Consider the following 53,594-nt stretch of genomic DNA (forward strand, 5'->3'; position numbering starts at 1 on the left):
GGCTTGGTGCCTTCGCCCTCGCCTTCACCCTCGCCTTCACCTTCTTTGGGCTCGTCGGCGTCGTCTGCTTCCTTTTCGGGCGCTTTGCCGCCCACGGGCTTGGCAGCTTCCATTCGTTCCTTGCGACCGCTCGGCCGGCTGCCCCCGCCCGCCATCGGCTTGCCGGAGCTGGGGCGCGCCGCGGTCGGCTCTTCGGGCTCATCGTCGTCGAGCAGTTCACGCAGCTTCAGCGAGATCACCAGGGCGTCCGCCGACGATTCCATCTTGGGCATGTGGTCTTCAAGATAGCTCTTCAGCTTCCCGATGACCGGATCGATGTAGCCCCACTTGCCATCCATGAAGTCCTTGGCAGTGGATTGACCGCCCAGCGCGCGCAGGGCCGGCACCAGCAGATATGTCGCTTCGTTGCCCGGATTCTCGCGCATGCCCTTTTCCGCGAAGTGCTTGAAAAAGAACGCTTGCGTGTTGCTGAGGTTGAACGCCGAGCCCGCATATGCGCGGCTCATCATCTTCTCGATGTAGACGTCCTCGATCGCATTGTGGATCCCGGAGACGCCCTCCTTCTTTGCCTCTGCCAGCACCTTGTAGTCGGTGAACAGAACGTGGGCCACCTCGTGGTCGAGGAAGCCCTCGATTGCACGCAGGAATTCGGTGTCAGCGTCCTCCGGGATGTAGGGCACGTTGACGCGCTTCGGCGTGCCGTTGGGGTGGTATTGCACGTAGGCTTGAGTGCCCTGCTGCGTCACGCGAATGTCCTTGCTCGTGAGCATCTTGACGATGCCTTTGAGCTTTTCGCGAACGATGATCGCTTCCTTCATGGTTTCTCCGCTAGTCAGCGTTGATTGATATACGAATGATAAAAAACAGGGCGAGGAAGGTCGCCCAGCTTCGCTCCCGCGTATCGACTACGCCGTGATCAATCCGTATTGTTCGTTAGGCCCGATGTAGACCATGAACTCACCCAGCAACTCATTCTTGCATTTTGTAAGGGTCGCGGCCCCCAAGTCGGTCGGCTCATCGCTAACGCTGCTTTCGCAAATGTGGTCGAGAGCAACATCGCGGTCAATCATTGCAAACTTCAAAACCTATCTCCGAGTATCTGTGGTCGGTAAACAACTAGGTGTATCAACGCCCAAAAATGTATCTAAACTTTCGGCTGGCCGCTCCCGTAAACCGGGGAGGTTTTGCAGCGAAAATCGAATTATAGGGAGGGACAACCCTAGTTTTTCGGGGACATCTGTAATTTTTATGTAACCCGGAAGGATCTTGACACAAGGAAATTAGCAGTTAGCGCTGACTACATCTATAATTGCTTCATCATTCCCAAACAATAAAAGCCGCAATGCGGCGGGGATTTTTAGGCGCACCCCATCTCGCGCCACGGAGAGGTAACACGCTCATGCAGAAATTTCAGACGGCCAACTACTTCAATCAGTTGTTGAAAAAAAGCAGCATCACCCAGACTGAATTGGCCCACCAGCTCGGCTACGAAAATTCGGTCCAAATCATTTCCTTGTGGAAGACGAAGCGGTCGAAGATACCTATAGCCAAAGTTGAACAAATTGCTAAGGTATTGGAGGGCGACGCCCAGGTCTTCCTGACGCTCGCGCTGCAGGAGTATTACCCCGAGGTCTGGTCGGTGATCGAGAACGTCATGGGCGCCAAGTTCGTGACGCCGGCGGAGCTGAACATCCTGAACTGCGTGCGCGAGCGCGCTGGCTACTATGCCGCCGAACCCAAGACTGCCAAGCAGAAAGCAGCGCTCCAAGAGCAAGTGTCCGAATGGCTGCTGACTTCTGACGATCCGCTCTGGGCCCAGAAGCAGCAAGAAGAGCTCAAGGCAGCACAAGAGAGCAAGAAGGAAGGCAAGAAGGCGTGACGCGGTAGCGTCTCAACATTTGCATGAAATTCCACTCGGCTGACCCAATCGGGTCAGGAAACCATCCCCTTAAAAATGCCCTAAAGCGTGCTTTAGGGCATTCTTTCGTCAGCCAAGCAGAGAACTTCAGCCCTTGCCCCACCCCGAGTTTCGACAAAGGCCCTAAAAGATCCCTTTTGGGGCATTCGCTCGGCAAACCCGCATCAACACTCACTTTGGACTATTCCATGAAGAAAGTAGTGATCGCCCTCTGCCTCACCGCCTGTTCTGCTGCTGCAATGGCCGACTCAGTGCCGCCGTTCACTATCAAGTGCGTTGAGTCCAACATGGTTTCTCAGCCGTTCTCCGCAACGTGGGACGGAAAGCAGCTTTTGGTTGGCGAGGAAGGTCTTCGAGAAGAACTTGCGCTCAGCAACGCGAAATCTGCAATCACATGGTGGCCGACCAGAATTTCGCAGAAGAATCTTGCCAACGTTCGACTGAGTTTTCATGGCGACAGCGTGTATCCCTTGAAGGAGCCGATGCCAGCAAAGGAACGCAGACTCGTCACAATTCGCGTCACTTTTGACGGACCAGACCACGTATATACCGCCGCGATTGACTCGGCAAATGTGGCGGGGGACATTGTCGGCTTTGCGTCTAAGACGCTCGGTCGACAGTGTGTGACCACGCTCAGGCCCTGATCCCATTTCACTCCCGGCTCGCCTTCCTACAATAAGGATCTTTGGAGGTCATCTCCAATGGCGAGCAAGCAGGGCAAAGCGCCCTACATCGATCCCAGCACCCTCGATTTCGTGCTCCGAAGCCTGTGCGGGCCCAATGCGGCCCGCAACAGCGCGATCCTTCACATCTCCCACTACCTCGGCCTGCGCGCCAAAGAGATCGCTGCGCTGACCCTCGGCGACGTGCTCACGCGCCAGGGCGATTTGCGCGACGCTGTCCGGCTGCTCAAGCACATGACCAAGGGCGCCAAGTTCCGCGAGGTCTACCTCGTCCACCCGGGCACCCGCGCTTCGATTCAAGCTTACCTGCTCACGCGTGGCACGCGCGCGCCCGAGCGACCGCTCTTCCTTTCGCAGAAGGGCGACGGGTTCAGCGCCAACACCATGCAGCGCCTGATCGGCAACCTCTATCGCGCGGCGGGCGTGCCGGGCTCATCTCACTCGGGCCGGCGCAGCTTCGCGACCAACCTCGTCGAGCGCGGTGCCGACGTGTATGGCGTCATGACCCTGATGGGGCACGCATCGATCACCACGACGCAGGAATACCTGCACTCGTCCCCTGCCCGACTCAAGAAGCTCAGCGGTCTGCTGACGTAGGCCCGCGCCAGTATTGGCTCAGCGCGCGGTATCACACCACACCGCAGCGCATCGTTTACCACCGAATGGTTGCATCGCACTTGCACCCATTCCATATGAATGGAGATCACATGATCGTTCTCGTTGGCTCGGACAAGGGCGGCACCGGCAAGACCACGGTCGCCACAAATTTGGCAGTGCTCTGCGCGGCGCGCGGCGAAGACGTGCTGCTCGTTGACACGGACAGCAACGTGTCGTCGACGGTATGGTCCAGCGTGCGGGAGGCGTCAGAACGCCCGAACCTGCCGAAGATCACCTGCATGAGCAAGACAGGCCCTTCCACGGGCTACGACATCGCGAAGCTGCGCGACAAGTTCGACACCATCATTGTCGACGCCGGCGGCCGGGACAGCCTGGAGCTGCGCGCGGCCACCATGATCGCCGACCGCATGGTCATCCCGGTCAAGCCCAGCCAGTTCGATATCTGGACCCTCACGCCGATGGAGCAGATGCTCTACGACGCGCGCGCCCGCGGCAATGAGGCGCTACGCCCGCTGGTGTGCGTGAACCTGGCCTCGCCCAATCCATCGCTGCGCGAGGACCGCGAGGTGCGCGAATACTTGCGGGAATGCCACCAGACGCTGGGGGTCGCGCAAACGACCATCCACGAGCGCGTATCGTTCCGGCGGGCCGCGCGCGACGGGGTGGCGGTGTGCGAGCTCGCGGCCGGCGATAATGCGAAGGCAGCCCACGAGATTCAGGCACTCTACGACGAGGTCTTCGCATGAGCGGACTCAAGCCCCCACCCTCCTCCACCGACCTTGCCGCGCGCCTGCGCAACAACGAAGACTGGACCTCTGCCGCACCGGCGCAGGTCTACAAGGGAACGCTGCCTTGGGCCGGCGCCAACCCGCGCATCAAGGTCGGCTACACCCTGCGGCTCGATGAGCCCCTGCACCTGAAGTTGAAGTTCCTCGCCGAGCGCTCACCCCACTCGATGCACCAGATCGCCCTTGAGGCGATCGAAGCGCACGTGGAGAAGCTGCTCGCCGAGTTCGTAGGAGAAGAGAATGCTCGTAAGTGAACTGCTGGGCCAGCACCCCTCGGTCGGACTGCTCATGCAGTGCCCGCTCTGGGTTCGGCGCGTCGAGACCCTGACCACGAACGACTTGCGGGCGTTCCTGCAGTTGCACGTCGCCACCGCGCGGCACTTCACCGCAAAGCGCCAGGTCGAAGTGCTGATGAAGACCATGTGGGAGGCGGTGACAGACGGCCGGCTCACCGCTATCCCGAAGGCGTGCTATTTCGCCGTGCCCGAAGTCCGGGTGACCCTGGGCGAGATTCGCGCCTGGCTGGAGCAGACCACGCCCGCCCGGCGCGCGGCGCTCGTCTTCGGCATGGAGTGCGAGCTGACCTGCGAGCAGGTGATCGAGCTGACTTGGCGCGACTACCTGGAAATGGACAGTCTGACCGACCTGGCTGTTAGCGTGGCAGAACAATTCCCCCGCCACTTCCGGCTGCCCTACGTCTTCTGGGAAGTATCCCACGGCGGCTACGCCCAGCCCATGCTTGGCCTGCGGCAGACCGTGCTGGACATCACCAACGGCCAGGAATACGAAGAGCTGGCGCGGCTCTACGACCGGGCGATTCCGATTGATAGCGAGGCGGACCTGGGCGACTTCCTGTTGCACCATAACGTCGCCCCGATGAGCCAGGACACAGACGGAATGACAAAACAATAGTCAACGCTGACTAACATTTGTATACTTCGCGCATCCTTTTGCAAGTCGGACATCATGACTCCCCGTGAACTCGTTCTCGCCCAATTTCCGGGCAGGCTCTACCTCACCCTGGTCGAAGCCGGCGTCGCCCTTGGCATGGCGCCGAAGACGGCCTACAACATGCACGCACTCAGCAAGTTCCCTGTTCGCGTGTCCTACTCCGGGACGACGGGCAAAAAGCCTGTGGTCGCGATCCACGATCTGATCGTGCATCTGGAGGGCGGCGAGCCCATCTCCCAGGCGCCAAAGCAGGAAGAGCCGGCCCCCGCGCCCGTTCTGGAGAAGCGGCGCGGCCCTGGGCGCCCCACCAAACGCGAGGCAAAAGAGCGCGCCGCGCGCCTGGCTAACCTGTCTTCTTGAGCCGTTCGGCCAGTCTTTGCGTGTCCAGGTGCGTGTAGCGCCTGAGCATCCGCAGATCCTTGTGGCCCGTCACCGACGCGGCCTCCATGATGTTGAACCCGTGCTTCTCGAATAGCCGGCTCGTGCCCTCGTGGCGCGAGTCGTGCAGCGCCAGGTCGACAAACAGCTTCGGGTTCGGCTCCTTCCCCCGCGCCAGGCACGCTTTCACGTATTTCTCTCTGGCGCGGTCCCGCGCCCGCCCAAACGCCTGCGTCACCGAGTCGGGCTGAACCGGGAACACCTTTCCAGTCGCCTTCGCCCCGCCGGCCGCCTCCTTGCGCCGCCACAGGATCTCCTTGACCCGCGGCGTCATCGGGACGGTGCGCCCTTCCCCGTTCTTCGTGTCGTAGAGGACGATCGTGTCCGTCTTGAAGAGAACGTCCGCCCAGACAAGGTTGACCATTTCGCTGCGGCGCATGGTCGTGTCCACCGCGACCGGGATGAGGTCGGGCAGCACCGGCGAGCGCGTCTCCGCGATGATCGCCTCCATCTCGCCCGGGGCGTAGCGCCGGGTGCGCGCCTTGTTCTTCTTGGGGTGCGCAACCGTGGACACCGGGTTCGTGAGGCCGCGGTATTCCGACCATTCAGAAATCGCGTGGTTGAAGACCACCGACAGCACATTGAGCGCCCGGATCACCGTGGAGCCCGTCACATCTTCCAGTCGCGCATTGCGGTAATCCCGAATGTCCGCGGGCTCGATCTTGGCGACTTCCATCTTCGCCAGCTCGGTCGCCTCAAGTTGCTTGATGAGGTATCCCTCCTTCTTGGCGCCCTTCTTGCCAGGCGTCACCTCGAGCCGATACTTCTTCAGAAGCTCCCCGAACAGCTTGCCCTTGAGCGCCGACTTGTCCTTGAAGCTGCCCTTGTCCATCTTGGACTCGACGTCCCGGGCCCAGGCCTCCGCCTCCGCGCGCGTCTCAAACGTGGCTGACTGCGTTGGGTGGCCGCGCCGCCTGACGCGCGCGCGCCATTGCAGGTCACCCCGCTTGGTAAAGTCAGCCATGATTTTCGCTCCCTCTGCGCGGGTTTTTCGTCTATGATGCTGGGCCACGACGATGCCGTGGACCAAGATTCGCAGTTATTTTTGCGTGTGGACCAAAATTGGACCAACAATCAAAATTGACGACGGATTAAATGATCGTGTATTATCGCATCATCTGCTAAGTTATTGATTACTTAGCGGTAATTGTGAGCCTTTCGAGGCTTTGGGGCGGTAGCTCAGCTGGGAGAGCGTCGCGTTCGCAATGCGAAATTGGCGTTGAATTCAGGCTTTTTCCTGAATGATTTCAAGCACATCAAGTCCCAGCTAACAACGGCAATTCCCGAGTTTTCCCACGCTGCGTGGACCAAGATTGGACCAAATTTCTTTGGTCCTTTTTTGTGCCCGCTCGGTCTATACCGTGCCCAGGCTTTCCCGTTTTTCTCAGCGGCGACTTACAACTTGGGCCGCGCCCTTTGCTCAGCGCTTGCAATGCGCAAAAGAAAACCCCGGCGCGCGGCCGGGGTTCGAAGGTCAAATCATGCAGTGACAAGTCAGGGCTTGGTCCTCAACGTGGGGAGGCGCGAATGCGCGCGGTGCCACTCGTCCTGTCGCACCCGTGAAAGCGAGCGGTTCCGCAACTTGGTGGTGACCCTCCAGTGCGTGCGCGCGGCGATCAGTTCACGAAACTCGTCTGTCGTCAGGTCGATGAGTTTGCCGTCGACGATCAGCACGTTGCGGAAAATGACGAGCGGCCCCACGGTGCGCACGAGTGTGAACCCTTGCTCTTGCCACAGCTCCGGCGTCGTGCGCATGGAATGCGCAATCTCCAGAACCATCGAACGCGGGTCCGGGGTGGGCTCGGGCCTGAACAGGAGCCGACCGAGAAAGCTCAGAAGCTTTTTCATGCCGCAGCCTCCTGGGTCTCGGCGCCCTCCTTTTGCCCCTGCTGCGTCGCCATGTGCGCGGTGATGGTCGTCACCAGCGCCAGTGTCCGCAGCAGAGGGACGACGACGCCGTTGGCATCGACCAGGTCCATGTGCCCCATCCCGAAATCTACGACCGTCCAGGGGAACGGGCTGTCGGCGCGCATTTCGCCGATGGTCTTCTCGTTTTCGCGTTTCATGTCGTGTTGTGTGATACCGAACCGCACCACTTTATGCAGTGTGGTTCGGCTTGGGGGTTATGCCGCGGCGACCGCAGCGTCGAATTGCGCCTGCACCTGCTCGAGGGTGTCCGCGACGTGCTTGTCGGTGCGGAAGCACGCTTCGGTCATGCGGGGCAGAAAGAGCGAATAGAAATCGCTGCTGGCCGACGGCGCCATGATCGAGTTCGCCTTCACCTTGATGATGCTGTCGATCCAGGAGTTCGGGTTCGCATCGACGTCATCGCGCATCGCCTCGTTCTTGACGGTGACGTCGGTCTTCAGGCGCCCGCAGGCGGACTCGCACGCAAGCGACCCTGCACGCCCTTCGTTCTTGGTGTTCGCCTTGCCCGGCACGATGCCGCGGACCACCAGATCGACTTCGGCTTCCAGCTTCAGCTTGATCTGCTCCTTGCTGGTGCCGTCGCGCCAGATCGCGGTCATCTTCTTCAGGACGGTGCCTTCTTTGCCCTGGGCGAGATACTGGCGGTAGTGGGCGAACGCCTCCTCCATCGAGTAGACGATGCGGGTGTCGATCAGCGCGAGCAGGCCATCGCTCTGGCGATTCACAGCAAGCTGCTGACCCAGACTGCGCAGACGCTGCTTGTAAGGCACTGCGTGCTTGCCCTTCGGCACGACCGCGGACGCGGGGATCTGGTCCCAGACCCGCAGCACGACCCGGCAACCGGGCTCGAGCCCGCCGCCCTGGGCGATCTTGTTCAGCATGCCGTTGCCAATCTCGCGCGGCAGCTCCTTCTTGTCGCGCTCGACCAGGAGCTCGCCGTGGGTCTGGGTGTCGGGCGCCAGCAGAGCGATTGCCAGCGCTGCCAGGTCCGGGAACTGCGCCTGGTCGATGTCCTTGCCCTGGCGGCTGGAGAAGCGCACGCGGTCGCCTTCCCGGTCGACGTTGACGAACATGCCGTCCGCCTTCTGCTGGGAGACCACACCGCCAGCCCAGTCCCAGGCCGGCAGGTCGGCGTCCTTGGGCAGCGAGCAGCGCATGTAGGGGAACGTCTTGATCAGGCCCTTGAACGCCTTGTTGACGGTCTCCTCACTGAAGCCGGCGCGCAGGTCTTTCAGGATGACGCGCTTGAGCAGTTCGGCGGACGAAGCGTTCAGGGCATTCATCGTGGCGGCGATGCGGTCGCGCGCGGCGTTGCCCGTCAGCTTGCGCGTGGCGAGATCGTCGAGCAGCAGCCACTCGTCCTCGCCCCACTCCCAGCCATCAGCGGCCGGGCTGGTGCGGTCGGGGACTTGGCGAATGCCGTAGGTGACAAACGGATCCAGGGCGGCGACGAGCACGCGCTTGAATTCGTCGAACGCGCCATACGAGGCAACGAGCCGCTGCTTGTCGAGCTTGCCCGAGTGGCCGGCGATCGTCTCGACGGCCAGGAGGATGTCGGTGGAGCTCATCATTGCGCGGGAACCCCTTCTTCTGCCTGACCCTCGGGCTTGGCCTGAGCGATGGCGCCTTCCAGGTTGTCGCGGAAGTGCTTGATGCCTTGCTCGATGGCTGGGAAGCGATCGCCGATGATGACCTTGCCGATGTGGCCGGTGATCTGGGTGTAGACGCCCTGGATCGCCTCCTGGTCGTTTCCGTTCTCGATGCCCAAGGCGGTGAGCATCTGCGCGCTGTGCGCGATGCCGACTTGCAACACATCCAGGGGCGAGGCGCCGGCCGAGATCGCCTTCAGATACGCCTCGCCGATCTCTTTCTCCAGGCAAGCCAGGTGCTCGTGGACCACCTCCAGGCGCATGCTCGCGTTCTGGTCTTCGGTGGCCGGCGTTTGGGTTGCTGCGTTGTTGTCCTGCATTTACTGCTCCAGTTGGGGTTTGGCGCTCGCCAGGCGGCGAGCAAATTCGAGCGGGCTTTCGCCAGGTCGGGGGAAATTGGTGAATGCGCGCGGGAGGTCGACGCCTTCAAAGCGCTTCGCGCACTCCGCCAGCGGCGATGCGATCGAGGCCGCGCCGGCCGCGACGTAGTTGTTGATTGCGTCAGCTATCGTCCCCACCACCGCGAGGCCCGGCCCTGCTGCCTTCTTTGGCGGCGACGCCGGCCGGGAAGCGGTGGGAGCCTGGGGTGCAGGCCGGGGTGCGGCGGGTGCGCCAGTAGCGACGACGTGGCTGGGCGTGAAATAGATGGCCTGGCCCTTCAGCTCTTCCTCTTGACGCATCGAGAGCGCGGGACAGCCGCGGTCACTGATGGCGGCCGAGCAAGTCGAGTAGTTGGAGTTCAGTTCTCGCGCGGCTGCCCGGTCGAGAATCCAGAGGCAGGCCGCATACGCCCGGCTGTGCCCCACCTTCGCGCAGCGATGGTGAAAGGCGTTCTTCTTGCCGCAGGCGGATGCCGCCGGCGGGTGAAATTCGGTGGTCATTGCGGTCTCCATTACCAGCTCCCCCAGGATTCATCTGCGGCGGTTTCACAGGTGACGGACTCTTCGGGCTCCAAGGGCTCCCAACGGGCCTCCTCTTCGTGCTCGTCGGCAAACGTGACGATCACCCTTTCCATTGCGTTGATTCCGATCAGTTCCTTCAGTTGGACCGCGTCGTAAGGAAGGGGCTGGCTGCGCCTCCAATCGCGGTATCCGCTCCTGCTCTTGCGGGTGATCTCGCTTTCCATCTTTTTTTCGGAAGCGTTTGGGTGAAGCTGGTGCGCACCGCCGTCGCTGGGTCGACGCGAGACACTTACCGGTCCCCAGTGACAAAGGACGGCGCGCCGATGCCCGCAGGTGATCTCGTATACGGCGTAGAACTTCGTTCCGCCGTCGTGAACGGCATGCGCCTGCCTGACTAAAAATTCATTCATGGGTGATCCCCTTGTGATAGCTAAATGATGGGCGTGAGCGCTTGGCTTACCTACTCAGCGCTGACTATCGCGCGCGGGCGTAATTCAGGAGGATCTTTGGCGCCGTCGCCTTCGTCAGAGCCTGAGCGGTGTAGAAGGCACGTCGCACAACTTCGGCCGGCACCTCGTTCGGGTCTTTTCCGTCCGGCAGGATGGCGATGCGCACCTTCAGCCCGATCCCGACCAGTTGCAAGCCCGCCGTGACCGCATCCCTCACTGCCTGGGGCTCGCCATCCCACATGAACGTGACATGGGTGACCCCGCGCTCTTGCAGCGTCCGAAAGCGTGCCAACTGATTGAGGGCGACGTGTTTGCCGAAAGTGCCGATGGGCACCACGTCGCGAAGCTCCGAATCTCCGTCGAGCGCGATCTTCTGGGCTGCCACGTCGAAGGCGCCCTCGCCCACCAGGACGTGCCGGCAATCCACGACGTTGTGCGCGTTGAAAAGGTGCTCGCCCGTCGACGCAAAGCCGTTCGGGAACAGGTATTTTTTCTCGGCAGTGCCGGTAATGTCGCGGCCCTGGAAGCTGACCAGATTGCCGTCAATGTCGAAGACCGGAATGATGACCCGGTTGTCGTAGACCTGGCAGCGCGCTTCACCGTCCTGGACATACCAGAACTTCCCCCGGGCGCAGAAGCGCAGGCCGAAGTATTGGGCGATCGGAATCGTGATGCCGCGGTTCTCGAGGTAGGACAGGTTGCGCCCATTCGTCGGAATGGGGAACGTGGCAGGCAGCTCAAGCGTGCCGCGCGTTGTGGTCTTGACCGACTTGCGCGGCGGCCTCCAGCCCATCTCTGCGCCCACGAGCTTGATGTGCTCCACGAGCTCGCGGCCGGCCAAGGCCGTGTGCGCCCGGATGAACGAGAACTTGTTGAACTTGGCCTCGCACGAGCCATGAAAGCAGTTCCCGAGGCCGCTCTCGGCGTTCAGGAAGACCTTCCACTTGGATCCGCCGCACGCGGGGCATTCGCGCACGTTTAGCTGCGCGCCGGACGAGCCGTGCGACTCGCGGTAATCGATTCCTTCGCGGTCGAGATAGGAGCCAATGTCCAGCTTCTCGAGCACTTCCTTCAGGTCGTCTGACATAGTGTGATGCGGTATCACACCGCGCCATGTGGTGCAGTGCGATACCGGGATTGGATTGCTGGGGGCTAGTCGGTGCCCAAGTTTTCGACGTTGAACTTCATCTTCTCGGGAACCTGTCGGATGCGCACGGTGAACCCACCTTCCTGGTTCCGGCACGCGGCGAAGTGCAGACGGGCTTCCTTCAGCTTGCGTTCTTCCTCGGTTTTGTTGATGGAAATGACAATGTCGGCGATGCGGATCTTGTTGAAGTCGTCCGCGACGTCCGTCATGGTCGCGACGGCCTTCTTCGCCCCTTCCCGATTGGTCTGGGTCGCGGTCAGGATCGCGAAGTTCTCCACCATTGCCAAGCCGCGGAGGTTGACGTAGACCGCCTTCGAGTTCTCGATGGCGCTGTCGGTCGTGCGCTCGGGCTGCATCAGGTCGGCGTAGTCGACCACCACCAGATCGAACACGATGCCCTTGGATTTGAACCGCTCGATGAGACGGCGCAGGTCCGACACCCGCATCTGGCCGGTCGGGAATTCCTGAACGATGAATTTCCCGGCGTCCGCCATGTAGCGCTTGACCTCGGCCTCGACGCTCCCGGGCATGCGGTCCAGATCGGACATGGTCGTGTCCGAGACGTTGGCGTCGATGCGCTGCGAAATGATGTCCGCAGACACTTCCAGCGTCACGTAAAGGACGTTGTATTTGTAGGCGCTGCCGCACGCCTTGATGCCAAAGTCCAATAGCGCCGACGTCTTGCCCGCCTTGGCAGGCCCCATCAGCACGGACAGCTCGCGCCGGCCCCAGCCGCGGTGATACAGCAGCTTGTCCAGCTCGGGGTCGCCCGTGGTGATGCCGGTGGGCGCCAGCTTGCCCGAGGCCCGGTCGCGGCGGTCGCGGGTCCGGTTCTCGATCATGGCGCCGTAGTCATACAGGCCCATTTCGCTGTGCGCGCCGGTGTCCAGCGCGACCTTCATGCGCTTCTCGACGGCCTCAAAGTCCCGCTTCTCGATCAGGTCGACCGATTCCAGCAGCGCGTTGCTCACGGCCTGGTGCCGCGCGAAGGTCGCGACTTCCTCGACCACCAGATCGCGGTCGGAGATGTCCACCTGAAAAAGGCCAGGCTCTGCGCCGGCAGCCAAGGCGGCCGGGTCGCGGTCCCGAAGCGCCGCGACGATGCCCCTCACGTGCTCTTCCTGAAGCACCTTCTTGACCACGTCGTGGCGGATAAGCGCGGTCAGCGTGGTTCGATCACCCGGAATCTTCCGATACTTCTCGTAGTAGCGATTGGCGATATTCACCAAGGCCGCGTGAGCCGAGCTTTCGAAGTATTCCGGGCGGATCAGCCCCTCGACGCGGCCCACGAAGGTCGGGTCACGCAGGCACAGAGCCGCGATCTTCGCCTGGAAGGCTTCGTCAAACACGTAGCGCTCACTGGCGGGCGACCCCGCCGTGAGGTCCGCCATCGAAGCGCTTGCAGGCAGGAGCTCTTCCTCGACAGCCGGGGCTTCAGCCATTGCAAGTGCCGTCATATCAGTGCTCCGTGACGTCGGCGGGCTTGTCGACCACTTCCATGAAGCTGTCGATCGCATGCTTGTAGATGGTCTCGCGGCCACCGGCATGCAGCACCGTGATGGTGAACTTGTCCTTGCCGAAGATGGTGCCCTGCACCGTGTGGCCGGAGGCGAGCTTGATAATCACCTGGGCGTTCTTGTTCTGGAAGTGCGTCAGGACTGCGTCGTGTCCCGTGGGGCCTTTGCGCTTGGCCGGCGCGTTGCGCAGTGTGGGTTCGCGTCGCGTCTCCGGCGAAGGCTGCGGGGTCGGGCGGCGCGACTGACTTGCGGTCAGCGTGCCCTCCATGCGGCGCCCTTCGGCGAGTTGCTCTTGGCGGATGACGTCGGGATTGCTTTGGTGGCCGTAGCTCACAAGAAACTCCAAAAATGGATGTAGATCAGCGCTGATTAGCGCAAAGGGTTAAATAAGGGCGCGCTTCAGCACGTCGGGGTCAAAGTGTGAAGATGCGACCTCGGCGGTCAGCACACGTTCTCGAACGATCAGACGATTCAGAGCGTGGTGTGCGTGCTCACGTGCCTTCACCTGCTCGATCAGGTATTTCTGATAGGCGAGCTGGTCAGGATGGCCGGTAAAGCTCTCGACCTTGAACCGGGCGTGCTTGGCGAGCTGCAGACTTGCCTGCTTGAGCTCTGCCCAGGCGTCCGCGCAGTCAAGGCACAGCGCCTCGCCGTATAGCTGGTTGGGCCGGGGTAGGTAGTTCCAGCCTCGCTCGTGACACTGCTTGAAGGCAAAGCGCAAGAAGAAGTCGTAGCGGCAGCCGAGCCGGTCCGCGGCCTGGCGGGCACGCCAGAATGCAACGAGTTCGGATGACTTGAAGACGTCTTCGGCTCGCAAGACCTTGACGCGTTCGGCGTCCCGGTAGTCGCGCTGCATTGCATAGAACTCACGATAGACCTGATCGTAGAAGTGAACGAAGAGATAGGTCGCCTGGGCGGGCAACAGGTGGCGGTAGTCGAACCATCGCGTGGTGAGCAAAGAGGGCTCCTCGATCCGCAGCTCCTCGTCGATATTTGCCAGCTCCAGCAGCCAGCTATCGTCTCGGGTAATGTTCTGACCGAAATATTCGGGGCCCATCCATGTCCTCACGCGGAAGAATTTATAGCTACAACTAACATCTTAGGTTTGGGAGGTGCTATTTACTAAGGGAGCGGAGAACTCCCCTAGTAAATGCCTGCAACACCTAGTGAAGCGACGGAGCCGAAGCCGGCATTTCATACGCCTGAACCACTTCAGAGACGAACCCGGAGCGGATAATCTCGTTGCGGTTGAAGCGCACAACCTTGACGCAGGGAATGTGACCCACGCGGGCCGCGGCATCCGCGAACCCGGAGTTGTGAATGTCTTTCTGCGACTCGTCACCGTTGATGATGACCTTGCAGTTCTGGCCCACCCGGGTCAGAAAGAGCTTCATCTGCTCAGGGGTTGCGTTCTGGGCCTCGTCCAGCACGACGATGCAATTCTTGAAGGTGCGGCCGCGCATGAAGGCAAACGGCATGCCCTCGATCTTGCCCGCCTTCAGGTAGTAGTCGACGCAGCCCTTGCCCAGGCGCTCGTTGAGCACATCGCGGAAGGCGGCGATGTAAGGCTCATACTTGTCTTCGATCTCGCCCGGCAGGAAGCCGAAAGACTCGCCGGCGTCCACCGCGGGGCGCGTGATGATGATCTTTTCAAAGGGGTTGCTGTCGCGCAGCAGCAGTTCGACCGCCTTGGCACCGGCCACGTAGGTCTTGCCGGTGCCAGCCGGACCCATGCCGAAGACCACGTCGTAGTGCTCGATGGCCCGCATGTAGTCCCGCTGCTTCTCAGTTTGCGCGACCAGGGGCTCGGCGGAGGCCCGGATGGGAGGAATCGGCCGGTCGTAGCCGAAATCCTGCTCGTGCTCATACTGGGGCCGGCCGCCGGACGCCTTCCTGAACGTCTTGGGCTCGGGCTTCCGCGAAAATTGGTGCTTTCCCATTGCAATTACCGCCGTTTGGGTGAGTGAAAAACTAGGGCTCTGCCTGCATGCGGGCGCGCTGCTTCTTCATTTCGTTCTCGACCCAGTCGATCAGCGCGTTCGTTCGGATCGCCAGGGCGCGGTAAGCGCCGGCAAGCAGAATGTCTTCGCGGATCAGTTGGGACACGGGAACCTTTGACGATTGCGCCCCGTCAGCGGCATCGAGACTTTCAACGCTGAGCGCTGGAACCGGGGCGGGCCGCTGCATCGCCGTCGCGGGCGGGTTCAGGAGCGGCTCCGTAACCTCGGGCGTGGTTGAGCATGCGGACAGCGTCAACAGACAGGTAAGGGTCAGCGCTGCAAGTGCCTTGCGCGCCAGGAGGTTGAGGTTTTGCACTTTGGTCTTCCCTGCCGATGGGCTGGATGAAGGTGACGTGAAGCGCGACGTTCCGCGTCGAGTCGTTGATGGATCCGATCGTCTTGGCGAGGTCGCGTTCGATCCCCTGGTTGAGCACGACCTGCGTCGCGTCCTGGGCACGTGCGGCGGCGACGTCGGTGAGCTTCTGCTCCCTGACCCGGCCCCTCTCGGAGTTGACCCCAAGGCCATAGCCAAGCGCGAAGAGCGCCGCGGCAACCAACAGAGTTCCGATGGCGATCACGACATTGCTTTTGAAGAAGGCGGGGATCATTTGACGGGCCCGTCCTTCGCGGCAGCGCGCGCCAGGAACGCTTGGGAGACGCCCTGAGCGCCCACGATGCCCAGGTAGATCAGCCAAATGTCGTAATCGAGCGTGCCGGCCCACGCTTGCTTGACGAACACGATGGTTGCGACGGCGTGCGCGACGTTCGACCACAGCTTGGTGTGGCTCAGCTTGGTCGGATCCTTGTCGTCCGAAATCAGGTCTTTGATGTGCATGCGACTCCCTTTAGGGCATGAAGACGCGCCGGCCCGAGCGCGGCGGCAAGGTTTGGACGTGGGCCCAGCGCGGCGTCGCGTTGGGGTGCTCCATCCACAGGCCGATATCGATCAGGGCGTCCTGCCCTGCCTCTGTCATGAGCCAGGCATCGAGCTCGCCGTCCGGGTCGGACAGGTCGACCGCTTGGCAGGTCATGTGCTTGGAGAGCGCCGCAGCACCCTTGGTGGCGGCGTTGACGGCCGGCGGGCGCCAGCCAGAATTCACCTTGCGGGCCTTTGCGGCCGGGTTCAGGAAGAAGAAGAGCGTGAGCAGCGCATTCGCGCGAAGAACCGTCTCGGCGGCGTTTGCTCGAAACTCGGGCGTCAACTGGGCGGCATACTGCTTGTCGCGCCCCATGAAGAACTGCTCCAGGGTGATGCCGTTCATGGGCTAACCCCCACCACGCCGAACGCCCACTTGATAACGCCCACCGCGATTGCGATGACCGCGCCGCCACAGACGGCCCAGAACACCTTGCCGACTTTGGTCAGCGTGGCGACTGCCGTGTTGAGCTGTATGGAGGACGTCTCGAGCTTCGTGATCCGGGCGTCGAATTCGTCCGTCCGGTCGTGCAGCCTGCGAATCATGCTGGTCGCATTGGCGTGCTTCTCCTCCAGCACAGCCAGGCGAACTACCGCATCGGCCACCTTCTCTAGCACCGACCGCATTCCTGCCATCGCGTCGTTGAGTGCGTCAATTCGCGCTGCCAGGGCTTGGTTGTCGGACACTGTTTACGCTCATCTACTTCAAATGTAAGAAGATGTAAATAGTAGCCGATGCGGATCTGAAAATATAGTCGTCGCTGATTATTTTTCGGCTTTTATTGCGATGACGCGCCGACGGATGGGGAGGTTGACTTCCCCAAGAGCATTACCCCAGATATCCCGCCGTCCTTCCGGGATGTTGCCGCCCTCAATCCGATATGGCAGGAAGTCAGTCATGACTTCAATCGCAAAGGCAAAAAACGGCACGTTATCGGAGTAGGAGTTGTCGCAGGAGCGCCAGAAGTTCTCTCCTTCCAGGAACATGCAATTGCCCTTGCAAGCCTGCACAACAGGGCATCCCCCGCAGTGGGGCCGGCGCGACCAGTGCGTCGACGTGGCGAGGCTGACACCCCCAATATCGCTGACGTGCCCGAGCTTGTGGCTCACGCCGTTAGGCGCGATCGATTCCGCCGAGACGTTCTGGCACGTGACCACGTTGCCCTTGAGGTCTACCACTATGGTGCTGGGGTGCTCCATGCCGCATTTGGTGCCCAGCACCGCGGCAGGCCGGCCGTGCGCGATCGAGTCCATCCAGTCCGTTACGCGCGACCACACCACCGCAAAATTCTGGATCGTGCCGCGCTGGAGCTGGTCGATGGTCTTGCGGCGTAGGTAGACCTGCTCCTGCAGGGTGTTCAGCCCGTTGCTGCGCCCGGCTTCGTCATAGGCGTCGATGACAGCGCCCTCGCCGATCGGCACGTTCTCGTCGCCCGTCAGTGCGATGAAGAATGCCTGAAGCGCTTCGCGGTCCAGGTTCTCCCGGTGAATCATCGCGTTGAAGCTGATTCGATGACCTGGCGCCAGGCGCTGATAGAGATCCAGGATCGCGGCGCGCTGCGCCGGCACATCCAGAGGATCGGGCCCGCGCACGTGCTGCCCCGGCCCGTCATGGCTGATCGCGATGTGAAAGCCCATCCGGTCAAACCACTCATTGAGATCAGGCGTCAAGAGCGACCCGTTGGTGATGGTCGAAAACATGGCGTCCGGGAACCGCTCGCGCAGCGCCTCAGCAAGCGGGACAAGCGTCTTGATGTAGACCAGCGGCTCCCCACCCCAGAACTCAATTCGGGTAGGCGCCGCAGTCATCCACTGGCTGAGGCTATCCAGGAATGGCGCGATGTGCTTGCGAGAGGTCTCGTCCGCGTGGGGCACAAACCGCTGGCTGCAGTAGTCGCAGGCGTAGTTGCATGACAGGCCCAACTGGATCTTCAGGGTCCGAGGGGCGCTCGACTTGCCGCGCGGTTCCATCTTGGAGAACGGCACAGCCGGCGCCATGCAGTCCGGCACCTCGTTGAACGGCTTCACCGGGACGGGCGAGCCGTCCTCGAAGGTCAGCGCGCTCGTCTGGTTGTCGTAGAGAAAGGTGGCGAGCGCGCCGTCCGCGGCGCGCCGGGCCTTCAGCGTGAAGATCACTGGAGCTTCTTGTTCAGGTGGTAGTTGGCGAGCGCGTCGCGCAGATTGCCTTTGGTGGCCTTGATCGCCGCAATGCTCTCTTCGGGCGTCATACCTTTGACAGAGGACGTCTGCTCAATGGCTTCCTCGAACTCCGCCAGCCAGGCCGGAGCGCCCGCCTTCGCGCTTTTCTGCCGCATAAGCTGCAGGACCAGACCGGTCAGCAGGTCCACCTGCTTCTCGAGCTCGCCGATGCTGTCGAGGGGCGAGATGCGCTTCAGCAGCTCACGGCGCGCGTTCGCGTAGCTCAGGCGCTGCGCGGCAAAGCCCGGAATCACATCGTTCACCAGCCCCGCGGTGCGATCAACACGGTCGATCGAAAGTGCGTCCTTGCCCTCGTAGAGCGTCTCGACAAAGCTGACCACCGCACAGTCCGCCCGCGTCGCGCCCCAGCCAACCTCGATCAGCACACCTTCGCGGCATGCGTATTGCGAGCGCATGAAGGCGTCCTTGTCGCGGTTCTCGGCCAGGTCGTCCACGTAGTGGAACTCGCCATACGCGCTGTAGTAGATCGAGCCGATCGCCCAGGGCTTGAAGTGCAAGTCCGGGTTGAGCGTGAGCGTCGCGCGCTTTCCGTCACGTTCACGGTGAAACCGGACCCGGCCGTCGGCGGCGACGATCTCTACGACGCCCTCCATCGCCTCGGGACGCTCCTGGTGGCGCGTGCTTTGAATGATGATGTGCGTGCTCATGCCTTCTCCCGGGCTGCGCGGATCGATTCGCGGATCTTCGCCGCCTTGGTTTCGTCCCATTCAAACTGGGAGTAGTCATACCGCCACTGGTCCATTCCCGCGGCCACCAGGTAGCCGTTGACGATGAGGATCCGGTCGCCGTCAGCGGCGATGGGCAGGTAGAGCTCGGTATTGGGCGGGAAGCCCTTGACCACCTCGGGTTGGCAGTCCGCCCACAGCTTGCCCACGTGCGCGAACTGATGCCCCGGCCCTTCGAGCAAGCTGCCGTTATCGAACAAGCCGACGATATGGCCGCCGGCGACTTCCGCGCGCCAGCAGTCCGGGTCTACCGACCACCACCATTGATCGCCAGAGGGCGCTTTCGCCCATAGCGGGTGCTCGGCGGACCACGCGAGGCTCCCGTCACGGAAGCGATAAATCTCGCGGTGGCTGCCCAGCATGGGCTTGTAGAGGTAGTCGACCGTCCAGGGGCCCGTCGGACCTTGCACACGGTCGCCGGCCTTGATCGTGCTGATTTCCTTCTCCGTGCCGTCCGCCATGAGAACCATCGTGCCCTCGAGGAAGCACGATGCGCAGTTGCAGTTCTGCGCCAAGCAGTTCTTGCAATTCACAATCACTGCGCGCGCGGCAAGAGCGTTTCCAGAACGGAAGGTTTCGATACCGGTGCGAAGGGGAACAACATAGGTGCCGGACGGGCCCGACTCGTAAATGACACCCTGGTCGCCCGTGTAAACGCCATACGGGGCGACGATCGGCGTGCCGACGTTCGCCGACGTCCACACCAAACCGCCGTTCACATACAGGTTCGAGTTCGGCATCACGTAGTTGGTGCCGTCGAACATCAGGTAGCGGCTTTGAGCCGCGTTCATCAGGATCACGCTCGCGTTGCTGTTGCCGTTGTAGCCAAAGAGCCACAGCAGCCCGGAGGAAATGTGCAGGTTTCCATACATCTGGCCGCCGGACAGTGCAAGGCGGGAGCTCAGATCCACCGTCCCCAGTGCCGACTGCACGAAGGCACACGTCGCGATGTGGGTGGTGTTGGTGCCCACGGCCGCGGTCGGGGCGTAGGCTGCCACCTTAAAGTTGGGTGATGTGATCGGAGCGAAGAAGTCGCGGGTAACCCCGCCCAGCAGCTCCGCGTTTAGACCGGTGTTCATGGTCCGGTTGCTCAGCGGGATATTTCCCTCAGCATTGCCGGTGGTCGCGCCTCGCAGCTTATCGGCGTCTAACCCCGAGTTCGCACCCATGTTGCCGGAGTGCCAGATTTGCTGCGCGGCACTCGCAGCGCCCTTCGCCATGTCCAAGTAGAAGCCTTTCCCCGAACCATTGTCGCGAATCAGCAGCCTGTCACCCTTGACGGCAATCTGGACGTGGCTGGCAAGCGTGTTGCCCGATTCGGGCTTAGCGAGCAGCAGCGCGCCGCCGTCGTTGCCCGAGGCGCCGCGAATGAGCACGTTTCGAAGCGTCTCCGCCACGCTCGCGCTATTCGATGCGGACAGGTCGGCAATCAGACCCCAGGTGGGAGTCGAATCCCGAAGAATGTAGAGTTTCAGCAGGTCCGTGCGATAGCACAGCATGCCGATCTCGAGATTGCTTGTTGGGAATGCGGAGCCCGAGCTGCATGAGATTGCCGTGCGCGCGTTGCCCATCAGCAGCGGCAGCGAAGATTGGATCGACTGAGTCGACTGGATTTGGGTAAATTTTTGCATTGAGTTATTCGCCCAGCGTTGCGGCTACGAGCTCTTCCGGAGTAACGGTCCAGGACAGCGCGTCCAACGCGGCGCGACTCGAGGGGGAGTCTTCAACGAGTTCGTTGACTGCATCTTCAAGGCGCTGACGCTCCCCGACAATCAGGGCGGCGATACGCTCAAACATGACGACCTTTGCTGCGGTTCGTCGCATAAATTCATCGATCGTCAGGCCGCGCCGCGCATTAATTTGCTCGCACATAGGGAAGGGGCCGGCTGGGCTTTCGAGCCAGCGATATGCTTCCACAATCTGCTGAGACCATGTCGCGCGCTCAATATCGGGATACTGAGCGAGAAATGGAGCGGACGCCTCCTGGGCGGCAAGGCTGAACGAGGCAATCTTCCGGGCCTTCAGTAGCTCGAACGTCTCCACGGGAGGAACCACGGGCTCGAATGAAGGTGGATCCAGCGGCGGAAGATCGATAGGTTCCGCCGCCGGCAGCTCAGGAAGTGCCGGCATTTCGGGAGGATTCACACTGGACTCCGTGGGTTCGGCGCCAGACACTCCGGACTCTATGGCTTCAGCTTGAGTAATATCAGATTGCAAGGCGCTTCTCCAGGATGGTGATACGGGCGTTGGCCTCTTGCAGCGCTTTCAGGGCGAGAGTGAGCAAGTTCCAGGTATTCGGCTGCAGGGTTCCGTCCGATAGCTCCTCAACGTAGGCAGGATCGATCTTTTGGATGTCCTGCGCGAGCACTCCGAGTTGATGGACCTTTGTGGGGTCATTCCCCTTTCCTTCCGCGCCTTCCTTGAACCTGAAGGAATAGAAGCTCAGCTTGTCAACAACGTTGGTGGCGCTCACCTTCGAAGGCGCGATATCGCGCTTGGTTCGCGCATCGGAAACGAAGTAGTTGGTGCCGATTACACCCGCGTCGGTGTCATACTCCAGATAACCGTTCAACCTGCGCACGCTATAAACGCCGCTCAGGTTCCGGATCAGAGTAACGATCGCGCCGGTCGGATCATGCTTCATGTAGGGCGAGCGAATGTCGTTGCTTGCAAAGCCCACAAATGAGGTGCCATCTCGCATCGGCCGCGCGTTCAGTTGGCTGCTGAGCCAAGTCGAAAGCCAGCCGCCCCAAAGCGTGCCGTTAACGTTTCCATCCCCCGAAAGTGCAGCGCCACCATTGTTTGCATACACCGAGCCGCGGAAGATCCCGTCACCGTTGGAGTTGCGCACTGACATGTTGACCGCAGAGTAGCCGTTGTTCACCACGTCGAATCCCACGCCCGAAACTCGCAGCGTGTTCTCCATGGTGCCAAGCTGTGTCAGCCGGATGGACGCGCCGGCAGCACTCGCGATTGCCACGCTTCCGTTCAAGTTGGACAAACCTGAAACGGCGAGACCGCCGCCGACGGTCAGGGCGCCATTGATTACGCCGCCCTTTTTCTCGAGCGCAGTGCTCATTGGCAGATAGCTTGACGTGGCCGAGTCCCAGTTGTGCCATCCAAGGCCATCGACATAGATGTCGCCGCAATCGGTGGTGGGAAGCCCGGTGCTGGTGCTCCATGCGCTGGTGGATTTCCACGATTGCCACGTGTTGTTCGCGCTGTTTCCGAAGCGGAAGAACGTGCGCGGCTTCTGGCCCGTTACCAGAAGGGTTAGCTCCTGGCTTACCTGCGTCGACGCGCCGTAATAGACGCGCATAAATCCAGCGGATGCCCAATTCGTCGAAAAGGTCGGGAAGTTGGCGCCTACCGCGGCCGAAGCGGTCCACGTGTAAAACGTATTGTCCGCCGTCAGCGTGTTGGCGTCCGTCGCTGCGGTCAGGAACGTATGGGTCATGACGTCGCTGGTGCGGGCCACCTCCCGCCACGGCCCCCAGTTACCGTTGGTCCGGTTGGAGCACGAACGCCAGTAGCGCCGGCCTCCGAAGCCCACAGGCGACCCGCCCTCCACGCCATACACCGTGTATTCCTGCCACAGCAGATTCGCAGCGGCCACGCCTTCAGGGCCGTGGACCTCCAGCAGGCCGGCGAACGGCGCTGGGTAGCTGGTCCCTGCCACAGCGCCAGCGGTAGCGTTCTGCGCATACACGCCGGCGGTGCGAATGTCGTCCAGGCTGTGAGCGGTGGTGGGCAGCAGAATCGTCGAGGGCGCTTGCTCGGCCGGTAGCCGGCCGGTCGAGCTGAGCGTGGCGAACCGTTCCCAGCCGGACCACGTGCCTCCTACCAGGGAACGGAAGAACTGCAGGTTGGAGTTGCTGGCGATGTAAATCTGGTTCGCGCCGGTGGCGGACGTGCCGCCAGGGTATCCGGCCGAGTAGACGATCAGCGTGCCCGACTGACCGATCGGAAAATTGGTGCCCCCGCCCGCAACGCCGGAGGACGCAATGATCCACACGCCGCGTTGCGTGTAAGTGTTCAGGTCCTGGGACGCCGCCATGACCCCCTGGAACATCAAACCGGTGGTGTGATCGACGCCCTCTTTCCACGCCGACCAAGCGGTAGCGCCGGTCTTGATGCGCCAAAACTGTTGGTAGGGCGCATTGCGGGTGCTGAACTGCTGGAGCGTAGCCGTCCCATAGGTGTCCACAAGAAGGAACCCCGAGACGTTCGCCACCGGGTAGTTACTTTCAAGCGTGGCTGCCGCGACGGCGCCCTGGTAGAAAGCTCCAGGCGCGGTGTAAGTGTTGAGATCGTGAGTTGCCGTCGGCAACAGGGCAGCCAGCGGCAATTGCTCACTAAGATGCCGACCGTCTTTGTCCAGCGTCGCCACGCCTTCCGCAGCGCCCTTTTCTGCCTTGGGAATAGCTGCGCCAGCAAGCTCGTGCGCGCTTCGGTCGTTGTCGAGCAGAATGCTCAGCGAATCCCGAACCGCGGTAGTCTTGGGAATATCTTGGAATGCCATCTTTTAGTAGCCGTGTGCGGCCCACGTTGCGACGCCGGTCGTGAACGTCCCTTCTCGGGCGTCCTCCAGCACGAACGTGAAGCCTTCTGTCGAGACGGATGTGATTCGGGGAACGGCGGGCGCGCCGACGCCGCCGCGGATCGCCATCGTGATTTCGGGCACGATGTGGAACTTGCGTTGGAAGGTGACGATTCCGCCAACGGCGGGGACATTTACTGATGTGCTGCCGCGTTCGACGAGGTCGGGGATGTCTACGGTGACCTGCATGCTGGCGAGCATCCCGCGGTCCGAGTTCTTGCTCTCGATCACGGTGCGGAACATCGCCTCGCGATACTCGTAGTCGCCAGGAATGAAGTCGCGCCAGCGCTCATAGCCCGGCACGTTTCCGTAGGCGACGAGATTGGCGAACCCAGCTTCGTCAATGATCTCGGTGGACAAGATCATGTCGCTGACGATCATGTCCGCTGCACGGCGGATGCCGTCGTAGATCGTGACGAACTCGCTCACCGACAGCTTGACGTTGCGCTTGCCCGCCTCCGCCAGGGAGAAGCGCTCGTCCAGGTAGCGCCGGAACGTCATCGTCTTGCTGAACTGCTCATAGAAGCTCAGAGCTCGTCGCACATCTTTGCGAATCGCACGGACAGACTTGCTCGCCACGCCCAGGTATTCATTTTTCGTGAGCGTCGACTGGCGATGCCAGGCGCTGCCCATATAAATGAGCTGGAACAGCCTCAGCGTAAAGTCGGATGTGCGACCAAACCGCTCGCCAATCTGCAGATCGCGCAACACCGCCTTGGCGAGATTTCGCGCGCCTCCGTCGGCAACCCCAAACGAATCGGCAAACGGCAGAACCACCTCGTTCGCCTTGCGCTCAGCAATGGAGAACGTCTCAACAAAGCTGAGCATGAAGCCGATCAGATCGGTGTAGGTTTCCCCGATGCTCAGGGAGCGTCTGCTGTCGATGGCGACGTGCTTGGTATACGCGTCGGAGATGCCGAAGCCATCTTTGTCCTTGAGCAGGACAGCACCCTTTTCGACCCGACCGGCGATCTGAAGCGCCTGGCTGAACTCACGGGCGAAGTCGGCCGTGCGGTCCAATCCATCATTCAGCGCCAGGGCTTCGTGGGGAGCCTTCTCGAAGCCTTTGCTTTGCGCGCTTGCAACGCCGAGCGCTTCGGACGCAGCCACCGTGGCATTCAGCGCCGGCGATTCAGCGAGCGACAAAAGCTCAAAAACTGATTTCTCAGCTTGCCGGGTTGCCCGATCCTTGAAGGCAAGCCCTTCTAGGAATTGAACGGCCGCCGATTTGCGAGTCACGCCATATACGCCGAAGGCTTCGGCACGCCGAAGCACAGTCGACAGCCCGCGACCTTCGGCAACTCGCAACGATGTCGCGGCGGACGCCGTGTAGGAGAGCACCGCCAGAGACTGCACTTCGCGGTCGCCCATGACGGCATCGTCCCAAGCGAACCCCGCGGTCTCCCACGTGTAGGCTTGTCCCTCCGCGACGCTTACCGATGCCGTCATTACTCAGCGCTGACTATTAGCTCATCGTAAAGGTGAACACGACCGTCAGCGTATCGTCGGCGCCCTTATTCACCACCGGGAAAGTCACGCGATCAAGCATGGTGCCGTTGGTCGCTGCATTGAAGACGCCCGCTTCGGTGATGGCGCCCGTCGCCACCCCGGGATTGAACACGGAGGTGAACGTGAAGGTCTTCGTGCCGGCGGTGTGCGCGTAGGTGGCGACCAAGCGCTCGATCTGGCTCACCAACGTGGTGTCGGCGGGCAACGGTGCAGCGGTGCCCGCACCGACGCCAATGTGACTGAGCACGGCAGGTCGCCCGCTGGCACGGCCGATCGCGTCTGCGATCAGGTCAAAGCCGACGTTGACGATGATGTTGTCCTTGTGCGTCAGCTCAACCGAGCCGTCCGCCTTGACCAACGTGGCGCTCATCGCACCGTGCATCTTGAATTTGTCTTGAAAACGGTCGGACACGCCAACTCCAGAAGTCGTAAGTTAATGTAACAACGCCCCGGATCATATCGGCCGGGGCTTTCTGTGTCAATAGTCAGCGCTACATAACATCACACCTACCAAAACAGGTCGAGTTGGTTGAAGGCTCCCAGCGGCGCGAAGTCTTCTGAGCCCGCAGCGGTGGCGCCGCCAATCTTGCCAACGAAGAGCCGGCGGTCCGTCAGGGTCTGCACGATGGAGATCACGATCACGTCGCCCACCTCGATTGCCAGGCGCGCTGCCACGCGGCGGTTCGTGTGGTCCGTGACGTAGAATTCCTTCGCCGCCTCGCTGTAGCCGAGCGCCAGGAAGCGGCTGCTCGTTTGATGGGACAACTTGGCGATCTCCCGCTCGTTGCTCTTGCCCACGACCTTGGGCTTCACCGTTAGGGTGTAGCTGAAGCTGCCATCTACCGCGGCGCCCTTCCATCCCACTTTCACCTTGTCCCGCACGCGCAGACCGTTTGCGAACCGCGCCTGGTCGTAGGATGCGTTTTCCGAACGGTAAGGAAGGCGGCCGGCCACCGATGCAAGCGTGTCGTTCAGTCGCCAGCCGTCGACCTCGTTGTTCGCCAGCCCAACCCGGCGCGCGATCTGGTAGCGGCCGGTGACCGATTCGATATCGCCGCCAGGCGCCCACCCGCGGATCGCTTCGGGGTCGTCCCACGCAAACAGGGAGGTTTCCCAGGTCATCAGGTCGGTGTCCGCCACCACCGAGTTCAAGCTGGCGAAGATGGAGTTCTGAGCGCGGTAGGTATCCAGCAGGTCCACGGAGAACATATATTCGCCACGGGTCGCGCCGTCGACCATCATCAGGTCGTAGCCAACCTGCTTCATGTTGAGCTTGTAGCCCGGCCAGTCGAGCAGCGACTCCTCCGTGGTGAACACGATATTGGAGTCCGTCGGCATCGCGATGTTGGTCGACACGAAGGTCGCCAGTTCGCTCGGAATGCCGGGGCTGGCGACGGCCTTGATCCAGAACGTCCGGTTCCCGATGGTTCCCGAGGGGATCGAGTGGCTGGTGGCCTTCACCTCTGCGAGCATGATCCCCGTCGCCCAGGTCTCGCCCTCGCGGATTTCGTAGTGGCTGATGTCCACCTCTGGGTTGGCGTTCCAGCGCAATTCCAGACGCAGGCTCGACTGGATCACGTCGAAATTCTCCACCGGCGCGGGCGCTGCCAGCACGAGTTCAAAGGTGCTGACGTTGTCGGAGAACACCCCGTCCGCGTTGATGGAGCGGATGTGGTAGTAGTATGTGCCCGCTTTGTCCTGGTCGTGCTGAACCATCGTCCCCTGAAACTCGGCGATGATCACGTCGGACGTGTCCCACGACGGACCCACCCTCACCTCATAGCCCGATACCGCGATGTCCGTCACAGCGTCCCAGGTGAGGACCAAGTCGTTGGTGCGCTTCTGCACCTTGAAATTGGCGACGTCGCCGGGCGCCGACGTCCTGCCCACCGTGGTGTAGAACGCCTCGAACATGGAGCTGCGCTTGCCAAACGTGTTCTGGGCAATGATGCGGATCTGGTGCTGGCCGGCGCGCACGTTCGGGAGCGTCAGCATGGGGCTGGACAGGGTTACTGTTTCCCAGTTGGTAGCGTAGGTGCCCAGGCGCCGCCAAGTCACTTCGAAGAACTGCGCGCCGCTCGCCCACGACATATCGAGGGAGATGCCCAGCACGCCCGGGGCCACCACCACCGGCGTCTCGTAAACCTTGAAGTCGGTCACGGGATTAACGGTGTTGGTGTCGATCAGGCTGTTCTTCGGCTTGTCGAGCTTCAGCCCCTTTTCGACCGCGTCGAACTTGCTGGGGTTGTGCTCGAGCACGCGCAGGCGAAGCTCAGTCGGCTTGTCCCCTTGGGCGACATTTAGCACCCGCGCGAGGATCGGCTGCAGGTCCGGCTGCGCGATGATCCAGATCGCGTTGGGAACCGGGTCCGCCGTCAGAGGCGAGGCCCAGGAAACGGTCGTGTGCTCGCCCATCGATTCGGAGATGTAACGCTCCGCGTAGGTGCCGTCCGGCATGCGGATGGAGATCGAGGCGCCAGGTCCGAGCAGCGTCACCGGTGCGTCCAACTCGACGCTCGTCGCGGTGAAGCTCCTGACGCGGCCGCTCATGCGGCTGCCGGCGATCGTCGTGTCGTGCAGCTTGATGATGTCGCCCGGCAGCAGGGTCGCTGCTTCCATGCCGGTGTCGAACTGCCAAATCTGGTTCTCGTAGTGCTCCGTGTAGAGCGCCCAGCGCCCCATGCGGGCGGCCTGCCCGCGGCTCGCGCAACCGAACGCCGTCAGGTCCAGCACGCGATAGCCGTTCAGCTTCTCAATGAGCTCCTGATCTTCGATGATTTCGGTGTTCTGCTTGAATCGCTGGGTGCGGTCGTTGTATTTCACCCGCACCGCGCTGTGGCGGTCGTCTCGCTCAGTCCCCGAGCGCGACAGCGATCCTTCAACGATGTTCGCCTGGGAGAACACCATGACCGGGGAACCCGGGCGGTCCTGCATAAAACCGATCTCGGATCCGTTCCAGAATGGGTTGCCGCGGAACACCGAGCAGATGTCCTTGATGACCTGGAAGGCTTGCGCCTGGGTCTGGATCATGGTGTTGATCGAGAATCGCGGCTCGGTTCCGCCGAAACCGTCGCTCACCAGCTCGTCGCAATAGCGCCCGATGGTGTAGAGCTCGGCGATATCGACTTGGTCTTCGTCGATGTAGTTGCCGATCCCATAGCGCTTGTCCGTGAGCACGTCGAACAGCACCCAGGCAGGACAGCCTGAAATCGCCATCTTGAACGTGCCATTCCAGTTGCCGACGTAGGTGCGCGACACCGGGTCATAGTTGGACGGCACGCGGATGTATTGCCCGCGCACGAGGTAGGATCGCGTCGGAATCGACGAGAAATACTTGGATGCAAGGCGCAGCGCGAAATATGCCGACCCCGGGTAGCACATCCGGGACTCGACGATTTCCACAAAAGCGTCCAGCCAGGTCTCGTTCTGCGTTGCCGTCTCGGTGCTGTCCGGCGTTTCCCGGACAGTGCGAATCGTCCAGTAGCTCGCCGCCTGGCCGTTGATCGCGTTTCTGGGCAACCGCAGCAGATGCTCGAACTGCGTGCGAGAGCGAGCCTTGAACGACTTGCTGATCGACGCGCCCAGTTGCTGATATGGGCCGCCGTTCACAGCGACTTCGAAGTGGTAGGCAACCGACGCGCCGTGCATGTCGCCGTTCTTCTTGTCCTGCGTGGTCATCTGCGGGAACGCCATGATCATGCGGACGGTGTCACACAGCGGGTTGTTGATCGAGATCACCGCCGGCGACGTCGTCTTCACCTGGACGTTCACGGATGTCGGGGACTCGATGTCCGAGAAGCCCGGGATCGGGGTCTGGTCGAGCGTCCCAGGGCGGAAGTCCCACACCACCCCTTCGAAGTTGTAGCTACCGTCCGCGTTCTGCAAGGCGGTGTCGTCGAGGAAAATCGACTGCGCCCCGTTGACCAGGCCGCCCAGCACGCCCTCGGACACGAGGTCGAGGATGGCAACCTTCTGCTCGCTCTGCGCGCTATCGGGGTCTTCAACCGCTACGCGGGCTTTGCCGCCGCCGCTCTTGCCACCGCCGCCGGCGCCGATAATGTCTTCAATGTGCTCGAGAATTGGCATTTACATCAACTGGTCAACGGAAAGGGATGCGGAGATGCAGTGCGAGCCCACAAGGACTTCATCCCCGTAGATGAGCGGCACCGGGACGCCCTGGGCCTCGGTGTTGGTGGGCCCGTTGAAGAAGTAGGACGTCTTGTCCTCCCGCTTCGACTCCGAAGAGCCGCCGCCGGAGGACGTCAGCAGCCCGACCAGGCCGCCAAGGGTCAGCGAGGCGCCGACCGCGAACATCATGGTCCAGCCGGCGCCAACGCCCGCGGGGTTGTAGGTGATTGCGGAGACCACCAGCAGCACGACGCCGACGACGATTCGCGCCGCCGCGCCCGCGCCTTCGATGACCGGCTCAAAGGTGATCGACACCGGTCGCCGCGGCAGGTGCGAGATCGCGTCGTCAGAGCACTCGAGGGTGGATCCATCCTCGAACTCGACGGAAACTGTGTAGAGGCTGTAGATGTCCTGGTGTTCGGCCATCCACTTGATGAACTCGGGCTCGTTGGCCCGCAGCAGCTTCAGCGCCTGGCGGGGCGTCTTGGCAGCGAGCTCCCACTCCCGGCCAAATCGGGCTCCCAGCGCGCCTTCGAGATAGACTTTGGTCAGTTGCATAGCGACTCGTGGCGGAGGTGATGCGTCACATACTTCGAGCGCGTCCCGAAGACGTCGATCGAGGAATTGCGGCCGTGGTTGTGATGCAGGATCCTGTCGTCGCCGATATAGACGGCGCAGTGGTCCGGGCGGTTACCGTCGAGCACCTGCATAAACAGGATGTCGCCCGGCAGGAAGACCTTCTTGCGGTCGGTCAGCAGCACCAGTCCCTCGTCGACGTAGGCGTCCGTGTCGAACAGGTGAAATCCGGGCGTGCCGTCGGCCTGGGTATAGGGGTAGCGATTGAGGAGGACGTTGTGCTCGCGCGCCATGTAATCGACGACCAGCGACCAGCAGTCGAAGCAGCCGGCGACGTAGGGACGCCCCTCGTAGGGCATCTGGAAGCCCTCGGGCGTGTAGACGCCGTGACGAGCAAACTCGAACTTGCCGTCGGCGGTCTGTGTCAAACCCTGGATCAGCCACGGAAGATGGGTCGCCTCGATCCCGACGCGGTCGGCGTCCGAGGGGTCGCTCGTGCGCCCGGGATGGGTGTGCCACACGCCCAGAATGGTGCCGCGCGCCTGGGCTTCGATTCGGTCCTCGCGTGCGATCCTGAAATGCTGCAGCGGATCTTCGTGGCGGTTCTTCACCTCGACCGCGAACGCCTTGCTTCCGTTCTGCACGATGAAGCCGCATGCCTCTTCGGGATACGCGCGCACCGCGGCCTCGCGCACGGTTGTCAGGACATCAGGACTCATAGCGACGCGCTCCGGGAAAGCCGCCGAAGCGGATTGGCTGCTCTTTGAAACGGACGCGACAGTCGGTCATCGTCTTGCCGCACTTGTCTGCGGAAGCGTCCCACTGCGGAATCTGGTTTTCGTCGTAGTAGAAGGTGCCGGTCCAGCCGCACTCTGCGCCGCGGTATCGAAACGCGCAGGAGTTTTGAAGCACTTGACGGGCGGGGATCGTCGCGTTGCGCAAATCGAATGCGCTGACGAGTTCCCACTCGATCATGTATTTTGTTTCGTTCGTCTTGCGGTTGATATACCAGAGCTGGTCCGGGTAGTTCTCGTGCGGGTTCGCTTCGGGGTTCCCGTTCGGAAAGTTCACCGCGTCGAGGAATCGGGCGTGCGTGCGCTTGCGGATGATCTTGCAGTTGACCAAGTCGTCGTTGTTGCGCACCTCAGCCGAGAACAGGCCGTCGATGTTGGCCACCCGCACCTTTGGACGCGGCGTCGTGCCGTCGGTGTTGATATCGAAGCCCTCGGCTTCGATCGGCAACGGCAGATACTGCTGCCCCTGCCAAACAATGGGCTGCGTCAGCTTGTTCGTGCCGGCGTGCCAATAGGACTTGTCCCCATTGGGCAGATTGGTCATGTCCAGGATGAACAGTTCGATCAGCGCGGTCGGCGCCAGCGACTGCATTTCGGTGGTGATTGAGCTCATGCCTCGAACACCTCCACGAAATCAGCGCTGATGACGTGCAGCCCCTTTTTCGCCTGTGCCTCGCTCCACTCGGCGCACTTGTAGTTCGCGGTGTTGCCGCGCCCATCGGTCCAGGTGAAGGCTTCCACTCCGCCGCGTGCCAGCAGGAAGTCGCTGATCTTGCCGGCCACTGCCCACGGGTAGGTGAAGGTGACGCTCCACGTGCGCGGCGCGGAATTGATCCCCGTCGCGACCCGCGCCTCGTAACCGTCACCGTATTTCGTGGTGTTGACAGAGGGCGTGCGCTTGACGGTCGCGCCAAGATCAGCCGCCCAGGGAAACACTGGCTTGCTCATCGGTTTTTGCTCAGAATGCCGCCGTTGCGAGTGGCGTTGTTGATGCGGTCGTCAACCAGCGAGACGATCTGGTTCGCCATGCTCGACCAGCGATCCGTGTCCATTCCGCTCTTGGACGTGCTGGCCTGGCCGTTCTCGTTGACGTTGATGCTGATGTTCACGATGTTGGCGCCGCCAGTGGCGCCCTTCATGTCGCCCTGCATCGTGACGGGGATGGAGCGCCCGTCCGGCAGCGGGACGTAGGCTTCCGCCATCGAGCCCTCACCAAAGAGCGCGAGCTGCGGCCTGGTCGCAATGCCTCCGCGGGCATACTTTTTAAGAGGCACCGACCCGGCACCGGTCATGATCCCGCCATCGGCGAAGGCAGCCGTGGCGGTGCTGGTGGCGGCAGCGGTGGTGGCGGCTGCCGCCAACGCGTAAAGGCTGGCCGAAGCGCCTTGCAGGGCGATCGACATCAGGAACATTTCCAGGGTTGCCGAGGAGGTCGCACTCAGATTCGCGGCGTCGGCGGCCTGATCGGTCAGCATGCCGGCAACGGTTGAAACGGCGCTTGCGCCAACCGCGTCGGTCAGGCCGGAGGTCGCCACCGTATTAGCGATGAAGCCGGACGAGACGCCGATCGTGTCCTTGCCCAGCATGTTGAGCGACGAGGTCAGCGCGGAGGCGGAATTGCCGGCTCCGGCAATGGCTTTGGCTGCAGCGCCCTCTGCGCCCGTTCCTGCCATGGCGCCGAGGACGTTGGAACCGATCGTGCCGGCGGCGCCCGCAGCGTCTGCGGCAGCGGTCGGCGCACCGGCGGCGCCCGTCGTGTTCATGCCCAGCATCTGCTGGACCTTCGACACGGCAGACGACAGCCACTGCGTGAAGCCGCCCGTGCCGGCGCCATCCGGGCTCGTCAGACCCTTGAACAGTTGCCCGAAACCGATCTGGCTCATGAACCGCGACGCGTCGGTCAGCATGTTCGCGAGCATGTTGCGCCACTCGAACTTGCCGGTCGTGGTGAAGTTGACCCACGCGTCCATGCCCTGCTGCGCCCAGTTGTCCGTGATGTGGTTCATCTGGCCGTAGACGTTGGTCCATTCCTGGAGTGTTTGCTCCAAGAGCGGCCGGGCCTCGTTGTATTGGCGCTGCGCAATCTGCTGGCGGTAGGCGAAATAGTCGGCGTCCGCGCGAGCCATCAGCTCGTTGGCGTTCTCCTTGTCTGCCACTTCCTTCGTCAGCTTGTCCCGACGCACCTTGTATTGACGATCCAGCTCCGCGAGTTCTCGCTGCTGGGTCGCCCGGAGCCGGTCGTTCTCGTATGGCATGAGATCGATCGTCAGGTCTTTGGACTTCAGCTTTAGCTGGGAGACGAAGTCGAGGTAGTCGTTGACGGCTTGCTTCGAAATGAGCGAAGCGGTCTTGGTGCGGAACTCGTCGGACGCGCGCCCGGTCTCCGTGAGCGTCTTGCCCAGCGTTTGGATTGCTTGCTCAAGCTCAAAGACCCCCGTCTTCGCACTTTCGGCGCTCAGAGGGTCGTCGTAGCGCGCGACCAGTTCGGCGCGCGTGGTCTTGATCTTTTCCTCTTCCCGATTCAGGGAGATGAGCGACTTGGCGAGCCGGTCGACCTCCTCCTTCTGGGCCTTCAGGCCGGCGAGCGCGCCGAGCTCGCTATCGGATGCTTGCAGGTTCCCGTTGTCGCGGTCCGCCTCCAGTCCAGCGAGCACCGAGTCGTAGAGGCGCTGGTAGGTCACAACCCCTTCGTTGAGGTCGTCCAGGCGCACCATCGCCTTGTCGAGCGAGGAAGACGCCTTGTCGATGGCCTTCGTGATGCGGTCGCGCGGATCCTTGGGCCCCTTCTTGCCCTTCTTGTCACCCAGGATGACGTTGTCGGCGAAGTTGTATTCCGCGTTCTCGCGCATCGTTTGGTTGGCGAGCAGCTTCTCGTTCAACGTCGCGACGAATGCGGCCTGGGTGCCGATTTCATAGCGGTCCGCACCCGACTTGGTGAGGGATTCGAGCTGCCGCTTCGCCTCCGCGGCCTGCTTTTCGAGCAGGGTCTGCTCCTGCTTGGCCTGGTCGAGCGCCGCTTGGCGCGCGAGATTGGCATTCGCTTTGACCTGCGCTTCGTATTCCTTGGAACCCTTCTTCAGCGTCGCGAGCTTCGCGTCGCCCTCCGTCTTCGCTGCGACCAGCGCGGCGTTGGAGGTGTCCTTGACCGCCTTGAGTTCCGCGTCGACGCGAGCGCTCAGCGTGGCGGCACGTGCTTGGCTCTCATTGCGAATGGCGTCGTTCTCGACCAGGATGCGCTGCTTCTGCAGTTCCTGCAGTTCCTGCTCGGTCTGGATCCGCGCACGCTCCTGCGCGAGCGCCACCTCATCCGCCGCACCGCCCCGGAGCCCCGCAGCCTTCTTCACGCCGGTGGGCAGGTTCGGGCGCGCGGCTTGAGCGTCGGTGATCGACTTGAGCTCTGCGCGCTTCGCCTCGATCTGCGAGTCGATGTCGGCAACCGTGGACTTGTCCGATGTGCCGCTGTTGATTGCGTCGCGCACCCGCTTGAGTGCGCGCTCGCCCTTGTTCGCCCAGGCGTCCCACATCGTGGCGCCAACGGTCAGCGCAAGGGTGACCATGCCCAGCCAGCCGCCGAGGGCGTTGAACACGAACTGACCAGCGCCCATCGCGCGGGTCATCAGGCCGATGTTCTGGCTTGCCTTCATGGCGGCATCGGCCACCTTCAGCTTCTGAGCCGCGGTCTTTTGCAGTTCACCCCGCTCCTTGAGCAGGGCTGAGCCGACCTCGCGCTGCTTGGCGATAAGCAGGTCGTTCGCCACGAGTTGAGCCCGGATGGCCTCGACCTGGACGTCGTTCGCCATGATGTTGCGGTCATACTTCGGATTGCGAGACGTCTGCAGCCGGCGCTGCGTGTCCGCCTCAAGCTGGGCGATGTGCCGGTGATACTCGTCCCGGGCGGCCCTCAACTGGCGATACGTGTCCTTTTCGTTCACGACCCGGGCCGCATTGAGCCGGACAGCGTTCTGCGCCTGCACGTTGGAGATCGCCGCCTCGGCAGACGCCTTGTCACGGTTTTCCTGGACGCTCTGCAGGAACGCCTTCTGACTTTCCTGGAAGGTCTTTGCGACGGCCGCGCGGTAGGCGTTCACCTTGTTGACCGCCCAGAATGCCGCCATCGTCGAGACCAGGGTCTTGACCACGCCGCCATACTCGACCGTCATGTCGACCAGGCTGCGCATGCCCCGGACGACGGAGGCCAGGTCTCTGCCGAGTTCCTGGGCGAACTTGCGTGCGTCGTTGCTACCCAGGTAGTCGGTCAGATCCTGCAGTTGCTTCTTGACCTCGGCGGCGAACTCGCTCTTGCCGGTGTCATTGAGCAGCAAATCCCATTCGGTTTTGAGCTTGGACGTGATCCCCGTCCAGGTGCCCATGAAGTCCTTCGCAGCGCCGCGGCTTTCGAAGTTCATCATCGTGAACATCTTGCGCAGCGCGCTCGTGGACTCTACGGTCCCCTTTGACACCGCAGCCGTCAGTTCGGACATGGTCATGCCCATGCCCTCAGCCATCGACCGCATGGCGGTCGGGACCGCTTCGCCGAGCTGCTGGCGAAGTTCTTCCATCGAGATGACGCCCTTGCCGGCCATCTGCTGGATGGCGATCGACGCCCGCTTGAGCGTGTCACTGTCGCCACCGAACCGGGCGACGGCATCGATCAGGGCTTGCATCGAACCGTTGGTCGGATCCAGGCCGGCCGACTTGAACTTGACGAACGAGTCGGTGATGGCTTTGATCTCAAACGGCGCGGACTTCGCCACGTCGATGATGTAGGCGAAGCTCTCGCCGCTTTCCTTGATCTTGCCGGCGGCCGTCGTCGCCGTGCTGAGGCCGTTCAGCAGCGTGGTCAGACGCTCGAATTCGCCCGTGGTCTTGAGAATGGACCGGGGCAACGACAGGAACACGTCGTTGATGTCCATGAGGGCAAAGCGCACCGCCGCCGCGGTCATGACCACGTGCCGAAACGCCGTGCCCAGGCCACCCATGCGGGCTTCTACCCGGTTCGCGGCGGTAGCGGTGGACTGCAGATCGCGCTGAAGTGCTGTGAGCAGCGAGCCTAGACGCTTGGTGGACACCGTGAACTCACGGTCGTCCATCGTCAACTGGATACTGATTACTTTGTCACTCATCGCGCGCTGCTCGTCTACCCTTTAGCGGAATCGCATGTTTTTCAGCTCTTGCCAGCCCGCCTCGTCTCGCTCTGAACTGATCGGGAGTCGGTCGAACTTGAATGGCTCATCGAATTCGCGAACCAAGCGGTCGCGTTCTCGAGTGAGTTGGTCCTGCTTACTGGTGTTCGCAGCCAGCAAAACCGCGAGGTGTCGAAGGTCTTTCTGCGCGCTGATGCGGTCGATGTTTCGGTTCAGCATCCAGAAAGTGCGGATGGGGAGAGCCAGTAGCTCTGCCCGGGAGAGCCCGTAGAAGTGAAGGACTCGGGCGTAGACGAACCCGAAGTCCAACGACTTCAGTCGGGCTTTTTTTCGGAGGGGGCCTCCGCGTCGCCGTCTTCGGTCGCCTTTTGGGCGCCGTCGGCGAGCTGGCCTTGCAGGAACTGGTTGATGGCGCGGATCTGGGCGGGACGCAGCGCGCCCAGGAGCTCTCGCGTCAGAGACGGCACGGAGCGCTGGATCTGCTTGATCGTCAGCTCGATCTGTTGGGCAACGTCGTTCGGATCGGTCTTTTCGAGTTCCCGGGCGTCGCGCATCGTGTCGATGAAGCCGTCCACGTCGAGCTCCTTGACCGGGTGCTCCTTGCCCTTCAGCTTGATGCTGCGCAGGGGCGCCGAAATTTCGTCGAGGTTCAGGAATTCCATAGTTCTTGCAGTTCGGTATTTGGTGCCGCGCGGGCGGCTAAGGCCCCGACTTGGTCATATTTGGTTACATGACAGGCGCAAGTCGGGGATGGTTCGCGACGCCTTACAGGTCGACGGCGGTCGTGTCGCCGGCCACGAACAGGCGGCCGTCAGCGTCGGGATATGCCTTGAACTCGACGTTGTAGATGCGCTCGTCGTCCAGCATGTAGCTGTAGTTCAGCGCGCCCGCGGTGCCGGCGCGGTTGACGGTGAAGTCGTCGCTCTTGTCAGCGGCATCCTTCGCGATGGGATGCAGATTCAGCGTTTGGGCGAAGTCGAGCAGGTTCAGGCCGGTGCCGGTGGGCACTTCGACCTTCTTCTTGGTCGGGTCAGTGCTGTCGGTGATCAGCTTGGCGCCCGGCATCACGGCAACCATGTTTTCCAGGGTCGTCTCGGCCAGCGGCACCTTGACCGTGCAGGTGCGGCCGATGATGTATTCGTTGATCGGCGTGTTGCCCATCTGGTCCACCGTGACTTCGTGGGTTTCGGTTTCCACCGTCACTTCCACGCCGCCCTTGGTGAAGCCCAGATCGACGCTGTTGAAGGTGACTTTGCACACTCCCAGCTTCACGTTCTTGGCATCGCCGTTGGAAGAAGTAGCCATCAAATTTCCTTTGCAAAGTATAGTCAGGCTTGACTATTGAAGTGTAACATAGGCAATCCGAAATGTAACAGCGCATTCGTATTGCTCGCCGGGAGTCAGCGGGTAAGAACGGGGAACTGACGTGGGCCGCATCTGCTTCACGAGGTAGCGTTCGCCCAAGGGGGTCTCCACCTTGAAGGTCAGCGCTGACATACCATCCAGAGCAAGCCTCTCCGCGTCTTGAGCGGTCTTAGCGCGCGTAAGCAGTTGCACCTCCCCGGTGTGATAGCCCTCAATCTCCCCATCAATCGCTACGCCTTCGGGCGCCAGCTTGATGAATGAACCGGTGATGACGTTCGCGGGCATGTATTCGGCGAATACGCTGGGCAGTGCCTTTGCGCTGCGCGCGGGCTTTGCCTGCAGGTTCTTGAGGTATTCGGCGAGCTCGATTTGAATCATGAGTTCTTCACCTTCTTGGCGACCTTCGCCATGAATTCGGCGCGGCGATCAGACAGCGCCCGGGTGAGGAATTTGCCGCCCACCTTCTTGCCACCTGCCCGCTTCGCCTGAGACTTCGGGCCCAACTGGAAGCGCTTATCGTCAGGACCGGCGCTGCCATACGGGTAGAGCGCTTCGTGCATCAGGAGCGCGTAGTCCCCGACCGCCTTGTCGCCGCCGGCCGCAACCGACTCGTCCACGAAGACCGTGACCTCGCGACGCCCGTTCAGGCCCGTGTTTGCCTCCTCGACCTGGATTGCGTCCTCCAAGTTGCCCTTGTCGACCGGTGCGTAGTCGCGGGCGAGTTCGGCGATCTTCTTGCCCTCCTCGCTCATTACGGTCGCGACGCCGCGCGTCACGCGCTCGCCGGTCTGCTTGATGCTGATCTCCAGCCCCTTTCGGTTCATGGAAACCTTGCTGCCGCCCTTAGCCATGTGTCGCCTTCACTTCGTAGTGCTCCGGGCGCCCAACGGCATCCCGGCGCAGTTGCACCCCGGTCACTCGGAAATTCTTGCCGTCCAGCTCGACCCGATCGCCGAAATCAACCTGGACGGTCAAAGGGAAAAGCAGATGGGCGAAGCCGCTGATTTCCTCGGCATGGCCCTGGGTGCCGCTGAAGCTCCCTCCAATGGGGAGCTGCCCTGATCCGGTTTCGATCTTGAGCACCTCGGCCTTGACCTTCCGCGGGGCGCCATAGACGCCCTGCCCGCGCACGTCGAAGTCAACGACTTTGCGGAGCTTGCACGTGACGCGGCCGATCATGCGGTGCGCCCCAAACGCATGCGGTTCAGCACCCACTTCGACATTTCGCGCATCGCGCGCGCGCAGATGGGGCGCTCGATAGCCTTGAGGTTCGCCCGGTAGAAGTGCTTCGACTCCCCGGTGGACTTGCTCACGATGCCGGCCCGGCGAATGTCCCCGATCTCATCCCCGCCGAGAATTGCGTCCGCCTCGATCACTTGGGCACGGCGCAGGGCGGTAACGAAGTCGTTCGGCAGAGCACGCCACTCATCGAGAGTGATCTGCGTCAGGTCGCGCACCAACACAACTTCCTCTAGGATCGACTGGTTGCCGTCATACACGTAGCGGTAGCGCATGCGGGCGAGGTTCAGGCGCGCCTGCACGAGAGCGGTCACTCGATCTCGTTTGGGCGCGCGGGTCCAGCCCGGAATGTTGGGGAGGTCGCACGCCGCCATCACCGCCTGACCGTAGGTCTGGAAGCTGTTGACGTGCTCGGCGAGCACTTCGGCGATCTCGACGATGTAGTCCCACGCCTGCCTGATGGTGCCGCGCGGCGTTTTGAGCACCAGTTCGACCTGGCGCAGTTCCCGCACGAGGCCGGGCGCCACGCTGTTGAATTCGGCGGGGATTTCGATGACAGCCACTTCGGCGTCCGCCGCCACCGGCTCGGGCAATTCCGTCAGCGGGATGAGCTCTTGGCCGTCATGGTCGGTCAGACGGTAAGAGGCTTCATCTACCACGATGAGGTTGCCCTCGGCGTCGAAGAGGTCGAACCGAGCGATCACGAGCGTGTCGGCAGCGAACGCGGACATGGCTTAGACCTCGCCGTCGACGACGGTCGTGATGTCGTCTTCGGATTCGCCGACGCCGTCGGCATTCCCGCCTTGGTCTTCCGTCGTATCACCCGGCTCACCTTCCTGCGCAGACGACTCGGTCTGCTCGGTCTGCTCGGTCTGCTCGGGCGGGGTCGCCTCGGGCTCGCCCTGGGTCACTACCGGATCCAGCACCGGCGGCTTGACGTTCGCCTTGTTCTGGGCGGTCAGGATGGCGTCGATCAGCTTGGCGGTGGTGTTCGCCTTCACGCCAAACGTATCGCCGATCTCGCGCAGGCCCTTGATGCCCTTCGCGTCAGCGACAGCGGCCAGGGATTCGACCGTGTGGACGACAGCGGCGACCGAAGCCGTGGTCGCATTGACGGCAGCAACCGCGGTCTGAGGCACCGGCGCGCCGGAGCTCGCTTGCATAGCCTTGCGCTGCGCAACCGTGGGGTAGTTGTAGACCTCGGCAGTCTTGGTCTGGGAGGTGGACCACAGCTCGACGTCACCCACACGCGCGCCCGACTCGGCGTCGACGACCGTGGTGATTGCGGCGATCACGCGCGCTTCGGCGGAAGAGACATCACCGACCGACACGCCGTCTTGAAAGAGGACGGTGCCGAAATGGCCCGTGTAGTGGCTGAACTCGGGAGAGATAATCTTCAGTTTCATGGGGTTCCAGGATGGGAAAAGGGGCACGAAACCTCGTGCCCCTGTAGCCTCATTCAATCATCGCTGATTGATGATTTTTTACGCAGTCGTGCGCACGTTCTTCAGGCGAGCCAGCGACACAGTGCTCTTCAGCGCCAGGCCGCAATACCACTTCACGCGCAGGCGGGTGGCGTCCTTGTTCTGAACGGTGCCCAGGTTTTCCAGGCGCATGCCGGCAGAGGCGCCGCCATACAGACCGTGCAGGCCGTCAGCTTCGTTCAGGCGGACCGCAAACACGTCCGTAACAGGAACGTCCGTGCCGCCAACGGTGACCTTGTCATTCACCATGAAGTCCGTCACCAGGATGGGCAGACCGTTATGGGTCAGCATCGGGCGACCGAATTCCGGCAGCATCAGCTCGGCCGGGGCGGTGCCACCGGCTGCGCGCAGCAGAGCGCGGAATTGACGGACCGTGGCCTTGCTCATGAGGAAGGCGTTGGCGCCCTTCGGCACGGCGTCAGCCAGTTGGTCCAGCATGGACAGGGTCAGGTTGGACGGGGAACCGTCTGCCGGGTTGGCAACGTCGATGATCTGGCTGTCGTTTTCTTCGCTGATCTTGTAGACGCCGTCGAACTGCTTGGCGTTCTTGGTGCGGTTGCCCTGCATCAGATTCAGCTTGAACTGGCGGCCCATCATCTTCGCCTTCGCGGTGATCTGGGCGGTCATCTGGTCGTTGGTGTCCGACTCGGTTTCCTGCAGGAACTTGTCGATGTCCACGTCGCCGGCGATGATGCGCAGGTGCGTGGTGACTTCCTGGAAGCCGACGGCGCCTTCGGTGATGATTTCGTTGGGGTCGATCCACTTCGGCGCGAAGTCCGCGGTGGTGTCCTTCATGGCGGCCGCGTCTTCACGGTTGTAGACGTATGCCTTCGAGTTCGTGGACACGAAGGGCAGCACGTCGAACAGGTCGTCGCGTTCGATCAGTTCTTCGACAATGCCCTTAACGAGGTCGTTATTGGACAGCTTGTCGGCTTCTTGCTTGAGCAGCGGCATTTAAGCTCCTTGTGAATTGCTCAGTTGCGTGACATTTGCCAATCAACCAACTCAATTCCCTTAGAGCCGTGATGTAAGCTTGGACAATACAGCGCTTGTTACATTTTGTCAAACAAAATATAGCAAGCGCTGCATATATTCTTGCTAGGCAGCGTCGGGAACGCCAACGCCCTTGCGAAGCAGATTCGCAATGCGAGCGGCGCCCTTGCCGTTGTCTTCGGTCGCGGCGGGCGTCTTGGTGCCGGGCGCGTTCGGGCGGCTACCGCTACCCGGCTTGATCTTCGACTTCAGCAGTTGGTCGCGGTCCGGATCCAGTTCGACCAGCTTCTTCAGCGCAGCTTCGAACGGCAGGGGCTCGCCGTCACCACCGATCAGTTGGGTGCGGTTCGCGGCACTGGCCGGCTTATCGAAGGCGACAATGGCGCCGTCCACGAACTCGAAGTGCGCGCCGTAAGACTGGCGAGCCTTGTTCACCGGCAACGTCAGTTCGGTCTGGACAAACTGGGAAGCGGCGAACGCGCCGCCGATGGTCAGCTCGGCGATCTGGGCTGCAGCGGCAGATGCACGAGCCTGTTCGGCGGTCAGTTGCGACTTCAGCGCTTCGGTCTCAGCCGCATGAGCGGCGACCATCTGGTCCTTCAGCTTGTCCCACGCGCCCTTGGCCTCCAGCGCGGCGGTCTCGGCTGCTTGCTGGGCTGCCAGCGCGGCGCGCGCCTTGGCCGGGTCGATACCCTCGAATTCTTTCAGCGCGGCCTGGGCGGTGGCGAGGGCCTTCTTCTTCGCCATGTTCTCCTTCAGGAGCTTGGCCTCGTTGTCCGACAGCTTGGACTTCTGGCCGGCGTCGTCGCCCGAGCCTTGGCCTTCACCTTCGCCTTCGCCCTCCCCCTCACCTTCGCCAGCGCCCTCGCCCTGGCCTTCGCCTTGGCCGGAAGCGCCAGAACCACCGGAACCACCGCCGCCGCTACCCTCGCCGCCTTCGCCCCCGGTGGCGGGGCTGTGCAAGCGGTGAAGGGCCATCAGTCGTTTGATTCGCATCATTTGTCTTTACCTTTGTGCCCGTTCACTCGGGCGTTGTGTGAGAAATGCCGGCGCTTCACTTGCCGGCGGGTTTAACGAGCTGGTTGCCCAGCGAATTGTTTGCGGCTGCCTTCACTGCCTTCTCAGGCGTGTTCTCCGAGCCAGCCGCCGGAGCGGGCGGTTCGGGAGGCCAGTTCTGAAGTTCCTTCTTCATCGCGGCGATCAGCTTTACGTCGAGCTGCGGGAAGAGCTTGTCGATCAGTTGCTCCATCTGCTGGCGCCGGACCGCATCGGGTGCGTTGACCACCGAAAGGCGCGCGGCGATGTCGAACTCGTCATGCAGGCCCCGCACGTCGAAGTTGTCCGGGTAGCTCACCAGGCGGGGCTCTTCCAGATCCGGCACGTCCACGCCGTTCCACTTGCACACGAGCTCGGCAATGCGGTATTCGACCCACTCGAGAGAGTCAGCCTTCGCGGCCAGCATGGAGTTCACGCGTTCGAAGTCGTATGCCTTCGCGACGCCCGAGCTGTTGTCGATGCCCTGGGAGTTGTCCTCCTTGGTGCGCTCGCCCGCCATGCCCGCGGTGTGGTAAATCTCGTTGATGATCTTCGCGATCACCGCAAGAATCAGTTGGGCCTGCTTGACGTCGGGGCTGATGTAGGCCGGCGCTGCGCCGCCCTCGGCGTCGTAGGTGAAGATGCGCTTGGTGCCCATCTCGACCAGCTTGTCGTCGATGCCGTCCTTGTCGGGCTCCACCGCCTGGGCGGGGATCACGAGCTGACTGAACGTCTGGTCCTGGATGATTGCGTCCAGGTTGGAGAGGTAGTTCGCCACCGCGCGGTCGAGGTAGGCGATGTCGTCGATCAAGCCCGGCGCGCTGTAAAGCCCCTTCGAGATGAGGTGGCTTGCCGGCACGACGGGCACCACGCCCAGATCGTGAACGCCGTAGTCTTCCTCGATCACGGTGAACTTGCTCTCGTCTTTGGCGACGTGCATGGTGCCCAGTTCGCCCGTGACGCCCTGCTTGATGGCATCGGTGACCGCGACCAGGCCTTTCCCGTCCGCGGTCGCGCTCACCATCAGCTTGGTTCCGGCGTTGGAGCGGTCGATCCGGTAGAGCGTCCAGTCCTCGCGCGTCCAGAGACGGTAGCGTTCGACCCGGGCGCCCGAGGACGTAAGCGGGTCTTCGTCGTCACGCGACTCCTCATAGAAGAGGATCCAGTTCAGCTCGCCGCACTCGTCAAAGCTCGCGTCCATCATGTTGCCGGGCAACACGGTGTAGGCGTAGGTCTGGACGTTGCCCTCCTCTGCCTTGGTCAGGACCGAGCCAGAAGCGTTGTTGTCGACCACGATCCAAACGCGCCCGAGCTGCGACGTGTCGTCCGCGACGCCTTTCATGAAGTCGCGAATCGACAGGCCATTCAGCGTCGCCTTTTTCCAGAACTTCTTCAGGCTGTCGGGGGCATTGGCCTCGTTGCGCGAGATTTCCATCTTGAACAGATACTTGCTCAAGAGGTCCACGACTTCGCGGGTGTGGTTGAACCGGTAGGCACGCCTGACGCGCGCCGCGTATTCGGTGTCGCCTTCTTTCAGGTAGCGGTGGATGTTGGGCACGAACCAGTCGCGTCCGCCCTCATAGGCGGAGGACAGAAAGGTCCAATGCGGCATCAACTTCGCATAGTCCGGGTGCCGGCGCTGAACCAGCGCGTGCAGCATTTTTTGACGGTCTTCGAGGCTCATATGTAACAAATTATAGTCAGCGCTGCATATACATACAAGTCAAATCGACTTGCCTGCAATCTGGACCTTGCGGACCGGGAACTGATAGTGGATGAGATAGCCGGCGGCGTCCCCGCTGTGCTCGATATCGGCGTCTTTGTCGATCTCGCGGGTGCCCTTCTTGTAAATGGTCTGCTCAAGGGATGCGATCAGGTGCTTGCACTTGGGATCGATATAGAAGCGCACGGTGCCGTCCGCACTCTTGAGCATGCGGTTCACCGCGTTCACGCGATCGGCGATCGGAGGATGCTTGCGGTGGTAGCGCTGGCGCTTGAAACCCCGCTCGCGGAAGATGTCCAGGTCAGATTCGCCGCGCGCGTGCTGGCGATACGCGCCGGCCGGGTCTGGGAAGAGCACCACATTGTCGATGTAGCGCCAGTAGCGACGGTCCAGCTCGTCGCAAACCTCTTCGGTATTGGATCCCCGAAGCACGACCTCATCGATCGCCCACAGCGTGCCGTCGTCCTGCTGCTGGATGATCACGCTGGACATGGGGTCGATGTTGAAGTCTTGCCCGACCCAAATGGGCTTGGACGGATCGAACTTGCAGGCGCGCAGGTGGATGCGACGGTCAAACGGGTGGTAGACGCGACCGCTCATCGTCTCGAAGGACGCATTGAACTCCTGATTGAAGCTCTTTTCGTCCATGTCCTCCATCGCGGCGGCGATTTCGTCCGGCGGGATGAACGGCGAGGTGATCGTCGGGAACTGCCAGGAGATCCACTTCCCGGACGCGCGGTTTTCCGGCTTCTGGCCCAGGGCATAGAGCTCGTAGAGGAAGTTGTATGCCTTCGGCGTGCCGATGAAGAGCGCCTGGCCGTTGGTCGACGCGAGCGTCGGCCGCAGCACTTTCGTCCAGGCTTCCGGGTGGATGTCCTGGACCTCGTCCATGACCAGGTAGTGGACCCCCACGCCGCGCAGCGAGTCGGGGTTGTCGGCGCCCTTGAGCTCGAGCCTGGTGTTGTTGACCAGCGTGACGGTCATCGACGTTTCGTTGATCTTCTTGACCCACCGGCGAGGCAGCGCGGCCAGAAGCTCCGGCCACATGATCTGCTTTGCCATGCGGTAGGACGGCGCGACATACCAAATGAGCCGGTTGCGCACGTTCGCGAACCGGATCATCGAGGTCTTGGCGAGCTGCGTCTTGCCCCACCGGCGGCCGGCCACCACGACCTTGAAACGCGATTTGGCCCGGTAGACCTCCATCTGCTTCTCGTGCAGGAAGAGGAAATTGCCGGCCGTCATTCGGTCTCCACCCGGTCGTTCTGGTCTTCGTCTTCGTCCGGCACCAGCTCGCCATCGCCCATGTCGCCAATGTCCGCGATGCCCAGGTCTTCCTGGGCCGCCTGCAGCAGACGCTCGGCGTTCATGCGTTCGATGTCTTCCGCGGTCAGCTCTTGGATCGTCAGGGGCGGCAGCGGCGCGTCGGAATCACCGTCGTCAGCCTTGATGCCCAGCACCGCGAAGCGTTCCTCGCGCGCCTTAGCGATCGTGTCGGCCGCGAGCTTGAGAGCCTTGATCTCGTTGATGCGAGAGCCGATGTTGTTGCCTGGCTGGGATGCGTCCACCACGACCTTCCAGGTCAGCTTTGCCAGGCCCTCGTTCATCTTGTAGTGCTGCTCCTTCGTCTCGCGAATGCGGTTTGCGAGCACGGAAGCGTCGTCAACGATTGCGGCGGTCACCGCGGCCGCCACCTTCTCCTCGGTGACCTTGGCGTCAGACCCCTTCACGACCCCGTGCTTCGAAAAAAGCGCGGACAGAGTGGTGCGGTCCTTGTTGAATTTTTTCGCGAGCTGGTCGAGCGTCATCGTGCCCGAGCGCCAAAGTGCGAAGCACTCGGCGCGCTGGGCAGTGGTGAGGTGCTTGTAGGACCGGGTCTTGCGGGCCGGCGGCTTCGAAGCCGCGACATCGGGCTTCTTATCCGCCACGGCTCACCTCGGACGAAAAAAATGGACAGGCTCTTAGGGAAGCCTGTCCAATTGGAGGATCATCATGGTCAGAAACTCCATTATAGGCAAGGCGAGCCGAAATGATAGTCAGCGATGAATATTTTTTCAGGACTTTGCTTTGGACGTCACAAAACCCCACGCCGCGGTGGTCCCTGGCCTGGCACTGGAGTCGGTTCAACCACCCTTCCCGTTCCGCAGCGTTCGCCTCGGATTTCACTAGGGGAGTTTTGAGGTTTCCCTGGCGAAAACGGGGGGTAAGGTTTACTAGGGGAGTTTTTCGATTTCCCTCTATATCTACAACTTTCTTTCTCAACATAAGAACCTTACTTCACGCGTGCGCGACGGAGAGATCGAATTCGGGCTCCACGAAGGGGACCGCCGCGGCGTGACCGAGCATCACCGCGGCAAGATGGGTCGGCCGGAACACAGCCCGGGTCGCACCGCGGCGCTTGAGGTATTCCTTCTCCACGAGTCCGTGCTTGATCAGCGCGCGGATGGAGAACTGCATCGAGTCCTTGGTCGTGCGGTAGCTGAGCCGGTCCAGCAATTCCGTCATATCGACGGGATCGACCCGGCCGGCCTCGTCCTTGCCGTTGCCGGTCACGATCACCGTGAGGATCCGATACTGCTTGTCCGTGAGGTTGGCGCGCGGCAGGCTGTTAACCAGGCTGGGACTCGACATTCAGGAGCTCCGTGAGAAGGGATTCATTCAGTGGCGCCATCACGGGCTGCGCGTCGAACACGGTCAGCGGGATGCGCTTGGGCAGCTTGCGCCCATAGTCAGGGTTCGGCCCCCAGATCCAGTAGATCGTGGCGCCAAAGACGATCTGGATCGTCTGGTTCAGGATGTAGTCGATCGGCTTCTCGTTCACCCGGCTCATGCCGATGTGCATCTTGTCGCCGCTCTTCTCCATCGCGGAGTTTCGGTAATAGAACTCGCGCAGCTTCTTCTCGATCTGCGTGCGCGTGCCCTCCGGCATCGCCGCGAGCTCTTGCAGAAGCGCCACTTGGTCGCAGGGATGGGCACGGAAGTGGGTGGTGAAGAAATCGACCCCCACGTCGCGCGCGTTCGCCGGCTTGGGCTTGATGAACTTCATGCCCGCCTTCACCGAGAACGGGTTGAACCGCCCCATCGAGCTGTTGGACTCGATGAACTTCAGCCCGAACTCGGCGCAGTGCATGCGATACGCCAGGTTCTTGAACCGATACGCGATGCCGGCCGAGCGGAACATCGTGTCCAGCACGGTCCGGTTGTTCCACGCGAGAAACCGGTTGATCTGCTGCATCCGGTGCTGGTTCATCATCCGGGTGTCGGCGCCGCCGCGCTGGTTCGGCTTCAGGTTCGGGAATACTTCATTCCTGCCCTTGTTGAGCGGCATCGGGTTGGAGAACACCAGAACGCCAATCAGCATGCGGTCGACGCCGTCGTCGAACACGCAGCGGTAAAAGCGCGGGGCAGCCGCGAGCGAATGCCCCTTGTAATGGAGCTCGGCCAGGGCTTCCCAGTCTGCTTTGGTCCCGCGCTCGACGTGAATGTGCTTCAACAGCGACAGGGAGTGCTTTCCTGCCCCGCTGACGCGCTGAACGCACACGTCGGGTGTGTCGACCAGGGTGAGCGTCATTTCGCGCTCTGGGCCCGTTTCAGCGCGTCGAAGAGCTTCGCGCCGGCTTCAGCCGCAGGACGCATCCGCGCGGCGGCCGCCTCGGGCCCGCCCTGGATCTTCACCCAGACGGCCAGCTTGCGCTTGGTGTGCTCAAGTCCACCGCTGCGGGCCGCCGAGAGCACACGTTGCCAGAGGTCACTGTGGTCCGCGCAGAGCTCGATGCCGTCGGCGATCTTGTCCACCGCGACGCCGCCGCAGTCCTGGAAGGTGCAAATGCAGCGCAGGGTCATTCGATCACACCCCAGTCGCGCAGGTGCTTTTCGAGGATGGGCGCGGCCTGGGCGCCGAAGAACGCGCCCTTCCGCTCGCCGGCGTCGTCGATGCCAATCACGAAGGGCACCTGGCGCACGCCGTGGACCGAAAACACCGCACGCGTCTCGTCGGACAGCTCATGGTAGGTCGCCTCGAAGCCATGCTCTTCCTGCAGCTTTTGCAGGTTCGGCTTCAGTTGGCGGCACGGCGCGCAGCTCGGGCTCGTGAACACCAGCAGTTTGGTCGTCATTTACATCACCTTCAAAATTCGTTCATTGAGTTCTTCCCGGCTGACCGGGGCTGTGGCGAGCTTTGCGACCGCGTCTTCGATGACTTCGACGCGCAGCTTCTCGCGAAAGCGCTTCGTCACGATCACGTCGGGCCCGAGATCGGCAACTAGGTCAACATGGGTCGTTGCCACCAGTGCAGTCGCACCCACGCGTCGAGCAGCTTTCTGAATAGCGAAGCTGATCGCGCGCGCCGAAGTGCGGTCCAGGATCGCCATGAATTCGTCCGCGGCCCAGACGTCGGCACCGCGCTCGATGGCTTTTGCCAGGCGGAAGCGGTAACGCTGGCCGTCGGACAGCTCAGTTGGCTTGCGGATATAGAGGTAGGCATCATTGATCCCGGCAATCGCAAGCAGTTCGATGCCGCGCTTGGTCGTGTCGCCGATTTGGTCGATCAGTGGCTTGTCTTCAAAGACGATCGAGTCGAGATTCACCACCGAATGGCCGCGGGCCGCCATCTGGGAAGCAAGCTCCCGGAGCAGCACGCTCTTGCCGGCGCCGGACTGGCCAGTGATGTAGACGATGTCGCCGCGTTTGATGGGCAATTCCAAGCCGTCGAAGACGACGAAATCCTTGTCGTCGAGCCCGATTCCGAAGGCTTCAGCGATCTCCAGCACGCGCGGCGAGCGGATCACGCGCGTCGGGAACTTGACGTCGATGCGGTAGGGTGCCTCGCTCATTCTTCGGCTTCCGTGATGCGCAGGTGCCCGCGGATGTGCGCGATGAACGCTTCTTCTGCGTCAACACCCTCTTCTGCCTGCAGCGTCGCGATGAAGCGCGTGACGTCCACGCTCGCGGAGCCCGGCACGGTCGTGAAGCCGAACAGTTTGGTCAGGCTCACGCGCTTGTCGGCCGCCTCGGCGATTCGCTGCTCGGTGGTTTCCGACACGTCGTCCATGACAGTGTCCAGGCTGCTCGCGAACACGTCCGGGTTGACGGCCATGATGTCGTCAACGGCGAATTCGAGTTCCTTCTTGTCGAAGATGCCATCAAGCAGCGCGAGGGTGCCCGGATCCATTTCAAGCAGGTCTTGCTTGAGCAGGTCGTTGTCCAGGCCGCCCTCGGCCGCCCGGTTGTCGCTCAGGCGGAACGCGCGGGCTTGCTCCGGGGTCATCGCTTCGCGAACGACGGGAACATGGGTCATCCCCAGTTCAATCGCGGCCAGGCGCCGGCCGTGGCCGGCCAGGATCACGCCGTTCTGGTCGACGATGATCGGGTTGCCCCGCCAGCCGTGTGCCTTGATGCTGTTCGCGATGCGCCGCACCTGCTCCGGGCCGTGCTTCTTGGCATTCAGCGCATAGGGCTTCAGCTCGGCGACCGGCACCCATTCGGTCGTTTCGGGTTTCGTTTTCATGCGGCTTTCTTAAGCTCGATGGGAAATTGGGTTTGCACATGCGCGCAGGGCCGGTGCGGCGCCTGGGCACGGATGGGGATGACGTTCCCGCGCAGCGCGCGGCCGCGGGCGGCCAGGCTGTCGTCGTAATCGACGTCGCCTTCCACCCACTGGTCGGCGTCCTCGCACTCCTCGCAGATGGCGGGCTCTTCACCGTAGAAAGCGCAGCTCAGGCAGTCGTCGAACTTGGGCATGTCAGATCGAGCGCAGCAGGTGGACCAGGGCATTGCCCGCATTCGCGAGCGAGTCTTCGTTGGTGAAGCCCTGGGCTTTCATGGTCGCTTCGACCAAGCGCGTCAGACGCGCGGCGTCTTCGGCCGGCACCTTAAAACGCAGGATCTGGTGGGTGGGCCCGCTGGCGGTGGGCAGCGCCAGGTCAGGGAGCTTGTCGCCGTCACCGGGGATGTCGAGTTCGTCGAGCCCGACACGTGCCGCCGAGAAGATGCCCTCAATGTCAGCGCTATTCATCGGGAGCACCGCAAGCAGTTCGTCAACGTCGCCCATGTCGCCCAGCAGTTCGGCCAGGCGCAGGGTGTCGTCCTGACCGTAGCGGGCGTTGTCGATCAGGCTGATCTCTTTCGCGCGCTGGTCGTCGATCTGGCCCAGGTTAATCACGGGCACCGTGGACATGCCGCGGCGCTTTGCGATCTGCCAGCGGTGTTGACCGCCCAGGATCTGGAGTCGGCCGTCGCCGAGCTCGCGCGCGATGATCGGGCGGTAGAACGAATGCCGGTCGAGACTGGCTTCGATCTTGGCCTCGTTCTCGGGCGACACCTCGTTGGTATTCCAATCATTCGCAACGAGAGTGTCGACTGGGCGGTCTTCTAAGTTGAGGGCCATGCGCTTTTTCGTGAACTCTTAAGGCTAAAATTACACTCAGCGCTAACTATAAATGTATCCAACTGTATCCGCAACCAATATGACAGCTATTACGGTCCAGATCGCCCATAACGCGGTGGTCGCCAAGCTTTTGAACGCGCCTCGGCAGGTGATGCTCGAAGTCCAGCAGCTTTTGAGCTACGCCGTCGCCGGAACCGAACACATGGCGGGCTTCAAGTCGTCAGGTTGGGACGGAAGAGCGAATTTCTTCGATTTCCTGCAGGGGACTTTCCCGCGCGGCTTCGTCACCTACGTCACGGAGCACCTACGCACGCTCGGCGTCAACGTGAGCCTAGTGAAAAAGCCCCTCCCTGCCCCGCTCGGCCCGGGAAAACCGGTCGTCGACGCGTTTCCTGACCATCCGCGCTACGACTATCAGCCCGAAGTGGTCAGGCTTCTGCTCCGTCACGGTCAGATGATTGCCCAGATCGCGACCGGCGGTGGCAAATCGAAGGTGGCGCAGCTTTGCACCGCGCGGATCAACCGGCCGACGCTGTTTTTGACCACCAGGGAAGTTCTGATGACCCAGATGGCGAAGAAATTTCGCGCGATGGGCAAGCAAGTTGCCATCCTGGGCGCCGGCAAGCTCCAAGTGAGCACCGAGGTGACGTGCGGCATGGTCCAGACCATCGCCGCCTGGCTCAAGGAGCCCAACTTTCCCGAGTCCAAAGATCCGGAGGGCTTCAGAAAGCAGATGGCGAAGCGCGCGAAGATGATCGAGGTGCTGGCGCGGTTCGAGTTCGTCATTCTGGAGGAAGCTCACGAGGCCGCGAGCGAGTCCTTCTACGAGGTCATGAGCCACTGCAAGAACGCCTACTACCGCCTCGCGCTGACAGCCACGCCTTTCATGAAGGACGCCGAGGTCGACAACATGCGGCTAATGGCATGCTCCGGCAGTGTGGGCATCCACATCTCCGAGAAGATGCTGATCGAGCGCGGCATTCTGGCGAAGCCCTTCTTCAAATACATCAAAATCCCCACTTGCCCGCCCAAGCTGTTCCGGGCATCGCCCTACCCGCGCGCCGTGGAACTGGGCATCGTCGGGCATGAGTATCGAAACAAGGCGATTGCCGCTGAGGTGATCCGCGGCCGCAGCTACGGGCTCACCGCGCTCATTCTGGTCGCGCGCAAGCAACACGGCCACGACCTGGTCGCCATGCTCACGCGCTTCGGCGTGCGCGCGGCATTCATTGACGGGGACTCGAGCGGGGACGAGCGCGAGGCAGCGTTGGGGCGCCTGGCGCGGGGCGAGCTGGACGCCCTGATCGGCACGACGATCATGGACGTGGGGGTTGACGTGCCCGCTCTGGGAATGGTGATCCTCGCCGGCGGAGGCAAAGCGGAGGTGGCGCTGCGCCAGCGCATCGGTCGCGGGCTGCGTGAGAAGAAGCTCGGCCCCAACGTCACCTTCATCATCGACGTCGAGGATGCACACAACACCCACCTCGTGAACCACTACCGGCAACGCCGCGCCATTGTCGAGGGCACCCCGGGGTTCGCGGAGAACATCGTCGCGGACTTCGACTATCGCAGCCTGGGCTTCGAAAAATTGGCCGCCTGATCTTGCAAGGGGTAAGGTTTCCGTTTATAGTCAGCGCTGACTATGTTTCCTTAACCCGAGACCAGGAAGCCTCATGGGTGCAAACCGCAGTTTCAGCAGCGCCGTCGAACAGATGCGCGCTGGCAAATCTGTCCGCCGGGCGGGCTGGGCCAGCCAAGACCCGTTCGCCTACCTCTACATCACCACGCAGGACGACAAGGAAGTGATCATGATCCACACCGACGCGCGCGGCGACGGGATCTACTCCCCTGTGCAGGAAGACCTGCTGACCGAGGACTGGGAGCTGTGCGTATGAACGCCAACATCGGTCGTCACCTGAACTCGTCCGCCACCAACCCGACCACCCTGGTCACGGTCCAGAACGCCGTGCTCGTCATCGTGGTGGGGGCCGTGGCTGTTATGACGGGCCAGGCAGTCGCATTGCTGGGCTTGGCGTTCATGAGCCCCGCCCCTGTCCTGTCCGTCGACCACTATGCGATCACCGCGGGCATGGAAGAGCCGCCAGAAGGCTCGCCGCGCTCGATCGGGTTCAACGCGGAAATCTGATCCTGCTGCCTATAATGTCGCTATGTAAATTCGTAGGGGCAGAAATGGCAGGTAATCTTATCCGTAGTTCCTTTGCGTTGCCGGCGGAATCATTCGAGCGGATCCGCAACATCGCGGAGCGTCTGGGCTGCACGCAAGGCGCTTTGATCGAGGCGCTGCTCGAACTCGACGACAAGACGATCGAGGCGCACTACCGAAAGGTTGCGCCGATCCTCGAAGCCAAGACCGCCGCTCGCAAGGAAAAGCGTCGCAACGCCCGCAAGGCGCTGGAATCTCTGAGCCCCGAAGAGCTTGAGGCAATCTTGGCAGCCGCCAAAAAGCAGTAGGACATGGCAGAACGCAGTGCCGCCGTGCTCAATTCGGCCATTGCCAGAGTGCTGGCGGCTGAGTTCCCCGAGCTTCTGAACCTGCGCGCCGCACACATCGAAGACGCATTGACGGTGTGCGGTGCCATGTCCGCGGCGCGTTACCCAATCCCGACCGAGTTACTGCCGGCAAGGTTCCAGTCAAGGGAGAAGTTCGAAGAAGTCGGCACGTTCTTGATCATCCAGCGCCACATGACTCGCGCGCTGGCGCTGCACTTCATCAACACTCTGCGAGACGAACGCGACGGCACCATCACGATGTATGACGCAGCGGGTGAACCGCTCGGGGATGATGACCGTTCTGCCTGGCTTGACGAACTGACCCGAGACGAGACCGAGGCTCCGGTCGAGGTCGCCACCGACGAATCGAAGGAAGACCCTGCCTGGGGCACTTGGTAAATGGCAAAAGACCTGCTTGAATCGCCCTTTGTGATCGACCCGAAACACGTGATCTCTGCGCCGACCTTCGGCCCGGCCATGACCGCGCGCGGCAAATCCTTATTCGCGGACCTGGCGCGCCATACTAGCGTCAATTCCGGTTCGACCAGTCTCGGGGACGAAATCCGCGGTCGCTCCTTCGACCGCATTTGGATGGATGAACTGTCGACGCGCGCGACCGAAGATCGCCGAGCGCACTTCGAACACGAATACATGACATCCGCGTCGATCCCGGAAGTCGGCAGCACAGGTGTCAGAGGCGAAGGTGGGCCGGTTGACGTGGAAAAGCTTAGGCGCATCCTCGCGGGCGAGGACGAAAAGGACAAGCGGGAGACGTATATGCGCATGCTGGTAGACATCGATCAGGGGCGCGAGCACGAGGAGGCGCCCCGCCCCGCCGGCGTGGAAACGCAGGACGAAGAGACGGGGAGCTGGTAATGCTGGACCTCGCCTCAATCCCAATCTATATGCCCGCCAAGCCCCGTAGCGTTGTCCTGGCGACAGGCTGGCAGCCCAACTATGGCATGCGGCCCAAGCTCAAGGCCGACCAGCGCATGAACGTTCGCTTTAACGACGGGCGCGTCGAGGCAGAACACCCCGGGTGCGTCTGGGATGGAGAACAGTCCCAGAATCCGCAGTTCGTGGGCTTTTACCAGATTGAAACGCTGATGCGCGAACCGGATGGCTCGTCCGTCGCTGAGACGCCTGCTGGCGTCGCGACCACCGGCCCGGACGTGGGCTCTTGGTGAGAGCCATCACGGTGCTGATCACCGGCGGACGGACTTATTCCGATGCCGGCACCGTCACCCGCGTGCTGCAG

General features: G+C 62.1%; 67 protein-coding genes (2 of these 67 cut by a window edge). 15 read left to right on the plus strand and 52 right to left on the minus strand.

Annotation, left to right across the window (positions count from 1 at the left end):
* On the minus strand, positions 1–818 hold the 5' portion of the coding sequence (locus ACNPP0_RS27360; protein WP_448707614.1) for a cobaltochelatase CobT-related protein. Its footprint begins 1,270 nt before the window's first position; only the first 818 of its 2,088 coding nucleotides appear in the window; its start codon is at positions 816–818; its stop codon lies off the left edge, out of view.
* A gap of 581 nt (positions 819–1,399) precedes the next feature.
* On the opposite strand from ACNPP0_RS27360, the gene ACNPP0_RS27365 reads away from it, so the two are divergent.
* The 7 genes from ACNPP0_RS27365 (at position 1,400) to ACNPP0_RS27395 (ending at position 5,318) form a co-directional block, all read left to right on the plus strand.
* Positions 1,400–1,879 (plus strand): hypothetical protein, encoded by a 480-nt coding sequence (locus ACNPP0_RS27365; RefSeq protein ID WP_448707615.1) that lies wholly within the window; start codon positions 1,400–1,402, stop codon positions 1,877–1,879.
* Between the two features lie 227 nt (positions 1,880–2,106).
* The gene (locus tag ACNPP0_RS27370; protein ID WP_448707616.1) at positions 2,107–2,562 is read left to right on the plus strand and encodes a hypothetical protein; all 456 of its coding nucleotides are present in this window, start codon (positions 2,107–2,109) and stop codon (positions 2,560–2,562) included.
* A 57-nt stretch (positions 2,563–2,619) separates the two neighbouring features.
* Entirely contained in the window at positions 2,620–3,198 is a 579-nt protein-coding gene (locus ACNPP0_RS27375; protein ID WP_448707617.1) for a tyrosine-type recombinase/integrase, read from the plus strand.
* Between the two features lie 110 nt (positions 3,199–3,308).
* Positions 3,309–3,965 carry an AAA family ATPase gene (locus tag ACNPP0_RS27380; RefSeq protein ID WP_448707618.1) on the plus strand — a complete coding sequence of 219 codons (657 nt, stop codon included), beginning with the start codon at positions 3,309–3,311 and terminating at the stop codon, positions 3,963–3,965.
* Entirely contained in the window at positions 3,962–4,261 is a 300-nt protein-coding gene (locus tag ACNPP0_RS27385) for a YlcI/YnfO family protein (protein ID WP_448707619.1), read from the plus strand. Before ACNPP0_RS27380 ends, ACNPP0_RS27385 begins: the two co-directional genes overlap by 4 nt.
* Positions 4,248–4,919, plus strand: a complete 672-nt coding sequence (locus tag ACNPP0_RS27390; RefSeq protein ID WP_448707620.1) for a hypothetical protein — start codon at positions 4,248–4,250, stop codon at positions 4,917–4,919. The genes ACNPP0_RS27385 and ACNPP0_RS27390 overlap by 14 nt, the downstream gene beginning before the upstream one ends.
* A gap of 54 nt (positions 4,920–4,973) precedes the next feature.
* Entirely contained in the window at positions 4,974–5,318 is a 345-nt protein-coding gene (locus tag ACNPP0_RS27395) for a hypothetical protein (RefSeq protein WP_448707621.1), read from the plus strand.
* Here the strand turns inward: ACNPP0_RS27395 and ACNPP0_RS27400 are convergent.
* The 51 genes from ACNPP0_RS27400 to ACNPP0_RS27650 form a co-directional block, all read right to left on the minus strand.
* Positions 5,302–6,360, minus strand: a complete 1,059-nt coding sequence (locus tag ACNPP0_RS27400; RefSeq protein ID WP_448707622.1) for a tyrosine-type recombinase/integrase — start codon at positions 6,358–6,360, stop codon at positions 5,302–5,304. The genes ACNPP0_RS27395 and ACNPP0_RS27400 overlap by 17 nt on opposite strands.
* A 530-nt stretch (positions 6,361–6,890) precedes the next feature.
* Positions 6,891–7,244 carry a hypothetical protein gene (locus ACNPP0_RS27405; RefSeq protein ID WP_448707623.1) on the minus strand — a complete coding sequence of 118 codons (354 nt, stop codon included), beginning with the start codon at positions 7,242–7,244 and terminating at the stop codon, positions 6,891–6,893.
* Positions 7,241–7,462 carry a hypothetical protein gene (locus tag ACNPP0_RS27410; RefSeq protein ID WP_313065445.1) on the minus strand — a complete coding sequence of 74 codons (222 nt, stop codon included), beginning with the start codon at positions 7,460–7,462 and terminating at the stop codon, positions 7,241–7,243. The genes ACNPP0_RS27405 and ACNPP0_RS27410 overlap by 4 nt, the downstream gene beginning before the upstream one ends.
* 57 nt (positions 7,463–7,519) lie before the next feature.
* Positions 7,520–8,896 (minus strand): ATP-dependent DNA ligase, encoded by a 1,377-nt coding sequence (locus ACNPP0_RS27415; RefSeq protein WP_448707624.1) that lies wholly within the window; start codon positions 8,894–8,896, stop codon positions 7,520–7,522.
* Entirely contained in the window at positions 8,893–9,294 is a 402-nt protein-coding gene (locus tag ACNPP0_RS27420; protein WP_448707625.1) for a hypothetical protein, read from the minus strand. Before ACNPP0_RS27420 ends, ACNPP0_RS27415 begins: the two co-directional genes overlap by 4 nt.
* Positions 9,295–9,855: a hypothetical protein gene (locus ACNPP0_RS27425; RefSeq protein WP_448707626.1), complete on the minus strand. Its 561-nt coding sequence runs from the start codon at positions 9,853–9,855 to the stop codon at positions 9,295–9,297.
* Positions 9,856–9,866: 11 nt separating this feature from the next.
* Entirely contained in the window at positions 9,867–10,286 is a 420-nt protein-coding gene (locus tag ACNPP0_RS27430; protein WP_448707627.1) for a hypothetical protein, read from the minus strand.
* Between the two features lie 64 nt (positions 10,287–10,350).
* Positions 10,351–11,412 carry a hypothetical protein gene (locus tag ACNPP0_RS27435; protein WP_448707628.1) on the minus strand — a complete coding sequence of 354 codons (1,062 nt, stop codon included), beginning with the start codon at positions 11,410–11,412 and terminating at the stop codon, positions 10,351–10,353.
* A gap of 65 nt (positions 11,413–11,477) precedes the next feature.
* The gene (locus tag ACNPP0_RS27440) at positions 11,478–12,929 is read right to left on the minus strand and encodes a DnaB-like helicase C-terminal domain-containing protein (RefSeq protein WP_448707629.1); all 1,452 of its coding nucleotides are present in this window, start codon (positions 12,927–12,929) and stop codon (positions 11,478–11,480) included.
* Position 12,930: 1 nt separating this feature from the next.
* Entirely contained in the window at positions 12,931–13,323 is a 393-nt protein-coding gene (locus tag ACNPP0_RS27445; RefSeq protein ID WP_448707630.1) for an RNA chaperone Hfq, read from the minus strand.
* Between the two features lie 48 nt (positions 13,324–13,371).
* Entirely contained in the window at positions 13,372–14,046 is a 675-nt protein-coding gene (locus ACNPP0_RS27450) for a hypothetical protein (protein ID WP_448707631.1), read from the minus strand.
* A 106-nt stretch (positions 14,047–14,152) separates the two neighbouring features.
* Positions 14,153–14,929, minus strand: a complete 777-nt coding sequence (locus tag ACNPP0_RS27455) for a PhoH family protein (RefSeq protein ID WP_448707632.1) — start codon at positions 14,927–14,929, stop codon at positions 14,153–14,155.
* 31 nt (positions 14,930–14,960) lie between these two features.
* Positions 14,961–15,095 (minus strand): hypothetical protein, encoded by a 135-nt coding sequence (locus tag ACNPP0_RS27460; RefSeq protein ID WP_448707633.1) that lies wholly within the window; start codon positions 15,093–15,095, stop codon positions 14,961–14,963.
* A gap of 43 nt (positions 15,096–15,138) precedes the next feature.
* Positions 15,139–15,597, minus strand: coding sequence for a hypothetical protein (locus ACNPP0_RS27465; RefSeq protein ID WP_448707634.1), 459 nt, complete (start codon positions 15,595–15,597; stop codon positions 15,139–15,141).
* Positions 15,594–15,824, minus strand: coding sequence for a hypothetical protein (locus tag ACNPP0_RS27470; protein ID WP_448707635.1), 231 nt, complete (start codon positions 15,822–15,824; stop codon positions 15,594–15,596). The genes ACNPP0_RS27465 and ACNPP0_RS27470 overlap by 4 nt, the downstream gene beginning before the upstream one ends.
* Before the next feature lie 10 nt (positions 15,825–15,834).
* The gene (locus tag ACNPP0_RS27475; protein ID WP_448707636.1) at positions 15,835–16,251 is read right to left on the minus strand and encodes a D-Ala-D-Ala carboxypeptidase family metallohydrolase; all 417 of its coding nucleotides are present in this window, start codon (positions 16,249–16,251) and stop codon (positions 15,835–15,837) included.
* Complete coding sequence (locus tag ACNPP0_RS27480) at positions 16,248–16,592, minus strand: hypothetical protein (RefSeq protein WP_448707637.1); 345 nt, start codon at positions 16,590–16,592, stop codon at positions 16,248–16,250. The genes ACNPP0_RS27475 and ACNPP0_RS27480 overlap by 4 nt, the downstream gene beginning before the upstream one ends.
* Before the next feature lie 78 nt (positions 16,593–16,670).
* A complete protein-coding gene (locus tag ACNPP0_RS27485) occupies positions 16,671–18,041 on the minus strand; it encodes a radical SAM protein (RefSeq protein ID WP_448707638.1) in 1,371 nt (456 codons plus the stop codon).
* Entirely contained in the window at positions 18,038–18,772 is a 735-nt protein-coding gene (locus ACNPP0_RS27490) for a hypothetical protein (RefSeq protein WP_448707639.1), read from the minus strand. The genes ACNPP0_RS27485 and ACNPP0_RS27490 overlap by 4 nt, the downstream gene beginning before the upstream one ends.
* On the minus strand, positions 18,769–20,481 hold the full coding sequence (locus ACNPP0_RS27495; RefSeq protein ID WP_448707640.1) for a Hint domain-containing protein: 1,713 nt from the start codon (positions 20,479–20,481) through the stop codon (positions 18,769–18,771). Before ACNPP0_RS27495 ends, ACNPP0_RS27490 begins: the two co-directional genes overlap by 4 nt.
* A 4-nt stretch (positions 20,482–20,485) precedes the next feature.
* Positions 20,486–21,067: a hypothetical protein gene (locus tag ACNPP0_RS27500; protein ID WP_448707641.1), complete on the minus strand. Its 582-nt coding sequence runs from the start codon at positions 21,065–21,067 to the stop codon at positions 20,486–20,488.
* Complete coding sequence (locus ACNPP0_RS27505) at positions 21,057–23,372, minus strand: pyocin knob domain-containing S74 family peptidase (RefSeq protein WP_448707642.1); 2,316 nt, start codon at positions 23,370–23,372, stop codon at positions 21,057–21,059. Before ACNPP0_RS27505 ends, ACNPP0_RS27500 begins: the two co-directional genes overlap by 11 nt.
* 3 nt (positions 23,373–23,375) lie before the next feature.
* On the minus strand, positions 23,376–24,821 hold the full coding sequence (locus ACNPP0_RS27510) for a hypothetical protein (RefSeq protein WP_448707643.1): 1,446 nt from the start codon (positions 24,819–24,821) through the stop codon (positions 23,376–23,378).
* A 94-nt stretch (positions 24,822–24,915) separates the two neighbouring features.
* Positions 24,916–25,371: a hypothetical protein gene (locus ACNPP0_RS27515; protein WP_448707644.1), complete on the minus strand. Its 456-nt coding sequence runs from the start codon at positions 25,369–25,371 to the stop codon at positions 24,916–24,918.
* A gap of 95 nt (positions 25,372–25,466) precedes the next feature.
* The gene (locus tag ACNPP0_RS27520; RefSeq protein ID WP_448707645.1) at positions 25,467–29,045 is read right to left on the minus strand and encodes a TipJ family phage tail tip protein; all 3,579 of its coding nucleotides are present in this window, start codon (positions 29,043–29,045) and stop codon (positions 25,467–25,469) included.
* On the minus strand, positions 29,046–29,645 hold the full coding sequence (locus ACNPP0_RS27525) for a tail assembly protein (protein WP_448707646.1): 600 nt from the start codon (positions 29,643–29,645) through the stop codon (positions 29,046–29,048).
* On the minus strand, positions 29,636–30,382 hold the full coding sequence (locus ACNPP0_RS27530) for a C40 family peptidase (RefSeq protein WP_448707647.1): 747 nt from the start codon (positions 30,380–30,382) through the stop codon (positions 29,636–29,638). The genes ACNPP0_RS27525 and ACNPP0_RS27530 overlap by 10 nt, the downstream gene beginning before the upstream one ends.
* Positions 30,372–31,070 carry a phage minor tail protein L gene (locus ACNPP0_RS27535; RefSeq protein WP_448707648.1) on the minus strand — a complete coding sequence of 233 codons (699 nt, stop codon included), beginning with the start codon at positions 31,068–31,070 and terminating at the stop codon, positions 30,372–30,374. The genes ACNPP0_RS27530 and ACNPP0_RS27535 overlap by 11 nt, the downstream gene beginning before the upstream one ends.
* Entirely contained in the window at positions 31,067–31,405 is a 339-nt protein-coding gene (locus ACNPP0_RS27540; RefSeq protein ID WP_448707649.1) for a phage tail protein, read from the minus strand. Before ACNPP0_RS27540 ends, ACNPP0_RS27535 begins: the two co-directional genes overlap by 4 nt.
* Positions 31,402–35,580, minus strand: a complete 4,179-nt coding sequence (locus ACNPP0_RS27545) for a tape measure protein (protein ID WP_448707650.1) — start codon at positions 35,578–35,580, stop codon at positions 31,402–31,404. The genes ACNPP0_RS27540 and ACNPP0_RS27545 overlap by 4 nt, the downstream gene beginning before the upstream one ends.
* 21 nt (positions 35,581–35,601) lie before the next feature.
* Positions 35,602–35,820: a hypothetical protein gene (locus ACNPP0_RS27550; RefSeq protein ID WP_448707651.1), complete on the minus strand. Its 219-nt coding sequence runs from the start codon at positions 35,818–35,820 to the stop codon at positions 35,602–35,604.
* A 95-nt stretch (positions 35,821–35,915) separates the two neighbouring features.
* Positions 35,916–36,263, minus strand: coding sequence for a hypothetical protein (locus ACNPP0_RS27555; protein WP_448707652.1), 348 nt, complete (start codon positions 36,261–36,263; stop codon positions 35,916–35,918).
* Between the two features lie 103 nt (positions 36,264–36,366).
* A complete protein-coding gene (locus ACNPP0_RS27560; RefSeq protein WP_448707653.1) occupies positions 36,367–36,906 on the minus strand; it encodes a hypothetical protein in 540 nt (179 codons plus the stop codon).
* A gap of 33 nt (positions 36,907–36,939) precedes the next feature.
* Positions 36,940–37,344 (minus strand): hypothetical protein, encoded by a 405-nt coding sequence (locus ACNPP0_RS27565; protein ID WP_448707654.1) that lies wholly within the window; start codon positions 37,342–37,344, stop codon positions 36,940–36,942.
* Positions 37,341–37,817, minus strand: a complete 477-nt coding sequence (locus ACNPP0_RS27570) for a hypothetical protein (RefSeq protein WP_448707655.1) — start codon at positions 37,815–37,817, stop codon at positions 37,341–37,343. Before ACNPP0_RS27570 ends, ACNPP0_RS27565 begins: the two co-directional genes overlap by 4 nt.
* Positions 37,810–38,145: a hypothetical protein gene (locus ACNPP0_RS27575; RefSeq protein WP_448707656.1), complete on the minus strand. Its 336-nt coding sequence runs from the start codon at positions 38,143–38,145 to the stop codon at positions 37,810–37,812. The genes ACNPP0_RS27570 and ACNPP0_RS27575 overlap by 8 nt, the downstream gene beginning before the upstream one ends.
* Positions 38,142–38,936: a hypothetical protein gene (locus ACNPP0_RS27580; RefSeq protein ID WP_448707657.1), complete on the minus strand. Its 795-nt coding sequence runs from the start codon at positions 38,934–38,936 to the stop codon at positions 38,142–38,144. Before ACNPP0_RS27580 ends, ACNPP0_RS27575 begins: the two co-directional genes overlap by 4 nt.
* 3 nt (positions 38,937–38,939) lie before the next feature.
* Complete coding sequence (locus ACNPP0_RS27585; protein ID WP_448707658.1) at positions 38,940–39,611, minus strand: hypothetical protein; 672 nt, start codon at positions 39,609–39,611, stop codon at positions 38,940–38,942.
* Between the two features lie 78 nt (positions 39,612–39,689).
* On the minus strand, positions 39,690–40,643 hold the full coding sequence (locus ACNPP0_RS27590) for a major capsid protein (RefSeq protein ID WP_448707659.1): 954 nt from the start codon (positions 40,641–40,643) through the stop codon (positions 39,690–39,692).
* A gap of 144 nt (positions 40,644–40,787) precedes the next feature.
* A complete protein-coding gene (locus ACNPP0_RS27595; protein WP_448707660.1) occupies positions 40,788–41,681 on the minus strand; it encodes a DUF6651 domain-containing protein in 894 nt (297 codons plus the stop codon).
* A gap of 55 nt (positions 41,682–41,736) precedes the next feature.
* The gene (locus tag ACNPP0_RS27600; protein WP_448707661.1) at positions 41,737–43,401 is read right to left on the minus strand and encodes a hypothetical protein; all 1,665 of its coding nucleotides are present in this window, start codon (positions 43,399–43,401) and stop codon (positions 41,737–41,739) included.
* Positions 43,402–43,440: 39 nt separating this feature from the next.
* Positions 43,441–44,685, minus strand: a complete 1,245-nt coding sequence (locus tag ACNPP0_RS27605) for a terminase large subunit domain-containing protein (protein ID WP_448707662.1) — start codon at positions 44,683–44,685, stop codon at positions 43,441–43,443.
* Positions 44,682–45,368 carry a helix-turn-helix domain-containing protein gene (locus ACNPP0_RS27610; protein ID WP_448707663.1) on the minus strand — a complete coding sequence of 229 codons (687 nt, stop codon included), beginning with the start codon at positions 45,366–45,368 and terminating at the stop codon, positions 44,682–44,684. Before ACNPP0_RS27610 ends, ACNPP0_RS27605 begins: the two co-directional genes overlap by 4 nt.
* Positions 45,369–45,717: 349 nt before the next feature.
* On the minus strand, positions 45,718–46,071 hold the full coding sequence (locus ACNPP0_RS27615; RefSeq protein WP_448707664.1) for a hypothetical protein: 354 nt from the start codon (positions 46,069–46,071) through the stop codon (positions 45,718–45,720).
* Positions 46,049–47,011, minus strand: coding sequence for a hypothetical protein (locus ACNPP0_RS27620; protein WP_448707665.1), 963 nt, complete (start codon positions 47,009–47,011; stop codon positions 46,049–46,051). The genes ACNPP0_RS27615 and ACNPP0_RS27620 overlap by 23 nt, the downstream gene beginning before the upstream one ends.
* The gene (locus ACNPP0_RS27625) at positions 47,008–47,283 is read right to left on the minus strand and encodes a hypothetical protein (protein WP_448707666.1); all 276 of its coding nucleotides are present in this window, start codon (positions 47,281–47,283) and stop codon (positions 47,008–47,010) included. The genes ACNPP0_RS27620 and ACNPP0_RS27625 overlap by 4 nt, the downstream gene beginning before the upstream one ends.
* On the minus strand, positions 47,280–47,555 hold the full coding sequence (locus tag ACNPP0_RS27630; RefSeq protein ID WP_448707667.1) for a TlpA family protein disulfide reductase: 276 nt from the start codon (positions 47,553–47,555) through the stop codon (positions 47,280–47,282). Before ACNPP0_RS27630 ends, ACNPP0_RS27625 begins: the two co-directional genes overlap by 4 nt.
* On the minus strand, positions 47,556–48,272 hold the full coding sequence (locus ACNPP0_RS27635; protein ID WP_448707668.1) for an ATP-binding cassette domain-containing protein: 717 nt from the start codon (positions 48,270–48,272) through the stop codon (positions 47,556–47,558).
* Positions 48,269–48,946 (minus strand): ParB/Srx family N-terminal domain-containing protein, encoded by a 678-nt coding sequence (locus tag ACNPP0_RS27640; RefSeq protein ID WP_448707669.1) that lies wholly within the window; start codon positions 48,944–48,946, stop codon positions 48,269–48,271. Before ACNPP0_RS27640 ends, ACNPP0_RS27635 begins: the two co-directional genes overlap by 4 nt.
* Positions 48,943–49,179 carry a hypothetical protein gene (locus tag ACNPP0_RS27645; RefSeq protein WP_448707670.1) on the minus strand — a complete coding sequence of 79 codons (237 nt, stop codon included), beginning with the start codon at positions 49,177–49,179 and terminating at the stop codon, positions 48,943–48,945. The genes ACNPP0_RS27640 and ACNPP0_RS27645 overlap by 4 nt, the downstream gene beginning before the upstream one ends.
* 1 nt (position 49,180) lies before the next feature.
* Positions 49,181–49,825: a ParB/RepB/Spo0J family partition protein gene (locus ACNPP0_RS27650; protein ID WP_448707671.1), complete on the minus strand. Its 645-nt coding sequence runs from the start codon at positions 49,823–49,825 to the stop codon at positions 49,181–49,183.
* 79 nt (positions 49,826–49,904) lie between these two features.
* Here ACNPP0_RS27650 and ACNPP0_RS27655 point away from each other — a divergent pair, with 79 nt between their 5' ends.
* The 8 genes from ACNPP0_RS27655 to ACNPP0_RS27690 all read left to right on the plus strand — a co-directional run.
* The gene (locus tag ACNPP0_RS27655) at positions 49,905–51,425 is read left to right on the plus strand and encodes a DEAD/DEAH box helicase (RefSeq protein WP_448707672.1); all 1,521 of its coding nucleotides are present in this window, start codon (positions 49,905–49,907) and stop codon (positions 51,423–51,425) included.
* Between the two features lie 73 nt (positions 51,426–51,498).
* Positions 51,499–51,720, plus strand: coding sequence for a Thoeris anti-defense Tad2 family protein (locus tag ACNPP0_RS27660; protein ID WP_448707673.1), 222 nt, complete (start codon positions 51,499–51,501; stop codon positions 51,718–51,720).
* Positions 51,717–51,971, plus strand: a complete 255-nt coding sequence (locus tag ACNPP0_RS27665) for a hypothetical protein (protein ID WP_448707674.1) — start codon at positions 51,717–51,719, stop codon at positions 51,969–51,971. Before ACNPP0_RS27660 ends, ACNPP0_RS27665 begins: the two co-directional genes overlap by 4 nt.
* Positions 51,972–52,015: 44 nt before the next feature.
* Entirely contained in the window at positions 52,016–52,297 is a 282-nt protein-coding gene (locus tag ACNPP0_RS27670; RefSeq protein ID WP_448707675.1) for a hypothetical protein, read from the plus strand.
* A gap of 3 nt (positions 52,298–52,300) precedes the next feature.
* The gene (locus ACNPP0_RS27675; protein ID WP_448707676.1) at positions 52,301–52,735 is read left to right on the plus strand and encodes a hypothetical protein; all 435 of its coding nucleotides are present in this window, start codon (positions 52,301–52,303) and stop codon (positions 52,733–52,735) included.
* Positions 52,736–53,212, plus strand: a complete 477-nt coding sequence (locus ACNPP0_RS27680) for a hypothetical protein (RefSeq protein ID WP_448707677.1) — start codon at positions 52,736–52,738, stop codon at positions 53,210–53,212. It abuts the gene before it with no gap.
* Complete coding sequence (locus tag ACNPP0_RS27685; RefSeq protein WP_448707678.1) at positions 53,212–53,523, plus strand: hypothetical protein; 312 nt, start codon at positions 53,212–53,214, stop codon at positions 53,521–53,523. The genes ACNPP0_RS27680 and ACNPP0_RS27685 overlap by 1 nt, the downstream gene beginning before the upstream one ends.
* Before the next feature lie 11 nt (positions 53,524–53,534).
* On the plus strand, positions 53,535–53,594 hold the start of the coding sequence (locus ACNPP0_RS27690; protein ID WP_448707689.1) for a DUF2493 domain-containing protein. Its footprint extends 312 nt past the window's final position; only the first 60 of its 372 coding nucleotides appear in the window; the start codon lies at positions 53,535–53,537; its stop codon lies beyond the right edge, outside the window.

Source organism: Achromobacter semiaridum (genome assembly GCF_053543755.1).

Bases quoted from the DNA above. Each gene is read 5' to 3' on its own strand.
- ACNPP0_RS27365 (WP_448707615.1), top strand. From the start codon at position 1,400: ATGCAGAAATTTCAGACGGCCAACTACTTCAATCAGTTGTTGAAAAAA.
- ACNPP0_RS27370 (WP_448707616.1), top strand. From the start codon at position 2,107: ATGAAGAAAGTAGTGATCGCCCTCTGCCTCACCGCCTGTTCTGCTGCT.
- ACNPP0_RS27375 (WP_448707617.1), top strand. From the start codon at position 2,620: ATGGCGAGCAAGCAGGGCAAAGCGCCCTACATCGATCCCAGCACCCTC.
- ACNPP0_RS27380 (WP_448707618.1), top strand. From the start codon at position 3,309: ATGATCGTTCTCGTTGGCTCGGACAAGGGCGGCACCGGCAAGACCACG.
- ACNPP0_RS27385 (WP_448707619.1), top strand. From the start codon at position 3,962: ATGAGCGGACTCAAGCCCCCACCCTCCTCCACCGACCTTGCCGCGCGC.
- ACNPP0_RS27390 (WP_448707620.1), top strand. From the start codon at position 4,248: ATGCTCGTAAGTGAACTGCTGGGCCAGCACCCCTCGGTCGGACTGCTC.
- ACNPP0_RS27395 (WP_448707621.1), top strand. From the start codon at position 4,974: ATGACTCCCCGTGAACTCGTTCTCGCCCAATTTCCGGGCAGGCTCTAC.
- ACNPP0_RS27400 (WP_448707622.1), bottom strand. From the start codon at position 6,360: ATGGCTGACTTTACCAAGCGGGGTGACCTGCAATGGCGCGCGCGCGTC.
- ACNPP0_RS27405 (WP_448707623.1), bottom strand. From the start codon at position 7,244: ATGAAAAAGCTTCTGAGCTTTCTCGGTCGGCTCCTGTTCAGGCCCGAG.
- ACNPP0_RS27410 (WP_313065445.1), bottom strand. From the start codon at position 7,462: ATGAAACGCGAAAACGAGAAGACCATCGGCGAAATGCGCGCCGACAGC.
- ACNPP0_RS27415 (WP_448707624.1), bottom strand. From the start codon at position 8,896: ATGATGAGCTCCACCGACATCCTCCTGGCCGTCGAGACGATCGCCGGC.
- ACNPP0_RS27420 (WP_448707625.1), bottom strand. From the start codon at position 9,294: ATGCAGGACAACAACGCAGCAACCCAAACGCCGGCCACCGAAGACCAG.
- ACNPP0_RS27425 (WP_448707626.1), bottom strand. From the start codon at position 9,855: ATGACCACCGAATTTCACCCGCCGGCGGCATCCGCCTGCGGCAAGAAG.
- ACNPP0_RS27430 (WP_448707627.1), bottom strand. From the start codon at position 10,286: ATGAATGAATTTTTAGTCAGGCAGGCGCATGCCGTTCACGACGGCGGA.
- ACNPP0_RS27435 (WP_448707628.1), bottom strand. From the start codon at position 11,412: ATGTCAGACGACCTGAAGGAAGTGCTCGAGAAGCTGGACATTGGCTCC.
- ACNPP0_RS27440 (WP_448707629.1), bottom strand. From the start codon at position 12,929: ATGACGGCACTTGCAATGGCTGAAGCCCCGGCTGTCGAGGAAGAGCTC.
- ACNPP0_RS27450 (WP_448707631.1), bottom strand. From the start codon at position 14,046: ATGGGCCCCGAATATTTCGGTCAGAACATTACCCGAGACGATAGCTGG.
- ACNPP0_RS27455 (WP_448707632.1), bottom strand. From the start codon at position 14,929: ATGGGAAAGCACCAATTTTCGCGGAAGCCCGAGCCCAAGACGTTCAGG.
- ACNPP0_RS27465 (WP_448707634.1), bottom strand. From the start codon at position 15,597: ATGATCCCCGCCTTCTTCAAAAGCAATGTCGTGATCGCCATCGGAACT.
- ACNPP0_RS27470 (WP_448707635.1), bottom strand. From the start codon at position 15,824: ATGCACATCAAAGACCTGATTTCGGACGACAAGGATCCGACCAAGCTG.
- ACNPP0_RS27475 (WP_448707636.1), bottom strand. From the start codon at position 16,251: ATGAACGGCATCACCCTGGAGCAGTTCTTCATGGGGCGCGACAAGCAG.
- ACNPP0_RS27490 (WP_448707639.1), bottom strand. From the start codon at position 18,772: ATGAGCACGCACATCATCATTCAAAGCACGCGCCACCAGGAGCGTCCC.
- ACNPP0_RS27495 (WP_448707640.1), bottom strand. From the start codon at position 20,481: ATGCAAAAATTTACCCAAATCCAGTCGACTCAGTCGATCCAATCTTCG.
- ACNPP0_RS27505 (WP_448707642.1), bottom strand. From the start codon at position 23,372: ATGGCATTCCAAGATATTCCCAAGACTACCGCGGTTCGGGATTCGCTG.
- ACNPP0_RS27510 (WP_448707643.1), bottom strand. From the start codon at position 24,821: ATGGGCGACCGCGAAGTGCAGTCTCTGGCGGTGCTCTCCTACACGGCG.
- ACNPP0_RS27520 (WP_448707645.1), bottom strand. From the start codon at position 29,045: ATGCCAATTCTCGAGCACATTGAAGACATTATCGGCGCCGGCGGCGGT.
- ACNPP0_RS27525 (WP_448707646.1), bottom strand. From the start codon at position 29,645: ATGCAACTGACCAAAGTCTATCTCGAAGGCGCGCTGGGAGCCCGATTT.
- ACNPP0_RS27530 (WP_448707647.1), bottom strand. From the start codon at position 30,382: ATGAGTCCTGATGTCCTGACAACCGTGCGCGAGGCCGCGGTGCGCGCG.
- ACNPP0_RS27535 (WP_448707648.1), bottom strand. From the start codon at position 31,070: ATGAGCTCAATCACCACCGAAATGCAGTCGCTGGCGCCGACCGCGCTG.
- ACNPP0_RS27540 (WP_448707649.1), bottom strand. From the start codon at position 31,405: ATGAGCAAGCCAGTGTTTCCCTGGGCGGCTGATCTTGGCGCGACCGTC.
- ACNPP0_RS27545 (WP_448707650.1), bottom strand. From the start codon at position 35,580: ATGAGTGACAAAGTAATCAGTATCCAGTTGACGATGGACGACCGTGAG.
- ACNPP0_RS27550 (WP_448707651.1), bottom strand. From the start codon at position 35,820: ATGCTGAACCGAAACATCGACCGCATCAGCGCGCAGAAAGACCTTCGA.
- ACNPP0_RS27555 (WP_448707652.1), bottom strand. From the start codon at position 36,263: ATGGAATTCCTGAACCTCGACGAAATTTCGGCGCCCCTGCGCAGCATC.
- ACNPP0_RS27560 (WP_448707653.1), bottom strand. From the start codon at position 36,906: ATGGCTACTTCTTCCAACGGCGATGCCAAGAACGTGAAGCTGGGAGTG.
- ACNPP0_RS27565 (WP_448707654.1), bottom strand. From the start codon at position 37,344: ATGATTCAAATCGAGCTCGCCGAATACCTCAAGAACCTGCAGGCAAAG.
- ACNPP0_RS27570 (WP_448707655.1), bottom strand. From the start codon at position 37,817: ATGGCTAAGGGCGGCAGCAAGGTTTCCATGAACCGAAAGGGGCTGGAG.
- ACNPP0_RS27575 (WP_448707656.1), bottom strand. From the start codon at position 38,145: ATGATCGGCCGCGTCACGTGCAAGCTCCGCAAAGTCGTTGACTTCGAC.
- ACNPP0_RS27580 (WP_448707657.1), bottom strand. From the start codon at position 38,936: ATGTCCGCGTTCGCTGCCGACACGCTCGTGATCGCTCGGTTCGACCTC.
- ACNPP0_RS27585 (WP_448707658.1), bottom strand. From the start codon at position 39,611: ATGAAACTGAAGATTATCTCTCCCGAGTTCAGCCACTACACGGGCCAT.
- ACNPP0_RS27590 (WP_448707659.1), bottom strand. From the start codon at position 40,643: ATGCCGCTGCTCAAGCAAGAAGCCGACAAGCTGTCCAATAACGACCTC.
- ACNPP0_RS27595 (WP_448707660.1), bottom strand. From the start codon at position 41,681: ATGATGCGAATCAAACGACTGATGGCCCTTCACCGCTTGCACAGCCCC.
- ACNPP0_RS27600 (WP_448707661.1), bottom strand. From the start codon at position 43,401: ATGAGCCTCGAAGACCGTCAAAAAATGCTGCACGCGCTGGTTCAGCGC.
- ACNPP0_RS27605 (WP_448707662.1), bottom strand. From the start codon at position 44,685: ATGACGGCCGGCAATTTCCTCTTCCTGCACGAGAAGCAGATGGAGGTC.
- ACNPP0_RS27615 (WP_448707664.1), bottom strand. From the start codon at position 46,071: ATGTCGAGTCCCAGCCTGGTTAACAGCCTGCCGCGCGCCAACCTCACG.
- ACNPP0_RS27620 (WP_448707665.1), bottom strand. From the start codon at position 47,011: ATGACGCTCACCCTGGTCGACACACCCGACGTGTGCGTTCAGCGCGTC.
- ACNPP0_RS27625 (WP_448707666.1), bottom strand. From the start codon at position 47,283: ATGACCCTGCGCTGCATTTGCACCTTCCAGGACTGCGGCGGCGTCGCG.
- ACNPP0_RS27630 (WP_448707667.1), bottom strand. From the start codon at position 47,555: ATGACGACCAAACTGCTGGTGTTCACGAGCCCGAGCTGCGCGCCGTGC.
- ACNPP0_RS27635 (WP_448707668.1), bottom strand. From the start codon at position 48,272: ATGAGCGAGGCACCCTACCGCATCGACGTCAAGTTCCCGACGCGCGTG.
- ACNPP0_RS27640 (WP_448707669.1), bottom strand. From the start codon at position 48,946: ATGAAAACGAAACCCGAAACGACCGAATGGGTGCCGGTCGCCGAGCTG.
- ACNPP0_RS27645 (WP_448707670.1), bottom strand. From the start codon at position 49,179: ATGCCCAAGTTCGACGACTGCCTGAGCTGCGCTTTCTACGGTGAAGAG.
- ACNPP0_RS27650 (WP_448707671.1), bottom strand. From the start codon at position 49,825: ATGGCCCTCAACTTAGAAGACCGCCCAGTCGACACTCTCGTTGCGAAT.
- ACNPP0_RS27655 (WP_448707672.1), top strand. From the start codon at position 49,905: ATGACAGCTATTACGGTCCAGATCGCCCATAACGCGGTGGTCGCCAAG.
- ACNPP0_RS27660 (WP_448707673.1), top strand. From the start codon at position 51,499: ATGGGTGCAAACCGCAGTTTCAGCAGCGCCGTCGAACAGATGCGCGCT.
- ACNPP0_RS27665 (WP_448707674.1), top strand. From the start codon at position 51,717: ATGAACGCCAACATCGGTCGTCACCTGAACTCGTCCGCCACCAACCCG.
- ACNPP0_RS27670 (WP_448707675.1), top strand. From the start codon at position 52,016: ATGGCAGGTAATCTTATCCGTAGTTCCTTTGCGTTGCCGGCGGAATCA.
- ACNPP0_RS27675 (WP_448707676.1), top strand. From the start codon at position 52,301: ATGGCAGAACGCAGTGCCGCCGTGCTCAATTCGGCCATTGCCAGAGTG.
- ACNPP0_RS27680 (WP_448707677.1), top strand. From the start codon at position 52,736: ATGGCAAAAGACCTGCTTGAATCGCCCTTTGTGATCGACCCGAAACAC.
- ACNPP0_RS27685 (WP_448707678.1), top strand. From the start codon at position 53,212: ATGCTGGACCTCGCCTCAATCCCAATCTATATGCCCGCCAAGCCCCGT.